Genomic DNA, 56,226 nt, shown 5'->3' with positions numbered 1-56,226 from the left:
GGCGCTCGCCGTCGAACAGCGCATGGGCCGCGATGATCAGCGCCAGCGCTGCAACAGCCAGGCAGGCCGCGATGATCGCGATCCTGCGGCGCCAGGTGCGCGCGGTGGAGCGGGGCAGGGCATGCGCACTCATGCGCCGACGATCCAGCCTTCGAGCGCATCGAAAGGCGGCAGGCCGTAGCCGGCGTCGCGCCGCTGCCAGGCCCAGGCGGCAAGGATGGCGCACAGCGTGGCGTCGAGCAGATCGGCGCTGCCATCGGCGATCAGCGCATCGCGGTGACTGCCGGCCTCGAGCCGTATGCCCCAGCGATGCGCGCCGCGTTCGAGCGCCTCCACAATGATTTCGCGCACCGCTTGCCGCTCGGGCGTTTGCAGCGTGCGCTGATCGTTCTTGTACGACTTGCGGGTGATGTCGCGCGCCACCATGCCCGGATAGCCTTCGAAGGCGATGCGCTGCGCATCGCCGGGATGCAGCTGGTACAGGCTGACTCCCGCATCGAGCAATTGCGGCACACCTGCATGCAGCATGTAGGCCACTGGCGGATTGACCCATTTCATCGAGGGCGAGGAGCCGGCCGGATAGTCGGTTGCGCGGTGCGCGAACTTGTTGCCCGGCGGCCGGGCGTCGCAGAAAGCCTTGAAGGTTTCCCGCATCTCGGCACGGGAGAGGCCCGCGACATGACGCATCAGCGCCGCCCATTCGGTCGGCCAGCCCAGGGTTTCCACCAGTTCGCGCGGCAGCGAAAACGGGAAATCGAAGGCGCCCAGCCACGGGCCCGGGCGGCGCAGCCAGGCGGCGAAGGCGGCATTGTCGGGCAGGGTGTCCAGGGATTCGAGCAGGAAGCTGTCGCCACGCAAGTGGCCGGTCGCAACCGTAATGCCCTTGCGACGGCTCGGCGCGGAAGTGAAGTCGATGCCGTGCAGCTTCATCGTGCTGGCGCGCCGCTCGGCGCAGGATCGCTGGGGTGGGAACGCAGGGGCATGTCGGCACCGTGCTGAAGAGTTCGCCGGATTATGCACCTTTGACAACCCGGCCGCGGTACGTTGCCCCACATTGCTGAACCGCGGCGCATGCAGCGCCACCAAGCGCGCGGCCGCCGGCGGCGGCGGCATTCCTGGAAAAGGAGAACGGCATGGCAGTTGGAAAGGGAAGTGGCAGGGCGGGCGGCGCGGGTAAGACGCCAAGCATCGATGTCTCACGGGCGAAGCAGACCAGCAACGGCGAAGGACGGCAGGGCAGCGTGACCACGCCGGGCCGGCCAAGGGTGCGCGCGGCCGAAAAAGAGCGTCGCGATGCGTCCCCGAACGCGAGGAAAGAGAAAGTGACCGATACGCCGACGCGCCAACTGCGCCGGCAGGCCGCCGAAAGCGGCATGCTCTCGCTCGACAGCCCGGTGCGCCTGTCTCCGCGTACGGAATCGCCGCGTCCAGAGTCGCCTCGGGTCGAAGACTCTCGCAGGGGGAAGAAGCGCCGCGCCGGTGAAGGCGTGGATGAGGGTGAAGCAGCGCACGCGGGGCGTCAGCGCAAGCGGGCGCGCATCACGTCCGCCGCGCCGGAACCGGTCGATGCGGAGGCGAAGCCAGCGTCGGCACCCGTACCGACGCCGCAGAAGGGCAAGAGCTCGCGGAAGGAAACCAATATATTCCGCACGATGACCGGCTCCGGTCTGCGCGGCTTCCTGCAGAAGGACAAGAAAACGCCGTCGAGCGAAGAGCTGCGCCGCGACCCGGACGACGAAGGCGACGACGGGCGCGAATCCAGATTGCCCCAAGGCTTGTCCTTCATGTTCTCGCGCGGCGCCATCCCCACGACGGTGCTGGACTCGACCACGGAAGAAGCGCCGCCGCGCAGGCAGGATGCGCGTGCACCGGAAAGCGAAACGGAGACGGGCGAGGGATAGGGCGGAAGCAATGCGCTGCGGCGGCCGGGAAGGCCGCCGCAGCGGTGGCGCGGCCGGAATGGCCGGGAATGCCGCGAGGCGGAAGACTTACTTGACCGGCACGTCCGGCAGCACCACGTTCACATCCAGCACCTCCAGGTTGCCCTGGCGGTCCAGCTTGATCTTGATGTCGTCGGCATTGACCTTGGTGTACTTGGAGATGACGTCGATCAGCTCCTTGTGCAACGCTGGCAGAAAGTCCGGGCCGGCGGTGCCGTTGCGCTCGCGCGCAATGATGATCTGCAGCCGTTCCTTGGCCGCGGATGCCGATTTCGGCTTGTTGCTGAAAAGGAATGAGAGCAGTGCCATGTCACTTGCCCCGGAAGATGCGCTGGAACAGGCCCGGCTTCTCATAGGTGGTGTAGCGCATCGGCACGTCTTCGCCGAGGAAGCGCGACACCACGTCCTTGTAGGCCTGCGCCACATCGCTGCCTTCGATGTGGATCGCCGGATTACCCGAGTTCGACGCATGCAGCACCGACTCGGACTCGGGAATGATGCCCAGCAGCGGAATGCGCAGGATCTCCTGCACGTCGCCGAAGGACAGCATCTCGCCGGCGTCCACGCGCTTGGGCACATAGCGGGTGATCAGCAGGTGTTCCTTGACCGGCTCGCCGCCGTTCTGCGCGCGGCGCGACTTGGCCTGGATGATGCCGAGGATGCGGTCCGAATCGCGCACCGAGGAGACTTCCGGATTGGTGACGATGACGGCTTCGTCGGCGAAGGTCAGCGCCAGCACCGCGCCGCGCTCGATGCCGGCAGGCGAGTCGCAGACGATGTATTCGAAGTCCATCTTCGTCAGTTCGTTGAGCACGCGCTCCACGCCGTCTTCGGTCAGCGCATCCTTGTCGCGCGTCTGCGAAGCAGGCAGCACGAACAGGTTGTCGCAATGCTTGTCCTTGATCAGCGCCTGGTTCAGCGTGGCTTCCTTGTTGATCACATTGATCAGGTCATACACCACGCGGCGTTCGCAGCCCATGATCAGGTCGAGGTTGCGCAGGCCGACGTCGAAGTCGAGCACCGCGGTCTTGTGGCCGCGCATGGCCAGGCCGGAAGCGAAGCTGGCGCTGGTGGTGGTCTTGCCAACGCCGCCTTTGCCGGACGTTACCACGATGATTTTTGCCACAAACAAACTCCTTTATGAAAGAACGGATTGGACTTGGTTACTTGTGCAGGGCTGCGGTCATCGAGGTGATCTCGATCCGATCGCCCAGTAGACGCACCTGGCCCGGCGCCTGCGCCAGATCGCGCGGCAAGCCATCCTCGAAGGTACGGTAGTAGCCGGCAATGGAAACCAGTTCCGGTTCCATGCTCATGGCGAAGATGCGCGCTTCGTTGTTGCCGCTGGCCCCGGCCAGCGCCCGGCCGCGCAGCGGCGCATAGACATGGATGCTGCCGTCGGCAATGATCTCGGCGCCGTTGTTGACCGCCGCGGTGACGATGAGGTCGCAGCCATGCGCATACACGCGCTGGCCGGCGCGCACCGGCGTATCGATGATCATTGCGCCGACCTGAGCGGCCGGTGCTGGTGCTGGTGCTGGTGCGGGTGCCGGGGTTGGCGCTGGCGCGGGAGCAGGCGCCGCAGCCGGTTGTTCCGCCTCGTCGCGCGGCATGTTGCGCGGCTTGGCGACCACATCCAGCGACAGCCCGTGTGCCAGGATCTCCGCTTCCAGCGCCGCCGGCGCATTGCGCACGGCGACCGGGTTCAGCCGATGCGACTTGAACAGCGATACCAGCGCCGCCCAGTTGATCGCGCCATGGCTGGCGGGCAGGCCGCCGATGTCCAGGATCGCAAACTCGCCATCGAAATAATCGGACGCGCCACCCGTCATGTCGGCCATTGCCGCCTGCAGCACCGTCATGTCGGTGTCGTGCAGCAGCGCTGCGACGGCAACCACGGTGGAAATCTTGATTTCGATAGGCTTGCGCGCTTGATTGTTCGACATAAAAACCAGGGATAGATGCTTACGGGAATGCGGGCCAGGCGTATCAGCGAGGATGCGGCTTGCCGGCGAGGCAGCTCATGCGGCGGACAACGATGGAGGTCGATGAACGCAACGCGGCCGGGAATTCCGGCCGGCGGCCATTATAACGTCATCCGTTCGGCTTTCCCGTGCGGTAAAAGCAGAAATAACCGCGCTGCGGCACGGGCTACGCGGCAGGCGGAACTTTTGCCGGCGAACAAGCACCCAGCGTTCCCGCAAGACATGGAGCCGCCATGCAATCGTCCAGTTCCGCCAAGCCTGTAGTCAACGAGCCAAGAGTTGATGCATACGATGAAAGCACCGAATCCCTTAGCGAAGATTCCGGTCAGGACGCCGTGCCAGTACGGCCGATCGACACCTCGCAACTGCATCTGGCAGTGAGGTACTGGGATCCGGCGCTCGAAGCGTTCGGAGTTGCCGCCGGCAATGAAGCGAACGCGGGATGCTTTTCCCGTTTTCTGTGGCGGCTGGATGTGGCCATCGGCCTAAGGGGCAGGAAAGCCAGGCTCGGCGTCGCGCCCTGGCTGCGCACGCTGGCCAATGACGAAGGCCGGCGCCGCGCATGCTTTCGCGTCGCGGCCGAAGAGGAGGGCAACGCGCAGCGCAATATCGTGCAGATTTATGACGAGATGCGGGGCGTGCGCTAGAAGTTTGCAGTAACAGCTTGCGCAGACGGCAAGCCGCTTGATGGGCCGATGCGTCAACGACCGCATCGGCCCATTGGTTTTATCGCCGCATCAGGCCGCCATGCGCGCCGCGTAGTGCTCCAGGTGGCTGTCGGTGCTGCCGAATTGCAGCTCGATGGCCATCAGGCGCTTGAAGTAATGGCCGACGTCGAGTTCATCGGTCACGCCCATGCCGCCATGCAGCTGCACCGCCTGCTGCGACACGAAGCGGCAAGCCTGGCCGACGATGACCTTCGCCGCCGACAGCGTCTGCTCGCGCGTTGCCGCATCCGCATCGCCGCAGCGCACCGATGCCAGATAGCTCATCGACCGCGCCTGCTCGATATGCAGCACCATGTCGGCCATGCGGTGCTGCAGCGCCTGGAACTTGCCGATCGGCACGCCGAACTGCTTGCGGGTGCGGGTGTATTCGACGGTTGCGGCCAGCAGCTTGTCCAGCGCGCCGACGGCTTCGGCGCAGATCGCGGCGATGCCCGCGTCCAGCACCTGCGCAATCGCTGCGCTGGCATCAAGGGCGCTTTCGCCTAGCAGGGCCTGCGCCGGCAGCCGCACGTCGTTGAAGCTGATTTCGCCGCCAGGCGCGCCATCGACCATCGTGAAGGAAGTGATCGTCACGCCCTCGGCCACGCGCGGCACCGCGAACACGGCCAGGCCGCCATCCTGGTGCGCTTCGCCGACGCGCGCGGTGACGAGCAGCACATCGGCCGTCGGCGCATACGCGATCATGCTTTTCGCGCCATTGAGCACATAGCCGGCTTCATCGATGCGGGCGCGGGTTGCCACGGCCATGCGGTCGAAGCGGGTGGCGCGTTCGTCATGCGCGAACACGGCGATCATCTCGCCCGCGGCCAGCGCAGGCAGCATCACCGCGCGCTGCGACTCGCTGCCGAGCAGGGTCAATGCCTGCGTCGACAGCACGGCGCTGGTCAGAAACGGCTCGTTGACCAGGCCTTCGCCCAGCGCCTGCATGACCAGCATGGTGTCGATTGCCGAGCCGCCCAGGCCGCCGTCGGCTTCAGGCACGTTCAGCGCGGTCAGTCCCAAATCGGCCAGGCCTTGCCAGACCTTGCGGTCGGCATTGCCGGCGGCTTGCGCGCGCAGGCGTTCGCGGCGGGTCTCGGGGCTGTATTCCCCGGCCACGAAGCGCCGGGTGGTGTCCTGCAGCATCTGCTGCTCTTCGGTGAAGGTGAAGTCCATGTCTTACAGTCCCAGGATCATTTGCGAAATGATGTTCTTCTGAATCTCGTTCGAGCCGCCGTAGATCGACAGCTTGCGCATGTTCAGGTAGCCGGCGGCCAGCGGCGTGGCGTATTCCGGGCCGATGAAATCGCCCTGGTAGCCAGCGGCCATCGCTTCGCGCCGCAGCTGCAGCGCATAAGGACCCACGGCCTGCACCAGCAGCTCGGTAATGGCCTGCTGGATCTCGGTGCCCTTGATCTTCAGGATCGACGCTTCCGGTCCCGGCGCGCGGCGCTCGGCTTCGGCCGACAGCACGCGCAGGTTGGTGATTTCCAGCGCGGTCAGATCGATCTCGACCTGGGCCACGCGCGCGCCGAACAGCGGATCCTGCAGCAGCGGCTTGCCGTTCTTGGTTTCCTCGCGGGCGATGCGCTTCAAGCGCGCCAGTTCGCGCTTGGCGATGCCGATGCCGGCGATGTTGGTGCGCTCATGGCCGAGCAGGAATTTGGCATAGGTCCAGCCGCGGTTTTCTTCGCCGATGCGGTTTTCCACCGGCACCCGCACATCCTCGAACCAGACTTCATTGACTTCATGCGCGCCATCCATCGTGATGATCGGGCGCACCGTGATGCCCGGCGTCTTCATGTCGATCAGCAGGAAGGAAATGCCCTGCTGCGGCTTGACTTCGCTGTCGGTGCGCACCAGGCAGAAGATCCAGTCGGCGTACTGACCGAGCGTGGTCCAGGTCTTCTGGCCGTTGACGACGTAATGGTCGCCTTCGCGCACCGCGCGGCATTTCAACGACGCCAGGTCGGAACCTGCGCCCGGTTCGGAATAGCCCTGGCACCACCATTCCTCAGCCGAGAGAATCTTCGGCAGGAAGCGCTGCTGCTGCGCCGGCGTGCCGAAGGCCATGATCACCGGCGCGACCATCTTCAGGCCGAAGGGGATCGCGCGCGGCGCGCCGGCCGCGGCCGACTCTTCCTCGAAGATGTATTGCTGCACCGGGTTCCAGCCCGGGCCGCCGAACTCGGACGGCCAGGCTGCCGCGCCCCAGCCCTGCTCATGCAGGATGCGCTGCCAGCGCAGGTAGTCGTCGCGCTCGACGATCATGCCGTTGTGCACCTTGCGCCGGATGTCCTCGGGCAGCTTTTCCTGCAGGAAGCTGCGCACCTCTTGCCGGAATGCGGTTTCTTCCGCGGTGAAATTCAGGTCCATCGTTGCGCCCTCAGAAAGCCGAAATGCCGGTCTGCTCGCGGCCCAGGATCAGCGCATGGATGTCATGCGTGCCTTCGTAGGTGTTGACCACTTCCAGGTTGACCATGTGGCGGATCACGCCGAATTCATCGGAGATGCCATTGCCGCCGAGCATGTCGCGCGCCACGCGGGCGATGTCCAGCGCCTTGCCGCAGGAATTGCGTTTCATGATCGAGGTCACCGACGGATGCGCGCTGCCTTCGTCCTTCATGCGGCCCAGGCGCAGGCAGCCCTGCAGCGCCATCGTGATCTCGGTCTGCATGTCGGCCAGCTTCTTCTGCACCAGCTGATTTGCCGCCAGTGGCTTGCCGAACTGTTTGCGGTCCAGCACATACTGGCGCGCGGCATGCCAGCAGAACTCGGCCGCGCCGAGCGCGCCCCAGGCGATACCGTAGCGGGCGGAGTTGAGGCAGGTGAACGGACCCTTCAGGCCGCGCACTTCGGGGAAGGCATTTTCTTCCGGGCAGAACACCCCATCCATGACGATCTCGCCGGTGATCGAGGCGCGCAGGCCGACCTTGCCGTGGATCGCCGGCGCGGACAAACCCTTCCAGCCTTTTTCCAGCACGAAGCCGCGGATCGCGCCTTCATCGTCCTTGGCCCAGACCAGGAACACGTCGGCGATCGGCGAATTCGAGATCCACATCTTGCTGCCGGTGAGTTCATAGCCGCCGTCGACCTTCTTGGCGCGGGTGACCATGGAGCCGGGGTCGGAGCCGTGGTTCGGCTCGGTCAGGCCGAAGCAGCCTATCCATTCGCCGCGCGCGAGCTTGGGCAGGTATTTCTCTTTCGTTGCCTCATTGCCGAATTCATAGATCGGCACCATCACCAGCGAGGACTGCACGCTCATCATCGAGCGATAGCCCGAGTCGACGCGCTCGACTTCGCGCGCGATCAGGCCGTAGCTGACATAGTTCAGGCCCGGGCCGCCGTACTGCTCGGGAATGGTCGGGCCCAACAGGCCCAGTTCGCCCATTTCGCGGAAGATCGATGCATCGGTCTTTTCCTGGCGGAAGGCTTCCAGCACGCGCGGCTGCAGCTTGTCCTGGCAATAGGCCTGCGCGGCGTCGCGCACCATGCGTTCTTCATCGGTGAGCTGCTCGTTCAGCAGCAGCGGATCGTCCCAGTGGAATTGTGCTTTCGCTTGCATGTCTTTCTCCAATTGTTCGTGTTGACTGCCCCGTACGGCGCAATGAAAAAGCGCTGGCCCGCGGGCCAGCGCATGGTCTCAGGGTTCGCGCTGCAGCAGCGACAGGCCGAGTTCGGCGCGGCGTCGCAGCCACTGGCTGGGGCGATAGCGCGGATCGCCGGTTTCCTGCTGCAGGTTGCCAAGGATATTGAGCACGGTTGCCGCGCCAAGTTCGTCGCCCCAGGCCAGCGGGCCGCGCGGATAACCGAGGCCGAGAGTCACTGCGCGGTCGATGTCGGCCGGCTCGGCAATGCCCTGCTGCGCGATCTCGGCGGCGATGTTGATGATGTGTGCCACCACCCGCTGCGACACCAGGCCGCTGCTGTCGCGCACCAGGCTGACCGCCGCGCCATCGGCCGCGAACAGGCCGCGCGCCATGTCGGCATAGCGGGCATCGGTGGCCGGATTGGTCATCACGACGCGGCGCCTGGTCAGATCAAACAGGGTTTCCACCGCGACGGTGCGGCGCGCATCCAGGCCTTCGACAACGCAGCAGCGGGTGGCGTCGTCGCCCAGCGGCGTGACCACGATCAGCGCATTCTCGCTCGGACGCTCGCCATCCTCGATGGCAACGCCGGCTGCCTTGAGAAAGGGCGCGATGCGCTCGGCCAGCTGCGGCCGCGCGCGCGACAGCCACACCGACGGTGGCAGCGCGGAGGAGGGCGCGGGTTCGGCTGGCGTCTGCTTCTTGCCTTCGGCGTCATAACGGTAGAAGCCGTGGCCGACCTTGCGGCCGACGGCGCCCGCGGCGAGCATCTGGCGCGTCAGGTTCTGCGGGCGGAAGCGCGGTTCTTCGTAATACTGGTGGTAGATCGATTCCATCACCGGGTGCGACACGTCCAGCCCGGTCAAATCCATCAGTTCGCAGGGCCCGAGCCTGAAGCCCGGACCGTCGCGCAGGATGCGGTCCAGCGTGGCGATGTCGGTGACGTCCTCGGCCAGGATGCGCAGGCCCTCGGTGCCGAAGCCGCGCCCGGCATGGTTGACGATGAAACCCGGCGTGTCCTTCGCGCGCACTGCAGTGTGGCCCCAGCGGCGGCCGAGCGCGAGCATGTAATCGACGATGGAGGGCTCAGTCAGCAGGCCGCCGATCGCCTCGACGATCTTCATCAGCGGCACCGGGTTGAAGAAGTGGAAGCCGACCACGCGTTCGGGATGCTTCAGTCCGGCCGCGATCGCGGTCACCGACAGCGAGGAGGTGTTGGTGGCCAGGATCGCGTCTTCGCCGAGGATGTTTTCCAGCGCGGCGAACAGCGATTGCTTGGCTTCCAGCTTTTCCACGATCGCCTCGACGACGACGTGGCAGCCGGCGAGGTCTTCCAGACTGGCGGCCGCATTGAGGCGCGCGCATGCCGCCTGCGCGGCTTCGGCGCTCATCTTGCCCTTGCCGGCGAGCATGTTGAAAGTGTCCGCAATGCCGGCTTTCGCGGCTTGCGCAGCATCGGCGCGGGTGTCATTGAGCCAGACGGTGGCGCCGGCCTGCGCGGCAATCTGCGCAATGCCGCGTCCCATCACGCCGCAACCGACGATGCCGATGACGACATCTCCGGATACGGGATCCGGGCGCTCTAGTGCTTGCATCGGAAGTCTCCTGTGGTGTCCGTTGATCGGTACAGTGTTGTTCCGAAATCGGAACTGAAATTCTGCACGGTGGAATCTTGTTTGAGTATGCGGAACTCTATGTGCGTTTGATGGCGCTGTCAAGAAACGGCGCTGCTTGATAAACCGCAATTCGAATAGGGATGCATACGCTTTTCAGCAGTGAGAGTAAGAATCAGGAGTTGCACTGCGTCGGTTCTGCTGTGCGAAATGAAATTCTGTTCCGCATTGATTTTTGCATTTCATTATGACAGTATCGACCGCAAACAAGAGGCATGCGCCCGGCATGCGAGGAGACGGAATGGCAATCGGAGTGGGCGCGCTTGCGCCGCGCCGTATCCACGAGGCGATGACGCCGTGGTCGGCAAGCCATCCACAGCAGATAGCGCTGTGCGATGAATTTCATCGAATTTCTTACGGCGATCTGCCGCAAGCAGTAGAAACGGTGGCCGAACGCATGGCAGCTTCGGGTGTGCGTGCCGGCGATCGGGTATTGCTGATCGCGGAAAACTGCGTGGCGCTGGCCTTGGCGATTCTTGCCGCGAGCCGGCTCGATGCCTGGTCAGCCACGGTCAATGCCCGGCTGTCGGCCCGGGAAATCGACAACTTTCTCGCGCATTCCGGCGCACGCCGGGCCATCTATTTCGGCGCTGCCTCGCCGGCGGCCGCCGCGCATGGGCAGGCGCGCGGCGCTATCCGTGAGGATTGGCCGGTCATTGGCGATGTGCTGCTTGGACCTTCCAACCCGGATGCCGTGCCCGAGCCGGTGTTCGATGGCGCCGCCGAACAGGTGGCGGTGCTGGTCTACACCTCCGGCACCACAGGCGCGCCGAAGGCAGTGATGCTGACCCATGCAAACCTGCTCTTCATCGCCAACAACAACCGCAATCTGCGCCGCCTTGCTCCCGGCGACACGGTGTACGGCGTGTTGCCGCTGTCCCATGTGTATGGCCTGTCGGCCTTGCTGGCGGCGAGCCTGATCAGCGGCGCGGCGCTGCGCCTGGTGCCGCGTTTTTCCGAAAGCGCGCTGGCGCAGGCGCTGGCGTCGGGTGAGGTCAGCGTGATGCATGGCGCGCCGGCGATGTACGCCAAGCTGCTGGCCTATTGCGAAGCGAATGGCATCGAGCCAAGTGCGCCACGGCTGCGCGTGGCGCAGAGTGGCGGGGCGCCGTTGACGGCGGCATTGAAGGCTGATTTCGAAGCGGCCTTCGGCACCCCGTTGCACAACGGCTATGGCATGACCGAGGCGTCGCCGTCGATTTGCCAGACCCGGATGGAAGCCCCGCGCGCCGATTGCTCGGTGGGCACGCCGATACCGGGCATTGAAGTGCGGCTGCACGGCGCCGAAGGCAGCGCGGAGGGTGTTGGCGAGATCCGGGTGCGCGGACCGAATGTGATGAAGGGGTATTACCGCGCCGCTGATGCCAGCGCCGAAGCGGTAACCGCCGACGGCTGGCTCTGCACCGGCGACCTGGCCCGCATCGACGCCGACGGCGCCTTCCACGTGGTCGGCCGCAGCAAGGAGCTGATCATCCGCTCCGGCTTCAACGTCTATCCGGTCGAGGTCGAAGGCGTGCTGAATGCGCATCCGGGCATCGTGCAATCCGCGGTGGTCGGCCGCACGGTCGAAGGCAACGAGGAAGTGGTGGCGTTCATCGAAGTCGCGCGCGATGCGCCGCCCGCCGAAGCCGAACTGCGCGCCTACCTGCGCGAGCATCTCTCGCCGTACAAGCTGCCTTCGGAAATCGTGGTGCTGGAGCAGTTGCCGGCGGCCGCGACCGGAAAGATTCTGAAAAAGGAATTGCAGCGCATGGCGGCGCGCGGCGACTAAATCGGCTCCCTACTTTTTTCCAAACATCATGAACAAGCCCATCCCCAGCACCATGAAGGTCGACCTGCCGAATCCGCGGGTGAAGGAAGACCGCCATTTCGTCACTGCGTTGGCGCGCGGCCTGGACCTGCTGGCGTGCTTTCGCTCCGGCGACAAGCTGCTCGGCAACCAGGAACTGGCCGAGCGCAGCAGGCTGCCGAAGTCGACGGTCTCGCGGCTGACCTATACGCTCACCAAGCTCGGCTATCTGCAATATGACGAAGCGCTAGGCAAATACCGACTCGGTTCCGCGACGCTGGCGCTAGGCAGCGCGATGCTGTCGCGCCTGGACATCCGTCAACTGGCCCGGCCGCTGATGCAGGAGCTTGCGGATTTCTCGCAGACCATGGTGTCGCTAGGCATGCGCGACCGGCTCAGCATGATCTACGTGGAAAACTGCCGCAGCCAGGCCGCGCTGACCCTGCGCCTGGATGTCGGCGCGCGCATTCCGATCGCCAGCACCGCGATGGGCCGCGCTTACCTGGCCGAAGTGTCGAGCGCCGAGCGCAACGACATCCTGGAGCGGGTGCGCGATCTCGATGAACTGGCCTGGCCGACGCTGCGCGACCGCATGGCGCGCGCGGTGGAGGAATACCAGACGCTGGGCTGCTGTACTTCCTTCGGCGACTGGCAGCCGGATGTGAATGCGATCGCGGTGGCTTTCCGCCCGGCCGACAACGCGCCGCCAATGTCGATCAACTGCGGCGGACCGGCTTTCAATCTGAAGCAGGAATTCCTGCTCGAAGAAGTGCGGCCGCGCCTGATTGCCATGGTCAACACGCTGCGCCGGCCGTCGCAGGGCGGGCGGGATTAGGGGGGATGCATCGATTTTGCAGGGTCGGCGCAGCCCACGCGCTTGTTCGATCGATGCTTGGGCAAAGCAGGTAATACAAGATAGGCGAATGCCCGAATGTGGCGCCTGCCGTGCCTGACACAGCGCGGCATATCAACCTCCATTCCCCATCATTCCACCCATCTCGGGAAACATGCCGCGCAGCGTCTCTGCCAAGGGCTCCAGGCGCAGCGGCTTGATCAGGTAAGCCGCCGCGCCGCGCTGCAGCGCTTTGGCTTTGTATGCTGCATCGTCATGACTGCTCAGCATCACGCAGCGCAGCTTGACGTCGAGAGAACGCATTGCGACCAGCAGCGTCAAGCCATCGGTTCCGGGCAAGGAGATGTCGCAAAGCGCAAGCGCATAGCGTCGGCCTGCCACCATCGCGAGCGCGGCCTGCGCATCGGACGCGGTCTGCGCATGGAATCCGAGCTTTTGCAGCATCGCGGCGGCAAGCAGCCGTTCGACGCCGCTGTCATCGATGACGATCGCGCTCGGACACGAGCCGCTCGCATCCGAGGCTGCGCAGGTGTCGCCGCTGCGTTCTGCGGTCATGTCGTCGTGCGTCGCGGCTCAGCGCGCCAGCGCCGATGTCGGCCGGGTTGCACCTTGCGCTGCAATCATCTGCGCGAGGCAATGCGATTGCCTGCGGTATTCAGCCTCGATGTCATCCATCAGTTGCGGCAGCCGGCCTTCGATCCCGGCCAGGCATTGCAGTTCCAGCGCGCGGCACAGTCCCGCCATGCGCCATGCGCCTATCGATGCGCTACTGCCGCCTAGCGCATGCGCCGTGCCGGCAAGATCTTCTGCATTACCGTCGCGCAAACCGGAACGCAATGCATCGAGGCGCGCTGCGCTCTCGCGACAAAACGTCTGGGCGACGGTGCTGAAACCGGCGCCGAGCAAGTCCGCTACCGAACGCATTCCGGCGCCGCCACTGTCGCAAGACGCTTCGTCTTCCTTGAGCGGCAGCCACAGATGCAGCAGGCGGCTCAACTGCGTTCGGACCAGCGGTGGCGCGCAGACATCGTCGATGTCGGCGCGCAGCAACGCGTTGCGTCCAGCTTCGTCCATGCCTGCGGCGCAGGCGATGAGAGGAATGCGCCGTGTGCCAAGCGCGCGCAAGTGACGTATCGCAGCGTAGGCATGCTGGCGAGCCAGCGCCGCGTCGATCAGGATCAGCTCGCAGTGGCGTTCGGTCTGTAGCAACAGCGCCTCTTCAACCGTGTCGGCAACCGCGATTTCCATGCCCAGCGCCTCGAGCGCCGCGCATGCCTCATCCAGCAAGGCTCCATCGTGCAGCGCAAGCAGGATGCGCCGCGGCTCTTCCTGCCCGACTGGCCGCGTGCTTCCGCGGGTGTTGCCACAAGCCGACTGCGCCCGGTTTGCGATGCCGGTCATGCGCTCATTAATTGATCCCAGGTGGCCGGCTCGGCGCCCGCTTCGATAACGTCTTCCGCCGCCGGCCGAGCCTTGCGGCTGGTCTGGCGGCCGCGGGTGGTCGAAGGCGGCAGCCGGCGCAGCGTGCGCAGCGCTTCTACATCGCGTATGCCTATCGATTTCTGATCCACGGTGATGTAGCCGATCTCGTTGAAGGCGGACAAGGTGCGGCTGACTGTCTCCAGCGTCAGGCCGAGATAGCTGCCGATTTCATGCCGCGTCATCCTCAGATTGAACAGGCGGCTGGAATAGCCCATCTCGGCAAAACGCTCGGACAGCGACACCAGGAAGCGGGCCACGCGCGCCTCGGCGCTGAGCGCACCGAGCATGCTGACCATCGATTGCTCGCGCACGAGCTCGCGGCTCATGACGCTGTACATCGCCTGCTCGAGCTCGATATGGGTGCGTCCCAGCGCAATGAATTTCTTGAAGGGCAGAAGGATCAGGTCGCAGTTGGACAGCGCCACCGCTTCGGAGGCATAACGGCGCGTATGTATGCCGTCGACACCGAACAGATCTCCCTTCATCGGGAAGCTCAGCACCTGCTCATTGCCATACTCATCGATGAGCACAGTCTTCAGAAAACCGGAGTGCACGATGTAAAGCGTGTCGAACGGCTGGCCTATGGTGTGGATGCGCTGGCCGGTCTTGAACTGGACATGCTGAAACAGCAGGTCTTCATCCGCCATGCCCGAGACGGCGGGAATGCGCAGCAGTGCGCACAATTCTTTCAGGTTGGACCAGAGCTTGCCCTGACGCTGCCAGCCTGCTTCCAGGTTGGTTGCGCGCAGCGGCAGGGCGGGTTCGGTGCGGTTCTCAAACGCTTGCATGGACGCCATGACAATCTCCCAGTTCATTAAAGCGGTGTCATGCCAGCGCTTAAGGCTTTTGGCCGGGACGCAGGCATTGTTTTTCGTGTCAGCGCCTGGTAGGGCACCACTTGGAAACCGAAAGACCGAAGCAGAAAAACCGCGTGCGTGTGGGGTTTTTTGTTACGGCTTAAAGTCCATGCAAGACACGTGTGGCTAGTATCGCAACAGCATCGGTGGGTGACTATCGGGATGCGCTGAATGAGACTGTAGGGATATTCCTACACTTGTTCGCCGGGCTTCCTACAGAGCATGCAGGAAAGGCGGCTGTTTCAGAGGCGCATCGGCATCAGCAGGCGATGCGCGACGGCGTATTGCACGAGCTCGGCCAGCGAGGGCATGCCCATCTTGTGCAGGATGCGGGTCTTGTGGGTGCTGACCGTCTTGACCGACAGATGCAGCAGGTCGGCGATTTCGGTGATCGACTTGCCGACAACGAGGAGACTGAAAACTTCGAATTCGCGATCGGAAAGATGCTTGTGTGGCAGGTCTTCCACGGTCGGCATCACGTCCATGGCCAGTTGTTCGGCGACTTCGATGCTGATGTAAGGACGGCCGGAGGCGACCTTGCGGATGGCGGAAACCAGCTGCGTGCCGGCGCTTTCCTTGGTCAGATAGCCGCGCGCGCCGGCGCGGATTGCCCGCACCGCATATTGCTCTTCCTCATGCATCGTGAGAATCAGGATCGGCAGCTTCGGCACTTCGTCCTTGATCTGGCGAATCAGTTCAACGCCGCTGCGTCCGGGCATCGACAGATCGAGCATCAGCAGATCGAATCCGCCCTTGCGTACCTGGGCCAGCACTTCGAAGCCATCCACCGCTTCGCCAACCACCTCGATATCGTCGGCCCCGTCGAGGATGCGCTTGAGGCCTTCCCGCATGATGGTGTGGTCGTCGGCAATGACAACACGAATCATGATGTCCTGAATAGTCGCTGCGATGCGCTTTATATCGGGATGGAAACGTGGATCACGCTGCCATGGCCTCTGCGGGAATGCATGTCAAAAGTGCCACCGAGAGTATAGATGCGTTCCTGCATCGCGGCCAGTCCGAAGCAGTCGACCTTGTGCTCCGCATCCTGCGGCATGCCGACGCCGTTGTCCTGCACGGAGACGGTGATGCGGTCGTGCGCACGGCGGATTGCGATCTGGACATGGCTGGCCTGCGCATGCCGCTGCACATTGCGCAGGGCTTCCTGAACAGTCCGGTAGATGGCCGTATCGGCGGCATCGTTTCCGTGAAAGTCTTGCGGGCTGTGATGCACTTCGACGCGCACTCCGGTCTGCCGTTCAAACGATTGCGCAAGCCATCTCACTGCAGCGAGCAGGCCGAGATCGTCGAGCAGCGGCGGACGCAGGCCCGAAGCGATTGCCTTGGTGCGGATGATCACGCTGTCAAGAAGCGCCTGCATCTGCGCGATGCGCGCCGGGCGCTGATGCGCATCGGTTGGCGACGCGCGTTGCAGCCAGTCGAGATCGAGCTTCAGCACGGACAGGCGCTGCCCGAGGTCGTCATACAGTTCGCGCGAGACGCGGCGCTTTTCCATTTCGAAAGCCTGCTGGAAGGATTCGGCGCGCCGCCGCAGGCTGGGCGTGTGCAGTACGGGTTCGCGCATGACCAGCAACTGCCATCCTGTAATGCGATCGCCCAGTTTGGCGACCCTGGCTTCGCAACGGAAAGGCGCCTGGTTTGCGCGACATCCCTGCAGTTGCAGCTGCTCGCCCGGTCCCGTTTCAGCCAGCCGCTGTGCCGTGCCGGATTGCGGCCAGAAGAGCAGGTCAACCGACTTGCCCAGCATTTGCTCGGCAGGACGGGCGAACAGGGTTTCGGCAGCCGGGTTGCATAGCGCAATGTGTTCGCTATGGTCGAGGACAACGACGGCATCCATCGACGCCGCCACTACTGCATGCAGCCACGGCGGAGGGTTGTCCGCGGAAGGTCCACGGCATCCGAGGCTCAATGGCGTTACGTCAGCTTTCGCGTCTTGCGACTCCAGGTCGGTGGCAGCCATCACGCGTCTCCTTGGCGGACTTGCAATACGTAATGATATGTTTTTCCAATTTCATATCATCTACATTGCATCGATCAGAACGCAGCCGCACTTTTTCACGCATTCAATTGATATGAATCACAATTGAATTGAGCACAGCCTGTGAAGAGAGGAATGATTGCCAGAAGGGTATTTCGAACGCGCAATTGATGGGGGGTTGGCAAGTTGTTGCCGCACTATCATTCCGTTGCAGGGCATTGGGACACGGTAAATTTGAAAGCTGTTACTTTTTTGCTTCGTGAACGGATGAGTCGAATTAGGGCGATTTTCCGAAATTCAAATGAAGTCTTTTCGGTAATTTGCGGGCTCTTTCGGCGGCTCATACCCTTGCCATCGTGCGTGCATTTTTAATAAGCGCGCATGGTAGGGCGTAGCGCTGCGCTCCATTGCGGGAGTGCAGCGTGGAATCAACAAGGTGAAATGATTCGCCAAAAGGAATTACTTGGCGTCGGGTTTTACCTTCATCATGCGCGCCACGGCGACGATGACAATAATGCCAACGAGATCGGCCATTGCGCTTTGCGCATTGACGGTAAAACCGGCAAGGCCTTTCAGGCCCTGTACGATCAGCCAGGCGCTCAGCGCGGAAAGAGCGACATGGGTGAGCGGGCCGGAATAGTTGTTGGAGAGGGCGTTAAGGAAGCGAGCTTTTTTGGATTTGGACGGCTTGTTCATGAAAAACCTTGGTTAGCGGGAAAATCTGCGATAACGAATGGAAATTATCGCGCGAAAAAGGAATTTCCCCAAGCAAATTGATTGGTAGAAAAAATGAATGCCGGAATGCCAATGGAATGCGGAGGATGATGCTCGCCTTTGATTCCCTGCAAATAATAATGAATTATTTGCCAACGGCGGCCGATTTCCGGAACTCGGATCATATATCAGCTTTCGGCATTTACGCAGCAACTAAATTTTTTCATGCGATTTTGTAATGATTTTTTCCGGAAACTTTTGCCTGCGCGACACCATTTTCTGCCAATTCCATTAATTGCGTGTCATTCAGCAATTCCGTCGGCTGGAATGCCACGCCAAGGCTGCAGCTCAATTGTGTTTCCATTCCGCTTTCATTGAAAACACTCGCCATCGTGCGCAGCAGTTTTCCAGCCACGATTTCTGCGTTTTCCTGGGTATTGACGTCGATGAGAAGAATGCCGAAGCGGTCGCCTTCCAGGCGGGCGACCACGTCGCATTCCCTGACCACGCGCGAGAGCTTGCGTGCCGTTTCCCTGAACAGCGCCTCGACGCCTTCTGCACCCTGACGTTCGGCGAGAGCGCCAAGGCCGGCAAGCTCGAGCAGAAACAGGGCGGCGCCGTTGTAGCCGCTGCGGCTGCCGCGCTGCACTTGGTGCCGCAGCAGAGCGCGGAAAAGTACTGCGTTCGGTAAGCCTGTCAGGCCATCCTGCTGGGCTTGCGCCTGTTCCTCTTCTCGCGCCGACACGCTGTCGGCGCCGATGTAGCGCATCACCAGGCTGCCGTCGGGAAGATGCCGGCCTTCGACAGTGGTCGGTTTGCCGGCACGGGACGGCTGCTCCAGCCGGAAATTCCTGCCGTTGCCGAGCCGGCGCAGGCGGCGATCGACTTCATCGGCATCGGCGTTGCGGCCGTAATCGCCGCGTTGCAAGTTGAAGCGAAGCATGTCGCGCAGCGGGGTTCCCGCCACGCCAAACCCGGCCGGGTAATCGAAATGGGCCAGAAAGCCGGCATTGCACAACTTCAGCCGCAAGTCGCTGCCAAAAATCGCCAGGCCGTGGCCGCAGCTTTCCGCTGCAAGCTCGGCAAGCGACTGCGATTCGGCAAGCCGGACCTGCCACTGCGCCTCTCGCGCAGATTGCTCACCGGCGCCGAGCCATTTTTCCACCAGCATCGGCAGCAGCTGCAGAAAGGCGCCGGACTCGTCCCGCGTCAGCCATTCCCAGCCTTCGTCACGCAGACTGGCGACCGCATTGCGCAGTTCGCCGGGATCCAGCATCAGCGCACCGACCAGCTGCGCCTGCTCACGGCGCGCAATGCGCAGCAGCTCCAGGCCATTGCCTTCGGGTAGGGAATGGCTGGTGAGCAGCAGATCAACGGGTTGCCGCGCCAGCGCCGTCACCGCGGCCATGTAGCCGGACGCGAAGATCACATCCACATTGCCTGGAGGAAGCCAGCGCTGGAGCTCGCGTGCGCGTTCGGGATTCGGATCGACATACAGCAGCGTGCGATGCGCTGGCGGGGAAGAGGGCGATGTCATGATTGATCAGGCGCCGCATCGCGGCACTGTCGTCCTTTGTCTCTAGTTAAGGAATTTTCCATCCCGGGTAATGATGGTCATATCGACAAAGCGTGAACCCCTGTGATCCCTGGCCGAAAACTCCACGGGGAAACCAATGTCGTAATTGCGCAGATTGATGCTTTCCAGCGCGGTGATGAGCTTGTCGCGCGTTAAGTCCGGGCCGGCGCGGCGCAGGCCTTCAACAAAGATTTTTGCGGCAACAAAGCCTTCGAGACTGGAAAAATTCGGTTCTCCGGCGTTCGCCCGCTTCAGTTCCTTCACATATTCGGTGACCGTGGGATTGGCGGTCTTCCAGGGAAAGGGCATCACCTCGGACACCCCGACGCCCGGACCGTCTTCGCCCAGCGCACGCGCCAGCGGTTGCGCGCCGACGAAGGACACATTGTGGAATTGGCCGGTGTAGCCGGCGCTACGCATGGTCTTGATCAATGCGGCCGAGGTGGCGTAGGTGCTGATCTGGATGATCGCATCCGGACGCTTGGCCAGAAGCCGTTGCGCCGCCACCGATACGTTCGCGCTGTTGCGTTCCACGGTGGCATCTTCCACGAGCGCGATGCCGCGTTTCTTCAACGCCTGCTGCACACCGAGAAGGCCATCCTGGCCATAGGCGTCATTCTGGTGAAACACCGCGATATTGCGGATGCCGACCTGCACCAGGCGGTCGACCAGGTGCTCGGTTTCTTCCGCATAGCTGGCGCGGATATGAAAAATTTCGCGACGGAAGGGCTGGCGCAGCGATTGTGCACCGGAAAAAGGTGCGAAGAACGGTACATGCGCCGCGGTAACCACCGGCAGTGCGGCATTGCTGGTCGGGGTGCCGACATAACCGAACAGTGCGAACACGCCTTCATCCTGGATCAGCCGGCGGGTGTTCTGCGCGGCGAGTTCCGGCTCGTACTTGTCGTCGGCGGTGATGATCTCAATCTTGCGACCGTGGATGCCGCCCTGCTGGTTGACGCTGTCGAAATACAGCTTGGCGCCAGCGTGTAAATCGATGCCGAGTTGCGCTGCCGGCCCGCTGAACGCGGCCGATTCACCGAGCAGAATGCGATGCGCGGTAACGCCGGTTTCGGCATGGGAAGGAAAGGCGAGCGCCGCCGACAGGAGCAGGCTGGCCGTGGGCAAGACTGAGGAAAAACGGTGGAGCATGACAGAAGCAGAGACAGTTTCAGCGCCCCAAATGTAGCAGAAGTTGGATGCTCTAAGGAAATATTTTCTTTGGGTAAATGACGGAACTTTATTTTCTTTTATCGCGCAAATTGCCTGATGAGACTGCTTTTTCCTCTTCTCCACGGTTTCTCATGCGGGAGCACGCGGCGCTTCCATGCACGAATGGCAAGCCTCTGTATGCGATTTGAAACGTCCGGCCGAAAAGACCCATTTACCGGCTCGGATACTCGCAAACCCTTACGGGCCTTCGGTTATAGTTACGCAGTTTCAAGACTTCCCGTTCGCATTGCACATCCGGCAGAGATTCTTCCACAGCGCCCGGTCTGCACCTGGGCCATCCTCCATCCGACCATGCGCAGGCTGACTTCCTTTCTCTTCATACGAGCACTCTTCATGTTTCATCGTTTTTGCCTGGGAACCCTATTCGCTCTCGGCCTGCTAGCCGCTATGCCTGCCCGCGCCGATGTGGTGGTCGTGCTGAATTCGCGCGATGCCACGGTGAGCCTGCTGGATCAGGACACGTACCGTGAGATCGGCAATTTCTCCACCGGCAAGGAGCCGCATCACCTGATGGCCACGCCGGACAACAAGTCGCTGATCGTCGCCACCGCTGTCGGCAATGAATTGATTTTCCTCGATCCGCGCAGCGGCGAGATCCAGCGCCGCGTGCCGGACATCATGGATCCGTACCAGATCGGTTTTTCGCCGGATAACCGCTGGTTCGTCGCCAATGCGCTGCGCCTCGACCGTGTCGACATCTATTCCTACGATGGCACCAACCTGAAGCTGGCCAAGCGCGTGCCGCTGGCCAAAATGCCGAGTCACATGGCTTTCAGCCCGGACAACAAAACCGTTTTCATCACACAGCAGGGCAGCGACGAAATCAGCGCCATCGATCTGACGACGCAGACCGTGAAGTGGACCATGGAAGTCGGCAAGCTGCCGGCCGGCATCACGATGACGCCGGATGGCAAGTATCTGCTGGTAGGCATCATGGGTCGCGACTTCGTGCAGGTCATCGACTGGCGCACGCAGAAGGTCGTCAAGGAAATCAAGACCGGTGCCGGCGCGCACAATTTCCGCTCGGCCGGCGACGGCCGCCATGTGTTCGTCTCCAACCGCATTTCCGACACCATCGACATCATCGACCAGCAGACGCTGGAAAAGGTCGGCACGATCCCGGTGCCCGGCGGCCCGGACTGCATGGAGCTGACCCCGGACGGCAAGACGCTGTGGACGACGCTACGCTGGGTGAAGAAAGTTGCGGTGATCGATGTGCCGAGCCGCAAAGTGATCAAAGTGATACCAGTGGGACGTTCGCCGCACGGTGTCTATTTCATCAATCACGCCCCCTATCAATGAGCGCATTGAAACGCTGCATCGGCACGCTAGCGTTATTGCCTGTGGCGCTGATGTCGCTGGCGTCGCCGGCACTGGCCGAAAGCGTTTGCCGCGGCACGATCTATTTGACGTTTGATACCGGCAGCCAGTCGCAGGCCGAACTGGTGGAGCAGACGCTGCGCCGCCATCATGCGCACGCCACTTTCTTCCTTGCGAATGAAAAGACGGTGAAGGGCGATTACACCCTGGATCCTTCCTGGGCGCCATTCTGGAAAGCGCTGCGCGCGGATGGCAACGCCTTCGGCAGCCATACCTTCGATCATGTGTATGCGCTGCGCGATCTGCCCGACGGTCGCATCGAGGTGAGACCGCAGTTCGGCCCGGAAGCTGGTAGAAAACAGGCCTGGACGCCGCAGCAGTATTGCGAGGAATTGCGGCGCGTCGATGCGCGCTTCCAGGAATTGACCGGTGCACCTCTCGATCCGCTGTGGCGCGCGCCGGGCGGCAAGCTGACGCCGGGCGTGCAGGCCGCGGCCAAGGCGTGCGGCTATGCGCACGTGGCCTGGGCGCCTGCCGGTTTTTCCGGCGACGAACTGCCCAGTGAAAAGGTATCCAATGCCGCCTTGCTCAAGCGTGCGTTGAACGGCTTGAAGGATGGCGATATCTTCATGGCGCATCTCGGAATCTGGTCGCGCAAGGATCCGTGGGCGCCCGCGGTGCTGGATCCCTTGCTCACAGGCCTGGAACAGAAGGGGTTTTGCTTTGCCACCTTGCGCGAGCATCCGGCGTATCGTGAGCAATTCATGCGGCATGCGCCGTCGCCCGAGCGAGGAAAGTCATGATCGATCTGCTGCATCCCTTCACCGATGCTTTCGCCACGGTGCAGGGCTGGGTATTTGAATCGATCGTGCAGCCGGCGATGTTCCATCTCGGCTTGGGCGAATACATCGAAGATGCCTTCGGCGGCACCGAATGGTTTCTCGTCGGCGTCTGCGAGCTGGCGCTGTTGTGGCTGGTGTTGCGGCCACTGGAAGCACTGCTGCCGGTACACGAAATTCGCGACCGCCGCGCGCGCTGGAACGACTTCGTCTATACGGTAGTGCATCGGCTCGGCGTTTTTGCCGTCGTCATGTTTTTCTTCCTCGATCCGTTGATCGACAGCTTCAACGGTTTCCTGCATCTGCATGGCATGCATCCGTTCGCGCTCGAGCGGCTGTGGCCGGCGCTGTCGACGATGCCGCTGCTGCTGTTTCTCGGCTACCTGGTCATCCTCGACTTTTTCGAGTACTGGTATCACCGCGGTCAGCACAATATCGGCTGGTGGTGGGGACTGCACAGCCTGCATCACAGCCAGCAGAACATGAATCTGTGGAGCGATGATCGCAATCATTTGCTCGACGACTTGCTGCATGACATCTTTCTGGCGCTGATCGCAGTGGTTATCGGCGTGCCGCCGGGCCAGTACATCCTGCTGGTCGCGGTGTCACGCATTTTGCAAAGCCTGCAGCATGCGAACGTGCGACTGCACTTCGGCAGCATCGGCGAGCGTCTGCTGGTGTCGCCGCGCTTTCATCGGCTGCATCATGCGATCGGCCTCGGGCATGAGAGCCGGGGTAGAAATAGCCTGGGCGGGCACAATTTCGCGGTGCTGTTTCCGGTGTGGGACATCGTGTTCGGCACGGCGCGTTTCGGCGGCGGTTATGCGCATACCGGTGTGCGCGATCAGCTGCCGGCGCCGGAAGGCCGGGGCAGGGATTACGGCTCGGGGTTCTGGAGCCAGCAATGGCTGGGCTTGAAGCGGATGGTGGAGTTCGCGCGCCGGAGAAGGCCGGCGGGGAAGGGAACGCAGGGAGAGGTAAGACTGCGTTGAAGGGTCGGGTGGGTGAAACCCACGCATGTGGTCGATCGGAAGATAGACCGCGTGGGCTTTGCCCACCCTACGATGTGGCAATCACGCGCGGCGTGCGATGCGTCGATCGCGAGCGTTGCCCCAGATGGTGTCGGTGCATTCGCTCACATGCCGCGCAGTGCCGTCGCGGCTGATGCCGTAATCCTTGAACACGATCATGTCTTCGATCTCGACATCGTGCGCGATGCGGGTGTATTCGAAAATCATGCTGCGCACGATCTCCGCGCCGCCGACGATGTGGCTGCCATGGCCGATCCAGGTCGGGCCGACGATGTGGCAACCCGCCTCGACATGCGCGCCCGAGCCGATGTACACCGGCCCCTCAATGGTCGTGCCTTCCCAGTCGATGCGCGCATTCAAACCCACCCACAGGCCATCGCGGATCTGCTTGCCCGGCGGCGTCAGGCCTTTTACCTGGCCCTGCATCACGTCCTGCAGCACGGTCCAGAAGTCGGTGATGCTGCCGATATCAATCCATTCGAACGGACGCGTCTGCGCATAGAAGGGCAGGCCTTTCTCCGCCAGCAGTGGGAACAGATCCGAGCCGATGTCGAACTCGGTGCCCGGCGGAATCATGTCAATGACCTGCGGCTCGAAGATGTAGATGCCGGTGCTGGCAAAATTCGATAGCGCTTCTTCCTGCGACGGCTTTTCCTGGAAGCGCTCGATGCGCCCGTCCTCACCGGTCACCACCACGCCATAGCTGGATACCTTGTCCCACGGCACTTCCTTGGTAATCACGGTGGCTAACGCACCCTTGCGCTTGTGCTCTTCAACCGCTGCTTCGATATCGAGGTCGATCAGCGCGTCGCCGCAGAGCACGATCGTGGTCTGGTCGAAAAAGCCGCCGAATTCCTGGATTTTCTTCATGCCGCCGGCCGAACCGATAGGCACCGGAACGACTTCGCCCTTGTCATCCGTATAACCTTCGAACGAATAGCCGATGCGCACGCCAAAGCGCTGGCCTTCGCCGAAGTATTCTTCGATCTTTTCATGGAGATGACTGACGTTCACCATGATTTCTCGTACGCCACATTTGGCCAGGTGTTCGACCAGGTAAGCCATTACCGGTTTGCCGAGTACCGGGATCATGGGCTTGGGAAGGTCGTAGGTAAGCGGACGCACTCGCGTTCCCTTGCCGGCGGCCAGAATCATAGCTTTCATAGGATTCACTCTTTTGTGATTGATGATGTGGCGAATACCGCACAGTGGCGGGCCCTATTTTGCCGCCGCCTGCGCAACGACGCCGAATCTACAGAAGGGCTGAAGCAGCCTTCCACAGATCCGGCGATCGTGACTTGATCAAAAGCACGGGCATGCATTGCCGTGCTTTTCGTGATGCAACCTGCGCGGTTCAGACTACGGCCATCTGCTCGCGCATGGTGGCGGACGGTTGCTGTTGCGACGGCACGTAATTAGCAGCAGCGGCAGCAGCTTTCTTTTCTGCCTGTTCGATGCGCGCACGAGACGGCGGCAGACGACGCAGGGTTTTCAGTGCGTTGAGGTCATGGATGTAGATAGAGCGCTGATCGACCGAGATCAGACCGAGTTCATTGAACGCGGAGAGAGTACGGCTCGCGGTTTCCAGGGTCACGCCCAGGTAATTGCCGATTTCGCGGCGGGTCATCGGCAGATTGAATGCCTTGCCGGAGTAGCCGATTGCCGAAAAACGCTCGGACAGCGAGACCAGGAAGCGGGCGACGCGTGCCTCGACAGTCAGCGAACCCAGCATGGTGATCATGCCTTGCTCGCGAATCAGTTCGCGGCTCATCAGGCCATACAGCGCGGTTTCGAGGATCGGATTGGTACGGCCGATCGCAGCAAATTTCGAGAACGGGATCAGGATGATGTCGCAGCTCGACAGTGCAACCGCCTCGGAAGTGTATTTCTTGGTGTGGATGCCATCGATGCCGAACAGATCGCCCTTCATCGGGAAGCTCAGAATCTGCTCATTGCCGAACTCATCGATCATGACCGACTTCAGAAAGCCGCAGTTGACTACATAGAGCATGTCAAAGGCCTGGCCCGCGGTATGGATGCGTTGACCGGCTTTAAATTGCACATGCTGGAAGTGATGGTCGTCATCGCCGATGAAAGTACCCGACGGAATGCGGAGAAGATTGCAAACATCATGCATGTTCGACCAGATTTTATGGGTACGGCTTCCGGACGCAGCAGCCCTGGACGGCGCGGCAGTAACGGTAGTGGTGCTTTCCAAAGTGTTCGCAACCGACATGGTGATCTCCTGTAATGGTTGGTGAGCCGATTAGCGCCGCTGTTTTGTTGCAATTTCTTTATGTGCAGCAGTCTCAGGAACGGAGTATGTCGAAATGCAAACCCTGTCGGTATAGGACACTCACTTGTTGCGTTGTAGGAAAACATGAAGTCCCGTGTCCGGTGAACGCGCCGGGCAGGTCAGGGGGGAAGCGGGTTTTCGCAAGGAATAACCAGCCATTCCGCGTGAAAGCGGAGGATATGTCAGATTTCTTGGTGGAATATGCGAGAAACGAGCATTTCCTTCAAACAGCCTGTTTTGCGCTCATCTGTAGGCGTCTTACCTCAAGTTTTGTTGGCGTGTAGGTCAGGCCGCATTCTTTGTGAAATGTTCGCGAAAAAAATCTTAATGTTCGTTACGCGCAAACTTTGGCGAGGCAACAATCGCTGAGCTGCTCATCAGCAGATGTCTTTTGTATAACAACAGTCGCGACGCATCGCCAAAAAGACGAATCGTGATTCTAGGGAAAACCTTCTGTAGACATGGTCCGCGCAGGCCATGTGCCCCGGTTCGCGCAAGCCCGATGCTGGAAGGTGCCGGATTCGATCCATAGACCGACGTGTGAACTGTATTTCCATCCAGTACAATCTGGCCCTTGTCGCAGTGTTGAGCCGGTTGCGCCGGCAGGGACGGAATGAAAAAGCTGTTGGTGCCAGTGTTGCTTGCTATTGCCTACTTTGCGGTCAATGCCGGAAATGACGATACGCTGGGACGTTTCGTCGTCGCGGCGCTGACGCGCGCTACGGCGTATGCGAAGCGCGTGCCGGTAGCCGATGCCGGCTTCGGAGCCCAGGCGCCGCAAGCGCAGGTCGTGGAGGCGGGTTTTGCGCCGGAAGCGAGCGGCGAGGCCCTGACGCTCAAGGTCATCCACGCCGCCCGTGAGCGCATTGACATCGCGGCAGCCGGACTTGCTTCGCCCGCTCTGGCGAAAGCGCTGCTCGAAGCGAAAAAGCGCGGTATCGAAGTGCGTGTTGTGCTCCAGGAAAGGGGAAGTCGGTCGAAATCCGCCTTGATGGCGCTGAACCAGCTGGCCAGTGCCGGCATGGCGATGCGTACGGTAACCCGTGATGGAGCGCGGCAAGACAGTTATCTCATCGTCGATCGGCGCACGGTGCAGACCGGCTCTCTCGACTACGCTGTCGCGCCAGGGCGTAGCGACAGCGAGAATGTCATTGTGATCTGGAACAATCCGGACTTGGCCGCCGCGTATTCGCGGCATTGGCAGAAGAATTTTGAAGAGGGTAAGCCTTATCGGGCCATGTAGCCTGCCATGTACAACCGGGCATCAACGCCGGTAATTATTACTCAGCGCCAGTTCCGCAGCCCGGAAATCCGCCTCGATGGACTGCACCGACTCGGCTTGCGCCACGCGCACCAATTCATTGAGCACACGTCGCAGCACTGTCTTGTCATGTTCGCTGGTGTCATCGCGTACCGAGGAAACCAGCATGTCTATCATTTCTTCGGACCGTTTTCTCATCAGACCTCTCCTTGCTCGAACCTTTGCAAATTGTTAAGCGTTTTGACGCTTCGGATTATGCAAGGCACATGCCAGTCGAGTTTTGATTGGAACGGCAGCGGGGTGGGTGGTTTGGAAAGAAGCTTGCGCAAAACGAAAAGGGCTGATCTTGCGATCAGCCCTTCGTATTTGGCTCCCCGACCTGGGCTCGAACCAGGGACCTGCGGATTAACAGTCCGTCGCTCTACCGACTGAGCTATCGGGGAAAGGAGCCAGCATTATAGGGAAGGCAGGCAGATTTACCAAGAGGAACGGGGAAAAATTTTTCGCCGGTGGTCGCACTGGAAAGGATGGCTGTTCACATTTGATCGCCTGCGGGGCAGGCCGGCAAACATCCATTTGTAGGGCACCGGAAAAACGAAAAGGGCTGATCTTGCGATCAGCCCTTCGTATTTGGCTCCCCGACCTGGGCTCGAACCAGGGACCTGCGGATTAACAGTCCGTCGCTCTACCGACTGAGCTATCAGGGAAAGGAGGCCGAATTATAGTGGCCGAGTTGTTGCTTGTAAAGCGCGCCGGCAAGAACTTTCATCCTTGCCGGCGCAGCTCGTATTACAGGACCTGCGCGATCGCGTCCGCAACGCGCTCGATGTTCTTCGAGTTCAGTGCGGCGACGCAGATGCGGCCGGTGTCGACGGCGTAGATCGAGAATTCATTGCGCAGACGGTCCACCTGGGCCTTGGTCAGGCCGGAGTAGGAAAACATGCCGCGTTGCTGAATGACGAATTCGAAGTCCTGGCCCGGCGCTTTCTGCTTCAGCAGATCGACCAGCTTGCGGCGCATTTCGCGGATGCGGTCGCGCATGCCAGCCAGTTCGTTTTCCCAGGTCTGGCGCAGTTCCGGGGTCGACAGCACAGTGGCGACGACCTGGCCGCCATGGATCGGCGGATTGGAATAGTTGGTGCGGATGACGCGCTTCAATTGCGACAGCACGCGCGCGGCTTCGTCGGCGCTCACCGCAACGATGCTCAGCGCACCGACGCGCTCGCCATACAGCGAGAACGACTTCGAGAACGAGTTCGACACGAACATCGCGCCGCCGGTGGCTGCAAAGCGATGCACCACGCCGCCATCCTGCTCGATGCCATCGCCAAAGCCCTGGTAGGCCATGTCGAGGAAGGGCACCAGGCCGCGCTCGCCCACCACGCGGATCACCTCGTCCCACTGCGCGTCGGACAGGTCGGCGCCGGTCGGGTTATGGCAGCAGGCATGCAGCACGACGACCGAGCCGGCCGGCATGGTCTTGAGCGCATTCAGCATGCCGTCGAAGTTCACGCCGCGGGTGGCGGGATCGTAGTACGGATAGTTGTTGACCTGGAAACCGGCGGCTTCGAACAGCGCGCGGTGGTTTTCCCAGCTCGGATCGCTGATCCAGACCTGCGCATTCGGCGTAACGCGCTTGATGAAATCGGCGCCCAGTTTCAGGCCGCCGGTGCCGCCCAAAGCTTGAACGGTAATCGCACGTTTTTCTTGAATTACCGGGCTGTTAGCCCCAAATACAAGTTCCTGCACCGCTTTGTCGTAAGCTGCCAGGCCGTCGATGGGCAGGTAGCTGCGCGGCGCCAATTTTTCCATCAGCTGGGCTTCGGCCTTGCGCACGCATTCCAACAGGGGCACCTTGCCGTTGTCGTCGTAGTAGACGCCGACGCCGAGATTGATCTTGTCGGGATTCTTGTCGGCCACGAAGGCTTCGGTGATGCCAAGAATCGGGTCGCGGGGCGCCATCTCAACGGCGGCAAAGAGGGATGCGGGAAGAGGTGCGTTCATCGTAGTAGCATGAGAAGTTGACCGCAAAAACATTGCAGTCGGGTTGATCACTGCGCGGGAGAGTGGTTTCGTCTTGCGTTGATGCAGCCGGGCATTCTACCAAAGGTCCGTTTATCCATGGCTGAATTATCCGAAGTTACCAGCACTATCGACGAGTCGAAGTTCGTCACTTTTCCCAATTCCTCCTTCAAGCTGTACCAGCCGTTTCCGCCGGCGGGCGACCAGCCGGTCGCGATCGACAAGCTGGTCGAGGGCGTCGAGGACGGTCTGTATTACCAGACCCTGCTCGGCGTGACCGGTTCCGGCAAGACCTACACGATGGCCAACACGATCGCCCGCCTGGGCCGTCCGGCGATCGTGTTCGCGCCCAACAAGACATTGGCGGCGCAGCTGTACAGCGAGTTCCGCGAATTCTTCCCGCACAATGCGGTGGAGTACTTCGTCAGCTACTACGACTACTATCAGCCCGAAGCCTATGTGCCGCAGCGCGATCTCTTCATCGAGAAGGATTCCTCGGTCAACGAGCACATCGAGCAGATGCGCCTGTCGGCGACCAAGTCGCTGATGGAGCGGCGCGACGTGGTGATCGTGGCGACGGTGTCGGCGATCTACGGTATCGGTAATCCGAACGAATACCACCAGATGATCCTGACGCTGCGCGCCAAGGACAAGGTCAGCCAGCGCGACCTGATCGCGCGCCTGATCCAGATGCAGTACACCCGCAATGAAATGGACTTCGCCCGCGGCACCTTCCGCGTGCGCGGCGATACCGTCGACATCTTCCCGGCGGAACACGCGGAGTTGGCGATCCGCGTCGAGACCTTCGACGACGAGATCGAAAGCCTGCAGTTGTTCGACCCGCTGACTGGCCGCGTGCGGCAGAAGATACCGCGCTTCACCGTGTATCCGGGCTCGCATTACGTGACGCCGCGCGCTACCGTGCTGCGCGCGATCGAAAGCATCAAGGAAGAGCTGCGCGACCGGCTGGAATTCTTCCGCAAGGAAAACAAGCTGATCGAAGAGCAGCGGCTGGAGCAGCGCACCCGCTTCGACCTGGAAATGATGCAGGAAATCGGCTTCACCAAGGGCATCGAAAACTATTCCCGCCATCTGTCCGGCGCCAAGCCGGGCGAACCGCCGCCGACGCTGGTCGACTATCTGCCGCAGGATGCGCTGATGTTCCTCGATGAATCGCATGTGCTGATCGGCCAGTTCTCCGGCATGTACAACGGCGACCGCGCGCGCAAGACGAACCTCGTCGATTACGGCTTCCGCCTGCCGTCGGCGCTGGACAACCGGCCGCTGCGCTTCGACGAATTCGAAGGAAAGATGCGCCAGACCGTGTTCGTGTCGGCAACCCCTTCGGATTACGAAAACCAGCATGCCGATCAGGTGGTGGAGCAGGTGGTGCGCCCGACCGGCCTGGTCGACCCGACCATCAGCGTGCGTCCGGCCAGCACCCAGGTCGACGACCTGATGTCGGAGATCACCGAGCGGGTCAAAAAGAACGAGCGGGTGCTGGTGACCACGCTGACCAAGCGCATGGCCGAGCAGCTGACCGAGTTCCTTGGCGACAACGGCATCAAGGTGCGCTATCTGCATAGCGATATCGACACTGTCGAGCGCGTGGAGATCATCCGCGATTTGCGCATCGGCACCTTCGACGTGCTGATCGGCATTAACCTGCTGCGCGAAGGCCTCGATATCCCGGAAGTGTCACTGGTGGCGATCCTGGATGCGGACAAGGAAGGCTTCCTGCGTTCCGAGCGCAGCCTGATCCAGACCATAGGCCGCGCAGCGCGCAACCTGAACGGCATGGCGATCCTGTACGGCGACGTCGTGACCGACTCGATGCGCCGCGCCATCGGCGAGACCGAGCGCCGCCGCGCCAAGCAGATCGCGTTCAACGAGGCCAACGGCATCACGCCGATGGGCATCAAGAAGGAGATCCGCGAACTGATCGACGGCGTCTACAACCCGCACGAGGCGCGCCTGGAAGTGCAGGTGGCCGAAGAGCAGGCCAAGTATGTCGACATGAGCGAGAAGCAGATCAGCAAGGAGATCAAGCGGCTGGAAAAACTGATGCTCGACCATGCGAAGAACCTGGATTTCGAGAAGGCAGCCAAGGTGCGCGATCAGCTGCATACGCTGAAGGAACAGGCTTTCGGCGCGCCGGGCGCAGACAACATCACGTCGATACTCGGGAAGTAAGGCTTTTCCACGGCCCGTTGCCGTGGTTTCGCAAGAAGGCTCCGCTTCGTCCGGAGCCTCTTTTTTGTGCGCGGCCGCGCCTGGCGCAGGCATCGTGTCGGCGTCGGCGAGAAATTCGTGAAACACGTACAATCCCAGCCTTTCATTGCCAAACTCGCCATGTCCGCCAACATCCCGGCTTCCATCCTCGATCAGCTCGCGCTCGCCGACGCCTCCTGGCAGCCGGTATTGCGCGCCGGCCTGGAAGCAGTGGCGGCAGCCAATTCCTCCTATTTGCCTGAGCTTGCCTCAGACGACTACCTGCCCAAGCGCGGCCGCATGTTCGCAGCCTTCAGCCAGCCGCTCGATCGAGTGCGTTATGTGCTGGTCGGCGAAGGGCCTTATCCGCGCGAGGCGAGTGCAACCGGCTATTGCTTCATGGATGGCGCGGTCGATGCACTGTGGTCGGAAAAGGGCTTGTCGAAAGCGGTCAACCGCGCGACTTCACTGCGCAACTTCATGAAGATGCTGCTGGTGGCGGACGGCCGTTTGAAGAAGGGCCATACCAGCGGCGATGCGCTGCAGCACATCGCGGCCGAAGCGCAGGCGCCGGCGTCAGATCTCATCGGCACGCGTGAGGAATTGCAGGACAACCTGCTGCGGCATGGCTTTCTGCTGCTGAACGCCACGCTGGTGTTTCGTTCGCATGTGCCGCCGCTGAAGGAAGCGCGCGCTTGGCAACCCTTGCTACAGGCAGTGCTCGATGCGCTGGCCTCGCATGCGGCGTCAAAAAATGCAAAGCTGGCAACGCTGGTGTTATGGGGCAAGGCCGCCGAGTTGCTGAACGGCGTGCCGGCCAACGGTTTGTTTCCGAAGGCGATTTCCGAGCACCCTTACAACCTTTCCTTCATCGACAACCCGGGCATGCAGGCGGTGTTCGGGCCGATGCACTTGCTGCAACGCTCACAGGGTGGGCAAGCCGCCGCGAAGTAACTTGTCGCTGGTCAATTTCGCAGATTAAAGATGCGGTGACCGAACTAATACCTGACAAATTTAGTCGGAATTTGATATACTTGACCAAATTCTTCGGGATTGTTTTTTTCTGCTGTCCTGCAACTGGAGTGTATGAATGCGTCTGACCACCAAGGGCCGTTTTGCCGTGACCGCGATGATTGACCTCGCGCTGCGCCAGGACAAGGGGCCGGTGACTCTGGCCGGCATCAGCCAGCGCCAGGAGATTTCGCTGTCTTACCTGGAACAACTGTTTGGCAAGCTGCGTCGCCACGAGATCGTCGAATCGGTGCGCGGACCCGGCGGCGGCTACCACCTGGCGCGCCGTCCGGAAGAAGTGACCGTGGCCGACATCATCATCGCCGTCGACGAGCCGCTGGATGCGACGCAGTGCGGCGGCAAGGAAAACTGCCATGGCCAGACCCACGAGACCGGCGCGCGCTGCATGACGCACGATTTGTGGGCCACGCTGAACGCCAAGATGGTCGATTACCTGGACTCGGTCACCTTGAAGGACCTGGTCGACCAGCAGCGTCAGCGCATGAATGAACAGAATGTCGTCGTCGTGCACCGCCACGCTGCCGCCTGAAACTATGGAGTGAAATTGAGATGAATGCCCCTCTGACCAAAAGCCTGATCGACACCCTGAAAGCGCCGCACTTTCCGATCTACATGGACTATTCGGCGACCACGCCGATCGATCCGCGCGTAGCCGACAAGATGATTCCCTACCTGCGCGAGCAGTTCGGCAACCCGGCATCGCGCAGCCACATGTACGGCTGGAGCGCCGAGCAGGCGGTCGAGCAGGCGCGCGAGCAGGTGGCAGCGCTGGTCAATGCCGATCCGCGCGAAATCATCTGGACCTCGGGCGCGACCGAGGGCAACAACCTGGCGCTGAAGGGCGCCGCGCATTTCTACAAGACCAAGGGCAAGCACATCATCACCGTGAAGACCGAGCACAAGGCAGTGCTGGACACGGTGCGCGAACTCGAGCGCCAGGGCTTCGAAGCCACCTACCTGCAGCCGCAGGACAATGGCCTGATCACCATCGAGCAGCTCGAGGAAGCGATCCGCCCGGACACGATTCTGGTGTCGGTCATGCTGGTCAACAACGAGATCGGCGTGATCCAGCCCATCGATGAAATCGGCGAGCTGTGCCGCAAGAAGGGCATCATTTTCCACTCCGACGCCGCGCAGGCCACCGGCAAGGTGCACATCGACCTGGCCAAGACCAAGGTCGACCTGATGACCTTCACCGCGCACAAGACCTATGGCCCGAAAGGCATAGGCGCGCTGTACGTGCGTCGCAAGCCGCGCGTGCGCATCGAAGCGCAGATGCATGGCGGCGGACACGAGCGCGGCCTGCGTTCCGGCACGCTGCCGGTGCACCAGATCGTCGGCATGGGCGAAGCCTTCCGCATCGCCAGGGAAGAGATGGACAGCGAGCTCGGGCGCATCAAGGCGCTGCGTGACCGCCTGGCCAAGGGCCTGACCGAGATCGAGGAAGTCTATGTGAACGGCGACATGGAGCATCGCGTGCCGCACAACCTGAACGTGAGCTTCAACTATGTCGAGGGCGAGTCGCTGATCATGGCGATCAAGGACATCGCGGTGTCGTCCGGCTCGGCTTGTACTTCGGCCAGCCTGGAACCATCTTATGTGCTGCGGGCGCTGGGTCGCAGCGATGAACTGGCGCACAGCTCAATCCGTTTCACCTTCGGCCGCTTCACCACCGAGGAAGACGTGGACTTCACCATCCAGCTCATCAAGGACAAGGTGGCCAAGCTGCGCGAACTGTCGCCGCTGTGGGACATGTACAAGGAAGGGATCGACATCAATTCGATCCAATGGGCTGCACACTGATTACGCAATACCGCATACAAGGAGCATAGACATGGCTTATTCGGACAAGGTACTGGACCACTACGAGAACCCGCGCAACGTCGGCGCCTTCGAGAAGGGCGACGAAACGGTAGGCACCGGCATGGTCGGCGCGCCGGCCTGCGGCGACGTGATGAAACTGCAGATCAAGGTCGGCGAGAACGGCGTGATCGAAGACGCGAAATTCAAGACCTACGGTTGCGGCTCGGCGATTGCGTCGTCATCGCTGGTGACCGAGTGGGTCAAGGGCAAGACGCTGGACGAAGCGATGGCGATCAAGAACACCCAGATCGCCGAAGAGCTGGCGCTGCCCCCGGTCAAGATCCACTGCTCGATCCTGGCCGAGGATGCGATCAAGGCTGCCGTGCAGGACTACAAGGCCAAGCACAGCGCGTAAGACAGGCACAGGCGCGGACGATCCCGCGCAGCAAGACGAAAGAGGTGCAAGGACATGGCAATCACATTGACGGAAAAGGCGGCGCGGCATGTGTCGCGCTACATCACCCGGCGCGGCAAGGGCGTCGGCCTGCGCTTCGGCGTGCGCACCACCGGCTGCTCGGGCCTGGCCTATAAGCTCGAGTATGTGGATGAGCCGGGCGCCGAAGACCAGGTGTTCGAGTCGCATGGCGTGAAGGTGTTCGTCGATCCGAAGAGCCTGCCGTACATCGATGGCACCGAGCTCGACTTTGCGCGCGAAGGCCTGAACGAAGGCTTCAAGTTCTACAACCCGAACGTCAAGGATGAGTGCGGCTGCGGCGAAAGCTTCCGCATCTGAATCGATGACGATACGGCGGGCCCATGCGGCCCGCCACGTATTCCCGCAGGCCTGTTGAAGTATGGACAGGCCTTTGCTTTAGGCGATCATGCAAAACCACTTCGAGCTGTTCCACCTGCCCGAGCGCTTCGACGTTGACCTCAAGGCGCTGGACGAGGCGTATCGCGAAGTGCAGAACCAGGTGCACCCGGACCGTTTCGCCGCTGCCTCCGATGCCGAAAAGCGCGTCGCCATGCAATGGGCCACGCGCGCCAACGAGGCCTACCGCACGCTGAAGAACCCATTGAAGCGCGCGATCTATCTGTGCGAGCTGCATGGCGTGGACCTCGGCATCGAGTCCAACACCGCGATGCCGCCGGCTTTCCTGATGCAGCAGATGGAGTGGCGCGAAGCCCTGGAAGAGGCGCTGGACGAGAAGGACATGAGCGCGCTTGAGAGGCTCGAGGATGAACTCGACGCCGGCCGCCGCGAACAGATTGAGCAAATCCGCTCGCTGCTCGACGCTGGCAACTTTGAAGCGGCCGGGCAGGGCGTGCGCCGGCTGATGTTCCTGGAAAAATTCGGCGATGAAGTTGGCGCCGCATTCGAACGCCTGACCGATTGAAAGACTCGAAAGAATCATCATGGCATTGCTCCAAATTGCAGAACCCGGCATGTCGACCGCGCCGCACCAGCATCGGCTGGCGGTGGGCATCGACCTCGGCACCACCAACTCGCTGGTCGCGACCGTGCGCAACAGCATTCCCGAAGTGCTGGACGACGAGGAAGGCCGGCCGCTATTGCCATCCATCGTGCGTTACCTGCCGAATGGCTACGCGCATATCGGTTACAAGGCGCGCGCCGAACAGACCACCGATCCGAAGAACACCATTGTGTCGGTCAAGCGCTTCATGGGCCGCGGGCTGAAGGACATCGCCTATGTCGAGAACCTGCCCTATGACTTCGTCGATGCGCCCGGCATGGTGCAACTGAAAACCGTCGCCGGCGTGAAGTCGCCGGTGGAGGTGTCGGCCGAGATTCTGGCCACGCTGCGCCAGCGCGCCGAGGATGTGCTTGGCGATGATCTGGTCGGCGCAGTAATCACGGTGCCGGCCTATTTCGACGATGCGCAGCGCCAGGCAACCAAGGATGCGGCCAAGCTTGCCGGCCTGAATGTGCTGCGCCTCTTGAACGAGCCGACCGCGGCAGCCATCGCCTATGGCCTGGACCATGGCTCGGAAGGCATCTACGCGGTCTTCGATCTCGGCGGCGGCACCTTCGACATCTCTGTCCTGAAGCTGACCCGCGGCGTGTTCGAAGTGCTGGCCACCGGCGGCGATTCCGCGCTCGGCGGCGACGACTTCGACCACCGCGTGTTCTGCTGGATCATCGAGCAGTCGCGGCTGTCGCCGCTGTCGGACTCGGATACCCGTGTCCTGATGGTCAAGGCGCGCGAAGCAAAGGAACTGCTGTCGACCAATTCGGAAACCCATATCGACGCGGTGCTCGGCTCGGGCGAGGAAGTGCATCTCACGCTCTCCGCAGCGACCTTCTCGCAGATTACCCAAAACCTGGTAGCCAAGACGATCACCCCGTGCCGCAAGGCCTTGCGCGACGCCGGTCTCGCGCCCGAGGATGTCGATGGCGTGGTACTGGTCGGCGGCGCGACGCGCATGCCGCATGTGAGAAAGGCGGTCGGCGAATTCTTCAAGACCATGCCGCTGGCCAATATCGATCCGGACAAGGTGGTGGCGCTGGGCGCGGCGATCCAGGCCAATCTGCTCGCGGGCAATCGTGCGCCGGGCGACGACTGGCTGCTGCTGGACGTGATCCCGCTGTCACTGGGCATCGAGACCATGGGCGGCCTGGCTGAAAAGGTCATTCCGCGCAACTCGACGATTCCCTGCGCGCGCGCGCAGGAATTCACCACCTTCAAGGATGGCCAGACCGCGATGGCGGTCCACGTAGTGCAGGGCGAACGCGAGCTGGTATCGGATTGCCGCTCGCTGGCGCGCTTCGAGCTGCGCGGCATTCCGCCGATGGCCGCCGGCGCGGCGCGCATCCGCGTGACTTATCAGGTCGATGCCGATGGCCTCCTGTCGGTGTCGGCGCGCGAGCTGACCTCGGGTGTGGAATCCTCGATCACGGTCAAGCCTTCGTATGGCCTGGGCGACGACGACATCGCGCGCATGCTGCAGGATTCCTTCAGCGCGGCCGATGAGGACATGAAGCAGCGCGCGCTGCGCGAAGAGCAGGTCGAAGCCGAGCGCATCCTGCTGGCGACGCAATCGGCGCTGGATGCCGATGCGCAGCTGTTGTCAGATGCCGAGCGCGCCGAGGTCGATGCGCTGATGAACGCCTTGCGCCAGGTCGCGCAAGGGCAGGATCACCAGGCCATCAAGGAAGCGATCGATGCGCTCGCGCACGGCACCGAGGAATTCGCCGCGCGCCGCATGGACCGCAGCGTGCGCGCCGCGCTGGCCGGCAAGAAGCTGGACGAAATCGCGTAAGCCTCGCAAGAACGGATACAAGGAAAGGAACCGCCGTGCCCCAAATCGTCGTATTACCCCATCCCACGCTGTGCCCCGAAGGCGTCGTGATCGAAGCGCCGGCCGGTAAATCGGTCTGCGATGCGCTGCTCGAGAACGATATCGAGATCGAGCATGCCTGCGAAAAATCCTGCGCCTGCACCACCTGCCACGTGATCGTGCGCGAAGGCTACGACTCGCTACCCGAGCCGGAAGAGAAGGAAGAAGATTTGCTCGACATGGCATGGGGCCTGGAAGCGACTTCGCGCCTGTCCTGCCAGGCCATCGTCAGCGACGAAGACCTGGTGGTCGAAATACCGAAATACACCATCAACCATGCCCGCGAAAACCACTGACTGAGAGCGTGATCATGAAATGGACCGATACCCTGCGCATTGCCGAGGAGCTGTATGAAAAGCATCCGGATGTCGACCCGATGACGGTGCGCTTCACCGATCTGCATCGCTGGGTGTGCGAGCTGGAAGACTTTGACGACGATCCAAACCGCTCGGGCGAGCGCATCCTCGAAGCGATACAGATGGCGTGGATCGACGAGGCGCGATGAGCTTTAAATGAACTGATATTCCGTTTATCGCACAAATCCCCCTAGTGAACTCTAGGGGGATTTTTGTTTTTCAGTCCCTGAGAGAACGTGCTGAGCATGCTGAGCGCTCTCGAGTCAATCACCGAAGGGGACCAATGATGAATGGAATACCAGCAAGCCCGAGGCAGGTGCATGCTTATGGCACGCTGCCAACCGACTCCAACAGGGATGAAACTCCCGCGACCGATTTGGCACTGCAAGCAGCGCAGCTTGCGCAAATGCAGGAAGCTGCACGATCCAGCCTGCCTCCGGAAATCCCGCTGCAGCCGATGCAGCAGCCGCAGCCCGCGCCGACTTCCGCGACGGTTCCCGCTTCCATGGCCATGCAGGCTTCGGCAATTCCGGTGCATACGGAAACCGTCGAATTGGAAAACCATGTCTCGATGCAAATTTTCAGTTCTCCGATGACGCAGAACAGCAATAAGGTGGTGATGTTTCTGCATGGAGGACCAGGCCTTGCCTATGACCAGGGCTTCCAGCCGGTCACTGACTGGTTCGTCGGACATGGCTGCACGCTGGTGGCGCCGGAGATTGCCGGCAGCGGCAAGCCTGGACTGAGCGAGACGTCCAACAGTCATACGCAGAATTACGTGAGGGATCTCAAGGCGATTGTCCGTTGCCTGCGGGAACGTCCCGACATGCAGGGCAAGGACGTCTGTGTTGTCGCGCATAGCTGGGGAGGATTTCAGCTCGCCAGCTTCCTGACGGATGAAAGCTTGAGCGAAGAGGAGCGCCAATTCTTCAAACAGGCGGTTTTCATCGCCGCAAATCTGGATTCCGCGCAGACACGCCTGTTTGCAGACGCCAGTCACTTCAATGATCAGTCGGCGACATCATTGCTCGGTTTCGAGCAGAAACTCGTTACCGAATTCGAAAGGCGGCATGCGGGCTTCAAGGACGAGGTGGCTGAAGCTGATCGGATGACGGTGACGAACAATCCCCTGATCGATCAATCCTTGAATGAGCGTTTTTCCCCGTTCTATCGGCTCGACAAGCTGCCGCGCGAGATGTCCTGCCTGTTCATTCACGCCACCGATGACAAGCAGGTCCCGGTAAGCCAAAGCGTAGAGGCCTTTGCGAAGATCAACGATGCGGGCGGCGATGCCCGGATCATCATTCCGCAACAGGGCGGTCACGGGTTCTTCAAGGCAGGCGACGGGCACCGCGCCGACACCATGCGGAATTGCTTCGGCGCGATCGATGCCTTCATCCAGCGCCCTGACACGGTAAAAGGGGCTATCGTTGGCGACGTCGGTGTTCCGGAAGCGAAGGTGTCGAACATCGAGAAAAAAATACGCGATTCGGAAAAGACATACAGGAATACCAGCAAGCTGCTGGATGACTTCCATCGTGGCGTTGACTTTCCTGCGCCGGAAGACGGACAGCGGATTCCGAACAAGAAAACCTTGTTGAAGAAGTTTGCGGAGGCCCACGAGGTGATGGTGACGAAGTACGCGGGCAACAATGCCGCACCAGCGGTAAAGACCCGTAAGCTCAACGAAGACGCCCTGGACTTGATCAACAAGGCTCTCGGAGCACACTGAGGCGCTCAACGCTCCGCTTACGGGCATGGAGCCGATTGCAGCAATGTCCGCGCTTTCCCGATCGGCGTCGATATGCCGGCCGAAATGAAAATGCCTTCTTCACATGACATGAAGAAGGCATTTTCAGGACTGCCTGGAACTTACTCCTCGCGCCGCAGATGCGGAAACAGGATCACGTCGCGTATGTTCGGCGAGTCGGTGATCAGCATCATCAGGCGATCGATGCCGATGCCGCAGCCGCCGGCCGGGGGCATGCCGTATTCAAGCGCGCGGATGTAGTCGGCGTCGAAGTACATGGCTTCTTCGTCGCCGGCATCCTTGGCTGCCACCTGCGCCTGGAAGCGCGCGGCCTGGTCTTCCGGATCATTCAGCTCGGAGAAGCCGTTGGCGATCTCGCGGCCGGTGATGAACAGCTCAAAACGCTCGGTGATGCCAGACACCGTATCGGAGGCGCGCGCCAGCGGCGAGACCTCGACCGGGTAATCGATGATGTAGGTCGGCTCCCACAATTGCGATTCGGCGGTTTCCTCGAACAGCGCCAGTTGCAGCGCGCCCAGGCCAGAGATCACGTGCGGTTTCACGCCGAACTTGCCCTGCAGCTCGGCCTTCAGGAACGCGGCGTCGTTCAGTTGCGCCTCGGTGTAGTGCGGCGCGTACTTGTTGATCGCCTGCACGATGGTCATGCGGTGGAAGGGTTTGGACAGGTCCAGCTCGCGACCCTGGTAACTCAGCTGCGCGGTGCCGTGCGCATCGACCGCCGCCTGGCGGATCACTGCTTCGGTGAAGTCCATTAGCCACTTGTAATCGACGTAGGCGGCGTAGAACTCCATCATCGTGAACTCGGGATTGTGCCGCGGCGACACGCCTTCGTTGCGGAAGTTGCGGTTCACCTCGAACACCCGGTCGAAGCCGCCGACCAGGAGGCGCTTCAGATACAGCTCGGGCGCGATGCGCAGGAACATTTCCATGTCCAGCGCATTGTGATGCGTAATGAAAGGCTTGGCCGCCGCGCCGCCGGGAATCGGATGCAGCATTGGCGTCTCGACTTCCATGAAGCCGCTGTCGGCCATGAAGCGGCGGATCGAGTTCATCGCCGCGGTGCGGGCACGGAAGGTGCGGCGGGTTTCCTCGCTGGTGATCAGGTCGACGTAGCGCTGGCGGTACTTGGTTTCCTGGTCCGACAGGCCATGGAATTTGTCCGGCAACGGCCGCAGCGACTTGGTGATGAGTCGCAGCGTCGTCACCTTGACCGACAGTTCGCCGGTCTTGGTCTTGAACAGCGTGCCCTCGGCGCCGAGGATGTCGCCCATGTCGTAATGCTTGAAGGCTTCATGCGCGGCTTCGCCGGTAAGCTCATTGCTGATGTAGAGCTGGATGCGGCCGTCGGCGCGCGGGCCGGAAGCGTCCTGGATGGTGGCAAACGAGGCCTTGCCCATCACGCGCTTCAACATCATGCGGCCGGCGACGCAAACCTGCACCGCTTGCGCTTCCAGCGCTTCGCGCTCGGTGTCGCCGTATTCGGCCTGCAGCGCCGCGGCCTGGTGGCGCGGACGGAAATCGTTGGGGAAGGCCACACCCTGTTCGCGCAAGGCGGCCAGCTTGGCGCGACGCTCGGCGATGATGGAGTTCTCGTCTTTTTCTTCGGTCAGCGCGGAATAGTTGTCGGTCATCATGCGGATTCGTTGTTACACGCCTTGTTTCAGGGAGGCGGCGATGAAGGCGTCGAGGTCGCCGTCGAGCACTGCCTTGGTGTTGCCGGTCTCGTGGTTGGTGCGCAAGTCCTTGATGCGCGACTGGTCCAGCACGTACGAGCGGATCTGGTGGCCCCAGCCGACATCGGTCTTCGAGTCTTCCAGCTTCTGCTGCTCGGCCATGCGCTTCCTCAGTTCGAGCTCGTACAGGCGCGACTTCAGCATTTCCCAGGCTTCGGCGCGGTTGCGATGCTGACTGCGGTCGTTCTGGCACTGCACCACGATGCCCGAAGGCGCATGGGTCAGGCGCACCGCGGAATCGGTCTTGTTGATGTGCTGGCCACCGGCGCCGGAAGCGCGGTAGGTATCGACGCGCACATCGGCCGGATTGACTTCGATGTCGATCGATTCATCGACCTCGGGATAGACGAACACGCTGGCGAACGAGGTATGGCGGCCGCCGGCCGAGTCGAACGGCGACTTGCGCACCAGGCGGTGCACGCCGGTCTCGGTGCGCAGGAAGCCGTAGGCATATTCGCCCTCGACCTTCAGCGTCGCGGTCTTGATGCCGGCGACTTCACCTTCGGACTCTTCCATCACCTCGACCTTGAAGCCCTTGCGCTCGCAATAGCGCAGGTACTGGCGCAGCAGCATCGATGCCCAGTCCTGCGCCTCGGTGCCGCCAGCGCCGGCCTGAATATCGATGAAGCAGTTGTTGGGGTCCATCGGGTTGGAGAACATGCGCCGGAATTCCAGCGCTTCGACTTTCTCATGCAGCGCCGCGGCATCGGTCTCGATGGCCTGCAGCGTGTCGTCGTCGTTTTCCTCGCGCGCCATGTCGAACAGATCGCGCGCGTCGCGCAGTCCGGCATCGATTTCAGTGAGGGAGTGGACCACGCCTTCGAGCGCCTTCTTTTCCTGGCCCAGTGCCAGCGCGCGCTTCTGGTCGTTCCAGACGGTGGGGTCTTCGAGTTCCTGGTTGACCTGCTCGAGTTTCTCGGACTTCAGATCGAAGTCAAAGATACCTCCGAAGTTCAGCTTCCCGGGTGGTGAGGTCGGCCAGCAAGGCCGACAGAGAGTTCAGGCGTTCTGCTTCCATGGTTCGAATCTCGTGCGGTAAAAACGGGGGATTATAACCGAGGGGGAGGAGGGCATTTCCTTGCCCTTGGGCACGGGAAGGGGAATTGCCGGTCTTTTTTGATCAGGCGACTTGTTGGCCGCGCTACGCACCTTCCGCATGCTCGACGATCATCTGCACCCGCGTCACGCCGTTGTACTCATTTGCATCGAGGCGGTAAGCCACGTTGACCCGATCCGGCAAGCCAGCGGCGTGATTGAACCAGATCGCGTCGTAGCGGCTGCCGTTCTTTTCCAGCAGCAGCTTCAGGTGCCTGTCCTTCAGCACACGCTGGCTGATGACGCGGAACTCATCAAGGAACAATGGCGGCGCAAAGCCTTGGCCCCAGACCTGGCTGTCGAGCATGTCGATGAACCGCGTCGAGAAGTAGGCATCCTCGAGCGGACCATCGGTTTCCACCACGCGCTCGAGCTGGCTGTCGGTGAGCCAGCTGCGGCCAACTTCCTCGAAGGCGCGCGCGAAGCCTTCCATGCGTTCGGCTTCGATGGTCAGGCCTGCCGCCATTGCATGGCCGCCGAATTTCTGGATCAGCGTCGGCGCGCCCTTGGACACCAGGTCCAGCGCATCGCGCAGATGAAAGCCCTCGATCGATCGTCCCGAGCCCTTGATCAAACCATCGCCGGCCGGCGCGAAGGTGATGGTCGGCCGGTAGAACTTTTCCTTCAGCTTCGAGGCAACGATGCCGATCACGCCCTGGTGCCAGGTTTCATCGTAGATGCTGATCGTGGCCTTGCCGCTCGGGTCGAATGCATCGAGCGCGGCCAGCGCTGCGTCCTGCATGCCGGACTCGATGGTCCTGCGCTCGCGGTTGATCGCGTCCAGCTCCTGCGCGATGGCCCAGGCGCGACCGGGATCGTCGGTGACCAGGCACTCGATACCAAGCGACATGTCGGCCAGCCGGCCCGCAGCGTTCAGGCGCGGCCCGAGCGCGAAGCCGAGATCGAAGGGACTGGCGCGCCGCGCTTCGCGCCCGGCTACGCGGAACAGCGCCGCGATGCCGGGCTGCATGCGACCGGCGCGCATGCGCTTGATGCCTTGCGCCACCAGCACGCGGTTGTTCGCATCCAGCCGAACCACATCGGCCACGGTGCCCAGCGCGACCAGGTCGAGCAGCGCATCCAGCCGCGGCTGGTTCTCGGCAGTGAACACGCCGCGCCGGCGCAGCTCTGCGCGCAGGGCCAGCAGGACGTAGAACATCACGCCCACGCCCGCCAGGTTCTTGCTCGGGAAGCCGCAGGCAGGCTGGTTCGGATTGACGATCACACGCGCATCGGGCAGGCGCTCGCCGGGCAGGTGATGGTCGGTGACGAGCACTTCGATGCCGCGCCGGTTTGCTTCGGCTACGCCATCGATGCTGGCGATGCCGTTGTCTACGGTGATGATGATGTCCGGCGATTGTTCTCGTACCGTCAGCTCGACGATCTCGGGCGTGAGGCCATAGCCGTATTCAAAGCGGTTCGGCACGATGTAATGGATGCTCGCGCCCATCGCGCGCAGGCCGCGCAGTGCCACGGCGCAGGCCGTGGCGCCGTCGCAATCGTAATCGGCGACGATGGAAAAGCGCTTGCCGGCGGCGATCGCGTCGGCGAGAAAGCTCGCGGCGGCATCGACATGCTTCAGGCCCGAGGGCGGCACCAGCGCCGCGAATTCCGAAGACAGCTCGGATACGTCGGTCAAGCCGCGCGCGGCGAACAGGCGCGCCAGCACCGGATGCACGCCATGCTGACGCAGCATCTCGGCATGACGGAAGGAATAGGGGCGGACAGCGATGCGGGTCATGATGCGGAGGGAACGGGTGCGAGTGCGGCGAGCGAGGGACGGATCCAGAACTTGCGCAGCGAGGCGCGGCTGGCGGCGATGTCAAGCAGGCGCTCGCCATCGGCGAGCAGGAGGTTGATGCCATCGAAGCGGCCTTCGCGCAGCGCGGCCACCAGCGGCGCGAGCAGGGTGCTTTCGATGTCGCGCCAGGCTGCCAGCCATGCGGACCAGTCGCCAGCCAGCGCCGGCGCGGACAAGGCATCGATGATGACAAGGCCGTATTGCGGCGCATCGGCGATGACGTGTTCCGCGTTGACCGGCTGCGCGCTCGCATCGAGATACGCGGTCCAGCCCGAAGCGCCATACGTCGCGGAGTAGGGCGAGACCGGCAAATCCTCGCCGCACAGTCCGCCGCCCCACAGCCATACCGTATTGATCGGCTGCCCACCGCGCGCCTCGTTCACGGCATGCATGTGCCATTCCATCTGTATCTCGTTCTGCAGCTTGCGCCAGGCGCGTTCGCCCGTGCCTTTCGGCATCCAGATATCGATGTTGTGGCCGCAGGCGGCATCCATGGTCGAGGTCTTCAGTCCGGTCCAGTCGTCGGCGCGCAGGAACCAGGTGCGCTCGTCGCCATAGCGCAGCGCATGGCCCTGCGCCGCGCAGGCCGCTTCGGCAGCGGCGAACAGCGCCTGCGACTCGGCGCCATCGATGCGCAGATTGCGCCAGTCGGTCAGCACCAGGTGGTCGCGCGCCACGTGCAAATGCGCTGGCTGCAGCAGGAACCACCGTCCCGGATCGGCCAGGCCCAGCGCCGCCATCGCTGCCGGCGCGGCTGGCGGGCTGCCGCCGGCGTCGAGTCCGCGCGCGAGACCGAAACGCTGCGCCAGCCAGGCTTCATGCGGCAAGGCGCGGGCAAAGGCATCGCGCGGCGAGCTCGACTGCACGCGGCCGCGCGCAGCCAGCAGCGCAACCGAAGGCAGATCGAGCGCGCGCATCAGGTCGGCGGCATGGTCGGGGGAGGGCAGGCTGAAGGGAAGCAGGATGTCGAGTCGTGGCATGCCGGGATTGTAGGGGAAAGCCGGGTGCTCCGGGCCGGCGACACGGAAGTGTTGACGCCCGGCTTGCGCGATTTCCTGACATTGTTTTGCCGCTATGGCAAACTTCGGGACTTGTCGCGATCCGTATTCCGGGATTGCGAACGTGTCCCCCGGCAAGCCCGCCGCCGCATTCACCCCAGGAGCCTTGTTTGAGTTTCATCCGCAACTTGCCATTTGAATGGCTGGTCGGCCTGCGCTATACCCGCGCCGGCAAGCGCAGCGCCCGCAACAGTTTCATTTCCTTCATCTCGCTGATCTCGATGGCCGGCATCGCCCTTGGCGTGGCCGCGCTGATCGTGGTGCTGTCGGTGATGAACGGCTTCCAGAAGGAAGTGCGCGACCGCATGCTGTCAGTGCTGTCGCATATCGAGATCTATGACGCGACCGGCGCGATGCCCGACTGGGAACGCACCGCGCGCGAAGCCTTCACGAACCCCGAGGTGCGCGGCGCGGCGCCCTATGTCGCCGGCCAGGGCATGCTCACGCGCGGCGACACCGTGCGCGGCGTGGTGATCCGCGGCGTGCTGCCGCAGCAGGAACCGAAGGTGTCGGACGTGGCGTCGCAGGTCGTGCGCGGCAGCTTCGATTCCTTGAAAAGCGGCGAGTTCAACGTCGTGCTCGGCACCGAACTGGCGCGCGCGCTCGGCGTGGATGTCGGCGACAAGGTCACGCTGATCGTGCCGCAGGGACAGGTAACGCCGGCCGGCGTGATCCCGCGCCTGAAGCAGTTCACCGTTGGCGGCATCTTCTCGGCCGGCCATTATGAATTCGATTCCACGCTGGCCTTCATGCACATGGAGGATGCCGAGCGCATGTTTCGCATCGACGCGCCTTCCGGCCTGCGCCTGCGCATCGCCGACATGGAGCGCGCGCCGGAGGTGGCCGAGCAGTTGTCGCAGCAGTTGAGCGGCAATCTGATCATCAGCGACTGGTCCAAGCAGAACCGCAACTGGTTCGCCGCGGTGAAGACCGAGAAACGCATGATGTTCATCATCCTGACGCTGATCATCGCGGTGGCGGCCTTCAACCTGGTGTCGACGCTGGTGATGACGGTGACCGACAAGCAGGCCGACATCGCCATCCTGCGCACGCTCGGTTCCTCGCCCGGCTCGATCATGAAGATCTTCATGATCCAGGGCGCGCTGGTGGGCCTGTTCGGCACCGCGATCGGCGTCGGCCTGGGCGTGCTGGTCGCGCTGAACATCGATGTGATCGTGCCCTTCATCGAGCACCTGCTGCATGTGCAATTCCTGCCGCGCGACATCTACCTGATCTCGGCATTGCCATCCGATCTGCGCTGGCATGACGTGACCACCATCGGCAGCGTCGCGGTGGTGCTGGCTTTCCTGGCGACGATCTACCCGAGCTGGCGCGCCGCGCGCGTGAAGCCGGCCGAAGCGCTGCGGTATGAATGAGGCGGCGCAATCATGAATGCAACGATGAACAGTGAAACCGTGCTCTCCTGCCGCGGTCTCGGCAAGACCTATACCCAGGGCAAGTATGCGGTGACGGTGCTGTCCGGCATCGATTTCGATGCCTACAAGGGCGAGCGGGTGGCCATCGTCGGCGCCTCGGGCTCGGGCAAGTCGACCCTGCTGCATTTGCTCGGCGGACTCGATACGCCGAGCGAAGGGCATGTCAGCCTGCTCGGCCGTGACTTCGACAGCCTGAACGAGCGCGCCCGTGGCGAACTGCGTAACCACTCGCTCGGCTTCGTCTACCAGTTCCACCATCTGCTGCCTGAATTTTCGGCGCTGGACAATGTGGCGATGCCGCTGCTGATCCGGCGCGTGCCGCGCAGCCAGGCGCAGGAAGCGGCGCGCGCGATCCTGGAACGGGTCGGGCTGGGCAAGCGGGTATCGCATGTGCCGGGCGAGCTGTCCGGCGGCGAACGGCAGCGGGTGGCGCTGGCGCGGGCGCTGGTGACGCAGCCGGCTTGCGTGCTGGCCGACGAGCCCACTGGCAACCTGGACCGCCATACCGCGCAGCTGACTTTTGACTTGATGCTCGAGCTGTCGCACACGCTTGGCACTGCGTTCGTCATCGTCACGCACGACATCGAACTCGCGCGCCATTGCGACCGCGTGCTGCGCCTGTCCGACGAGGGATTGCAACCCTATGTGGATTGACACCCACTGCCATCTCGATGCCAGCGAATTCGGCGACGCCGCCGACGCGATCGCCGATAGCGCGGCGCGGGAAGGCGTGGAAGGCATTGTGATCCCGGCAGTGGCGCCGTTCAATTTCGGCGCCGTGAGCGACATGGCGCGGCGCAAGGCGAATTGCCGTTATGCGCTCGGCATCCATCCGATCTTCGTGCCGCAGTCGAATGAAGAAGACCTGCTTGCCTTGCGCCGTGCGGTCGAAGCGGCGATGGCCGATCCGAACTTCATCGCGATCGGTGAGATCGGCCTGGACTTCTTCATCCCGCTCTTGCGCGAGCCGGCGATGCGCGACAAGCAGGAGCATTTCTATGTCGAGCAGTTGAAACTCGCGCGCGACTTCGATCTGCCGGTGCTGCTGCATGTGCGGCGCTCACAGGACATCATCCTGAAATACCTGCGCCGCATCAGCGTGCCCGGCGGCATCGCGCATGCGTTCAACGGCAGCTTCCAGCAGGCCGAAACCTTCATCGGCATGGGCTTTCGCCTGGGCTTCGGCGGCGCGATGACCTTTCCGCGCGCCCTGCAGATACGCCGGCTGGCAAGCACGGTGCCCAATGATGCGCTGGTGCTGGAAACCGATGCGCCGGACATCTCGCCGGTGTGGCTGCATCCACAACGCAATACTCCTGAAGCATTGCCGCGCATCGGCGCGGCGCTGGCCGAGCTGCGAGGCATGCCGGTCGATGAGATTGCCCGGATCACGACCGCGAATGCGCAGGCCGCATTGCCGCGGCTGCGCATGCCTGCCTGATCCCGCGCCGTGCGCGCGCTCGTGCTTGGCTTCGCCGCTGGCGTGGGCTGGCTGCAGACGCGCGCGGAACTGCCTGGCGCCTTGCTGCTTCTGGGCCTGTGCCTGATTGGTGTAGTGCTTTGCGGGTTTGGGCTGCGCTTGGCTGCTTTGCGCATCGTGTTGGCTCGGTTCTCACATGAAGATTCACGCACTCCGTTCGCCCTGAGCAGGCCGCACAGCGGCCGTATCGAAGCGCATCCCGATGCGAGCTGGCTCTTCGATACGTCTGCTGCGCAGGCTACTTACGGCGAACGGGCAGATGCAGCGGCGGAGGGGACAGGCTTCGACATGGCAAACGCCTGCCGCCTTGTGTTGCGCGCGCTTTGCGGCGCCATCCTCGGCTTCGCCTGGGCTGCACTGTTCGCGCATCATCATCTTGCTGTGTCGCTGCCTGCCGATCTCGAAGGCCGGGACCTCGTCGTTACCGGCGTCATCGACAACCTGCCATCTCGCTTCGATGGTGGGCAGCGCTTCAACTTCACGGTCGAAGCGGCACGCGATGCCGGCGGCGCGCCTGTAAGCTTGCCGCCCCGGCTGGCACTGGGCTGGTACGACCCGCGCGATGCTGCAGCCGGGCAGGGCGCGCCGAAGCTCGAGCCCGGCGAGCGCTGGCAATTCACGCTGCGCCTGCGTCGTCCGCATGGCAATGCCAATCCCGAAGGCTTCGACTATGAAGTCTGGCTGCTGCAGCAAAACCTGCGCGCCACCGGCACGGTGCGCGATGGCGACGGCAACCGGCGCCTCGCCGCATTCGTTCCAGGATTTGGAACCGTCGTCGAGCGCTGTCGCGGCTGGCTGCGCGAGCGCATCGAAGCGGCATTGCGCGACAAGCCCTATGCCGGCGTAATCGTGGCGCTGGTCATCGGCGACCAGCGCGACATCGCGCAATCGGACTGGAAGGTATTCAACCGCACCGGCATCGGCCATCTGGTATCGATCTCGGGCCTGCATATCACGATGGTGGCCGGCATGGTCGCGGCACTGATCAATGCCTTGTGGCGATGTTCTTTCTTCACCGCTGCGCAATTGCCGCTGCTGCTGCCGGCCCAGAAAGCGGCAGCAGCAGCCGGCGCGCTCACGGCGTTCGTCTACGTGCTGTTGGCCGGCTTCGGCGTGCCGGCGCAGCGCACGCTGTACATGATCTCCACGGTTGCCATGGCGCTGTGGTCCGGGCGCATGCTCGGCGTGTTGCAACTGCTGTGCGCGGCGCTGTTCGTGGTGCTGCTGCTCGACCCCTGGGCAGTGCTGTGGCCGGGCTTCTGGTTGTCCTTCGGTGCGGTGGCAATGCTGCTGTATGCCGGCACGGGCAGGGGCAGGCCGACACCTGCCGACACGCGCATCGGCAGGTGGAAACGGGCCATGCATGGCGCCTGCCGCACCCAGTACGCGGTGACGGTCGGGCTGGTACCGCTGACGCTGCTGCTGTTCGGCCAGGTGTCGCTGGTGAGTCCGCTGGCCAATGCGGTGGCGATTCCGCTGGTGAGCTTTATCGTCACGCCGCTGTCCTTGGCCGGCAGCGTCCTGCCGGCGCCGTTGTCGCAATGGACGTTGCTTGCCGCCCACTGGCTGGTCGAGTGCCTTGCGCGCGCGCTTGCTTGGCTGTCCGCGCTGCCGCCGGCGGTATGGTCTACGCCCTTGCCGACCGCCTGGATGTTCCTGCTGGCGCTGTTGGGCACGATCTGGCTGCTCGCGCCGCGTGGCTGGCCGGCGCGCTGGCTGGGCATCGCGACCTGGATGCCGCTGCTGCTCAATCACCCAAGTGCGCCGCGTCAGGGTTTCGATGCGATCGCCTTCGACGTCGGTCAGGGCAATGCGGTGCTGATCGAGACCCGGCATCATCGATTGCTGTACGACACCGGGCCGGTGTATTCACCGGAATCGGATGCCGGAGGGCGGGTGATCCTGCCGTATCTGCGCGCGCGCGGCATCGCGGCCCTTGACGCGATAGTGGTGTCGCATAGCGACGCCGATCATTCCGGCGGCGCGCTATCGGTGCTGGAGGAAATGAAGGTAGGTTGGGTGGCAACCTCGCTGGAGCCCGGCCATGCCATCGTGCGCGCGTCGCCGCAGCATCGTCGCTGCCTGGCCGGGCAAGTCTGGGAATGGGATGGCGTGCGCTTCGAGATGCTGCATCCTCCCGCCGGGCTGTATGCCGACGGCATCTGGAAAACGAATGCGCACAGTTGCACGCTGAAGGTCAGCTATGGCGCACAGTCCCTGCTGCTGCCGGGCGACATCGAAGCGCCGCAGGAGGCGCTGCTGCTGGTGACGATGCCGGAGAAGCTGAAGGCTACGGTGCTGCTGGCGCCGCATCATGGCAGCGGCACGTCATCCACAAAGGCATTCCTGGATGCGGTGGCGCCGGAAGTGGCGATATTCCAGGTCGGGTACAGGAATCGTTATCGGCATCCGAAGCCGGAAGTGTTCGAGCGTTATGCGGAGCAGGGGATACGGAGGATGCGCTCGGATTCGGATGGTGCGGTGCTGATGCGCTTTGATGGTAAGTTGAAGGCGGAAGCCTGGCGAATGCTGCGGAAAAGATACTGGCAGGAATGAAGCCGACCGGAGAAGTGCCTGCCGGTCTCACTTGGTTGGCGGCAATCAAAGGACTCTCCCGAAGCGCCAGACCGCCAAACCGATTGCGCTATAATTCGCATTTCCCGCAAGTGCCGTCCGGCACACTTTCCGTAATGACCAAATTCGTATTCGTCACTGGCGGCGTCGTATCTTCCCTGGGCAAGGGAATCGCCGCTGCATCCCTGGCTGCGATCCTCGAATCCCGCGGCCTCAAAGTCACCCTGCTCAAGCTCGATCCCTACATCAACGTCGATCCCGGCACGATGAGCCCGTTCCAGCACGGCGAAGTGTTCGTCACCGATGACGGCGCCGAAACCGACCTCGACCTCGGGCACTACGAGCGCTTCATCTCCGCGAAGATGAAGAAGGTGAACAACTTCACCACCGGCCAGATCTATGAATCCGTGATCCGCAAGGAGCGCCGCGGCGAATATCTGGGCAAGACGGTGCAGGTGATTCCGCACATCACCAATGAAATCCAGGAATACATACAGCGCGGCGCGGACGGCTATGAAGTGGCGATCGTCGAGATCGGCGGCACCGTCGGCGACATCGAATCGCTGCCCTTCCTCGAAGCGGCGCGGCAACTGGCGCTGCGCGTGGGCCGCAATTCCTCGGCTTTCGTGCACCTGACGCTGGTGCCTTTCCTCGCCTCCGCTGGCGAGCTGAAGACCAAGCCGACGCAGCACAGCGTGCAAAAGCTGCGCGAGATCGGCATTTTCCCGGACGCTCTCCTGTGCCGCGCCGACCGCCAGATTCCCGACGACGAGCGCGCGAAGATCTCGCTGTTCTCGAACGTGCAGGAAGACGCGGTGATCTCGGTATGGGACGCCGACACCATCTACAAGATTCCGCAGATGCTGCACGACCAGGGGCTGGACGCGATCGTCTGCGAGCGCCTCGGCCTGTCGCCGAAGCCGGCTGACCTGTCGATGTGGACGCGTCTGGTGCATGCGCTGGAAAACCCGAAGCAGCAGGTGACGATCGGCATGGTGGGCAAGTATGTCGATCTGACCGAGTCCTACAAGTCGCTGACCGAGGCGCTGCGCCATGCCGGCATCCATACCGAGAGCCGGGTCAACATCGAATACGTCGACTCCGAGGAAATCGAGGCGCGCGGCACCGACATGCTGAAGAAGTACGACGCGATCCTGGTGCCGGGCGGCTTCGGCAAGCGCGGCGTGGAAGGCAAGATCGCCGCCGCGCGTTATGCGCGCGAGAGCGGGGTGCCTTACCTCGGCATCTGCCTGGGCATGCAGGTCGCGCTGATCGAGTACGCGCGCAACAAGGCCGGCCTGAAGCAGGCCAATTCGACCGAGTTCGATCCCGAGACCGAGAACCCGGTGGTGGCCCTGATCACCGAGTGGCAGAACCACGACGGCAAGGTCGAGAAGCGCGATGCCAATTCCGACCTCGGCGGCACGATGCGCCTGGGCGCGCAGACCTGCGAAGTCAAGCCGGGCACGCTGGCCTCCGAAATCTATGGCGCGGTGGTCACCGAGCGTCATCGCCATCGCTATGAAGCGAACAACCATTATCTGCACCGCGTCGAGGAAGCCGGCCTGATCGTCGCCGCGCGCACCCCGAACGAGCACCTGTGCGAGATCATGGAATTGCCGCGCAACGGCGAGAATGCGCATCCGTGGTACATGGGCGTGCAATATCACCCCGAGTTCAAGTCCACGCCGCGCGACGGCCATCCGCTGTTCATTTCCTTCATCCGCGCCGCGCTGGCGCATCATCAGCAAGTCTCCGAGAGGAAGGCGGCATGAAACTCTGCGGTTTCGACGTCGGGCTGGATCAGCCCTTTTTCCTGATCGCCGGCCCGTGCGTGATCGAGTCGCGCCAGATGGCGCTCGACACCGCCGGCGAACTGAAGGAAATCACCGCCGCGCTCGGCATTCCGTTCATCTACAAGTCGTCCTTCGACAAGGCGAACCGCTCGTCCGGCACGTCCTTCCGCGGGCTGGGCATGGAAACCGGCCTGGATATCCTGGCCGAGGTGAAGCGGACCATCGCCGTGCCGGTGCTGACCGATATCCATGAAGTCGATGAGATCGCGCCGGTGGCATCCGTTGTCGACGTGCTGCAGACGCCGGCCTTCCTGTGCCGGCAGACCGATTTCATCGCCGCCTGCGGCCGTTCGGGCAAGCCGGTGAACATCAAGAAGGGCCAGTTCCTTGCGCCGCACGACATGAAGAACGTGATCGACAAGGCGCGCGCCGCAGCCCGCGAGGCCGGCCTGCCGGAAGACAATTTCATGGCCTGCGAGCGCGGCGTTTCCTTCGGCTACAACAACCTGGTGTCCGACATGCGCTCGCTGGCGATCATGCGCGAGACCGGTTGCCCGGTGGTGTTCGACGCCACCCACTCGGTGCAATTGCCGGGCGGGCAGGGCAGCAGCTCGGGTGGCCAGCGCGAATTCGTGCCGGTGCTGGCGCGCGCCGCGGTCGCGGTCGGCATCGCCGGACTGTTCATGGAAACCCATCCGAATCCCGCCGAAGCCAAGTCCGACGGCCCCAACGCCGTGCCGCTGGGCCGCATGAAGGAATTGCTGGCCACGTTGAAAGACCTCGATGCCGTGGTCAAGCGCGCCGGCTTCCTCGAAAACGGCTTCGCATAACAGTAAGCAGGGCGGGCCTGCCGTGGTCCGCCGCCACCATTTTTGATCTGTCTGGAGAGAGTTGAATGAGTGCAATCGTAGATATCATCGGCCGCGAAGTGATCGATTCCCGTGGCAACCCGACCGTGGAATGCGACGTGCTGCTGGAATCCGGCGTGATGGGCCGCGCCGCGGTGCCGTCGGGCGCCTCCACCGGTTCGCGTGAGGCGATCGAGCTGCGCGACGGCGACAAGAGCCGCTACTTCGGCAAGGGCGTGCTCAAGGCCTGCGAGAACATCAATACCGAAATCTCCGAAGCAATCATGGGCCTGGATGCGAATGAGCAGGCCTTCCTGGACCGCACCCTGATCGACCTCGACGGCACCGACAACAAGGCCCGTCTCGGTGCCAACGCGACGCTGGCGGTGTCGATGGCGGTGGCCAAGGCCGCTGCCGAGGAAGCCGGCCTGCCGCTGTACCGCTACTTCGGCGGTTCCGGCGCGATGCAGATGCCGGTGCCGATGATGAACGTCATCAACGGCGGCGCGCATGCCGACAACAACCTCGACCTGCAGGAATTCATGATCATCCCGGTCGGCGCGCCCAGCTTCCGCGAAGCGATCCGCTACGGCGCCGAGGTGTTCCACACGCTGAAGAAGATCCTGCATGACAACCGCCTGACCACCGCGGTTGGCGACGAAGGCGGTTTCGCGCCGTCCGTGGCCAATCATGAAGCCGCGATCAAGCTGATCCTGCAGGCGATCGAGCAGGCCGGCTACGAGCCGGGCACCCAGATCGCGCTGGGCCTGGACTGCGCCGCGTCCGAGTTCTACAAGGATGGCAAGTATCGCCTCGATGGCGAAGGCCTGACGCTGTCTTCGTCCGACTTCACCAACCTGCTGGCGACCTGGTGCGACAAGTATCCGATCATCTCGATCGAGGACGGCATGGCCGAGAACGACTGGGACGGCTGGGCCACGCTGACCAAGACCCTGGGCGGCAAGATCCAGCTGGTGGGCGACGACCTGTTCGTCACCAACACCAAGATCCTGAAGGAAGGCATCCAGAAGAACATCGCCAATTCCATCCTGATCAAGATCAACCAGATCGGCACCCTGACCGAGACCTTTGCTGCCATCGAAATGGCCAAGCGCGCCGGCTACACCGCGGTGATCTCGCACCGTTCCGGCGAGACCGAGGACAGCACGATTGCCGACATCGCGGTGGGCACCAATGCGCTGCAGATCAAGACCGGCTCGATGTCGCGCTCGGATCGGATGGCGAAATACAACCAGTTGCTGCGTATCGAGGAAGATTTGGGCGATATCGCCAGCTATCCGGGTCGCGAAGCGTTCTATAATCTGCGCTAATTTCGTTTCCTGCTGGTAATGCCATGCGCCTCATCCTTCTTTGTCTCACAGCGCTGCTGGTGCTGGTTCAGTTTCCGCTGTGGCTGGGCAAGGGAGGCTGGTTGCATGTCTGGGACCTGGACCAGCAGGTCTTCGCCGCGCAACGCCATAACGACGACCTCAGAAAGCGCAACGAGAAGCTGGCTTCGGAAATCAGCGATCTGAAGGAAGGCAAGGGCGCAATCGAAGAGCGCGCCCGCTATGAGCTGGGCATGATCAAGGATGACGAGATCTATGTGCAGCTCGTGGATGCAAACTCCGCCAATCCGCTGCAGGAAGTGGCGGCGCCGGTGAAAGGCAAACCCAAGAAGTGATGTCGTAGGGTGGGCGCAGCCCACGCGGTCCATCGGTAACCGAACAGATGCGTGGGCTGCGCCCACCCTACGGTTGTTTTACCGCTAACTCAATGCCGACTCGGCCCGGCTTCCTGCATCGCATCCACACTCGTGTCCGCCGCAAACAGTTGCGCGCAGTCCACGCGGTCGAAGTCGTAGTGCTGACCGCAGAAATCGCAGTCGATGGACAGGCTGCCCAACTCCTCCAGCGCCGATTCCACCTCATCCTGACCCAGCATGCGCAGCATGTTGCCCACGCGTTCCCGGTTGCAGCTGCAATGAAACTGCGGATGCACCGGGTCGAATACGCGGATGGTCTCTTCCCAGTACAGCCGGCGCATCAGCGTGGCGATATCGGTGCTGAGCATTTCATCGGTGCGCAGCGTCGAGGCCAGCATCACCGCGCGCTCCCAGGTTTCCGCGGCGGTTTCGCCGGAGACGCCTGATCCGCCCGTCAGCGGCAGTTTCTGCAGCAGCAGGCCGCGCGAGACGCTATCGTCCGAGGCCAGCCATAGCCGGGTGTCGAGCTGTTCCGAACGCAACATGTAGTTCTCGATCACCACCGCCACCGATTCGCCATCCAGCGGCACGATGCCCTGGTAAGGCTGCTGGCCCGGCAGCTTTTCCTTCGGATCCAGCGTGATGGCGAAGCGGCCGTTGCCGCCGGCGTTGACCAGCTGCGACAGCGATGCATTGTCCGGCACCACGGCGTCGGCGGCGATCTTCGCGGTGGCGCGCATCTGCAGCTCGGCATCGCACTCGACCACGAGCAGCCGCACCGGGCCATCGCCATGAATCTGCATCACGATTGCGCCATTGAATTTCAGGTTGGCCGACAGCAACGCTGCTGCCGCCATCATTTCGCCGAGCAGCGTGCGCACCGCGCGCGGATATTCGCGCCGCTGGAGCACCTGGCGCCAGGTGTCGGAAAGCTCGACGAGCTCGCCGCGCACCGCGGTATTTTCAAAAAGGAATTTCTGCAGGGTATCCGTCATTGATC

Annotated in this window: 55 protein-coding genes and 2 tRNA genes (2 of these 57 cut by a window edge); 28 read left to right on the top strand and 29 right to left on the bottom strand. The window is 62.5% G+C overall.

All coding sequences use genetic code 11. The features are described from left to right. A protein-coding gene (locus JJB74_RS00575) for an AsmA family protein (RefSeq protein WP_200589594.1) crosses the window boundary here: on the bottom strand, window positions 1-133 show its beginning. Its footprint begins 1,832 nt before the window's first position; the window shows 133 of its 1,965 coding nt (coding positions 1-133); it begins with the start codon at window positions 131-133; its stop codon lies off the left edge, out of view. Then, on the bottom strand, window positions 130-930 hold the full coding sequence (locus tag JJB74_RS00570; RefSeq protein WP_200589592.1) for a DUF429 domain-containing protein: 801 nt from the start codon (window positions 928-930) through the stop codon (window positions 130-132). The genes JJB74_RS00575 and JJB74_RS00570 overlap by 4 nt, the downstream gene beginning before the upstream one ends. A gap of 203 nt (window positions 931-1,133) precedes the next feature. Here JJB74_RS00570 and JJB74_RS00565 point away from each other — a divergent pair, with 203 nt between their 5' ends. After that, a complete protein-coding gene (locus JJB74_RS00565; RefSeq protein WP_200589591.1) occupies window positions 1,134-1,901 on the top strand; it encodes a hypothetical protein in 768 nt (255 codons plus the stop codon). A gap of 87 nt (window positions 1,902-1,988) precedes the next feature. Here JJB74_RS00565 and minE read toward each other — a convergent pair whose 3' ends face one another. From minE to minC, 3 genes are read right to left on the bottom strand one after another with little or no spacing between them, the layout of a single operon-like run. After that, window positions 1,989-2,249 (bottom strand): cell division topological specificity factor MinE, encoded by a 261-nt coding sequence (minE, locus tag JJB74_RS00560; protein WP_200589590.1) that lies wholly within the window; start codon window positions 2,247-2,249, stop codon window positions 1,989-1,991. 1 nt (window position 2,250) lies between these two features. After that, window positions 2,251-3,066 (bottom strand): septum site-determining protein MinD, encoded by an 816-nt coding sequence (minD, locus tag JJB74_RS00555; protein ID WP_200589588.1) that lies wholly within the window; start codon window positions 3,064-3,066, stop codon window positions 2,251-2,253. A gap of 37 nt (window positions 3,067-3,103) precedes the next feature. Next, window positions 3,104-3,886 (bottom strand): septum site-determining protein MinC, encoded by a 783-nt coding sequence (gene minC, locus JJB74_RS00550; RefSeq protein ID WP_200589586.1) that lies wholly within the window; start codon window positions 3,884-3,886, stop codon window positions 3,104-3,106. A 272-nt stretch (window positions 3,887-4,158) separates the two neighbouring features. On the opposite strand from minC, the gene JJB74_RS00545 reads away from it, so the two are divergent. Then, the gene (locus JJB74_RS00545) at window positions 4,159-4,572 is read left to right on the top strand and encodes a hypothetical protein (RefSeq protein WP_200589584.1); all 414 of its coding nucleotides are present in this window, start codon (window positions 4,159-4,161) and stop codon (window positions 4,570-4,572) included. A 90-nt stretch (window positions 4,573-4,662) separates the two neighbouring features. Here the strand turns inward: JJB74_RS00545 and JJB74_RS00540 are convergent, their stop codons facing one another. From JJB74_RS00540 to JJB74_RS00525, 4 genes are all read right to left on the bottom strand, one after another. Then, window positions 4,663-5,808, bottom strand: coding sequence for an acyl-CoA dehydrogenase family protein (locus JJB74_RS00540; protein ID WP_200589582.1), 1,146 nt, complete (start codon window positions 5,806-5,808; stop codon window positions 4,663-4,665). Window positions 5,809-5,811: 3 nt separating this feature from the next. Continuing rightward, window positions 5,812-7,008 (bottom strand): acyl-CoA dehydrogenase family protein, encoded by a 1,197-nt coding sequence (locus tag JJB74_RS00535; RefSeq protein ID WP_200589580.1) that lies wholly within the window; start codon window positions 7,006-7,008, stop codon window positions 5,812-5,814. 10 nt (window positions 7,009-7,018) lie between these two features. After that, window positions 7,019-8,197, bottom strand: coding sequence for an acyl-CoA dehydrogenase (locus tag JJB74_RS00530; RefSeq protein WP_200589578.1), 1,179 nt, complete (start codon window positions 8,195-8,197; stop codon window positions 7,019-7,021). A 78-nt stretch (window positions 8,198-8,275) separates the two neighbouring features. Beyond that, entirely contained in the window at window positions 8,276-9,817 is a 1,542-nt protein-coding gene (locus tag JJB74_RS00525; protein ID WP_200589576.1) for a 3-hydroxyacyl-CoA dehydrogenase, read from the bottom strand. A gap of 319 nt (window positions 9,818-10,136) precedes the next feature. On the opposite strand from JJB74_RS00525, the gene JJB74_RS00520 reads away from it, so the two are divergent. Both JJB74_RS00520 and JJB74_RS00515 read left to right on the top strand, forming a co-directional pair. Continuing rightward, the gene (locus JJB74_RS00520; protein ID WP_200589574.1) at window positions 10,137-11,666 is read left to right on the top strand and encodes a class I adenylate-forming enzyme family protein; all 1,530 of its coding nucleotides are present in this window, start codon (window positions 10,137-10,139) and stop codon (window positions 11,664-11,666) included. 28 nt (window positions 11,667-11,694) lie between these two features. Continuing rightward, window positions 11,695-12,519, top strand: a complete 825-nt coding sequence (locus JJB74_RS00515) for an IclR family transcriptional regulator (protein ID WP_234483429.1) — start codon at window positions 11,695-11,697, stop codon at window positions 12,517-12,519. Between the two features lie 132 nt (window positions 12,520-12,651). On the opposite strand, the gene JJB74_RS00510 is transcribed toward JJB74_RS00515, so the two are convergent. The 8 genes from JJB74_RS00510 to JJB74_RS00475 form a co-directional block, all read right to left on the bottom strand. Then, window positions 12,652-13,092 carry a response regulator gene (locus tag JJB74_RS00510; RefSeq protein WP_200589572.1) on the bottom strand — a complete coding sequence of 147 codons (441 nt, stop codon included), beginning with the start codon at window positions 13,090-13,092 and terminating at the stop codon, window positions 12,652-12,654. 18 nt (window positions 13,093-13,110) lie between these two features. Next, complete coding sequence (locus tag JJB74_RS00505; RefSeq protein WP_200589570.1) at window positions 13,111-13,938, bottom strand: Hpt domain-containing response regulator; 828 nt, start codon at window positions 13,936-13,938, stop codon at window positions 13,111-13,113. Beyond that, the gene (locus JJB74_RS00500) at window positions 13,935-14,807 is read right to left on the bottom strand and encodes a Crp/Fnr family transcriptional regulator (protein ID WP_200590701.1); all 873 of its coding nucleotides are present in this window, start codon (window positions 14,805-14,807) and stop codon (window positions 13,935-13,937) included. The genes JJB74_RS00505 and JJB74_RS00500 overlap by 4 nt, the downstream gene beginning before the upstream one ends. A 311-nt stretch (window positions 14,808-15,118) precedes the next feature. Then, entirely contained in the window at window positions 15,119-15,763 is a 645-nt protein-coding gene (locus tag JJB74_RS00495) for a response regulator (RefSeq protein ID WP_200589568.1), read from the bottom strand. A gap of 29 nt (window positions 15,764-15,792) precedes the next feature. Next, window positions 15,793-16,857 carry a sensor histidine kinase gene (locus JJB74_RS00490; protein WP_200589566.1) on the bottom strand — a complete coding sequence of 355 codons (1,065 nt, stop codon included), beginning with the start codon at window positions 16,855-16,857 and terminating at the stop codon, window positions 15,793-15,795. A gap of 477 nt (window positions 16,858-17,334) precedes the next feature. Then, complete coding sequence (locus JJB74_RS00485; RefSeq protein WP_200589564.1) at window positions 17,335-17,571, bottom strand: hypothetical protein; 237 nt, start codon at window positions 17,569-17,571, stop codon at window positions 17,335-17,337. A gap of 241 nt (window positions 17,572-17,812) precedes the next feature. Further along, window positions 17,813-19,126, bottom strand: coding sequence for a diguanylate cyclase domain-containing protein (locus JJB74_RS00480; RefSeq protein WP_200589562.1), 1,314 nt, complete (start codon window positions 19,124-19,126; stop codon window positions 17,813-17,815). Between the two features lie 42 nt (window positions 19,127-19,168). Further along, window positions 19,169-20,317, bottom strand: coding sequence for an ABC transporter substrate-binding protein (locus JJB74_RS00475; RefSeq protein ID WP_200589548.1), 1,149 nt, complete (start codon window positions 20,315-20,317; stop codon window positions 19,169-19,171). Between the two features lie 414 nt (window positions 20,318-20,731). Here JJB74_RS00475 and JJB74_RS00470 point away from each other — a divergent pair, with 414 nt between their 5' ends. The 3 genes from JJB74_RS00470 to JJB74_RS00460 are packed head-to-tail and all read left to right on the top strand — an operon-like array spanning window position 20,732 to window position 23,549. Further along, window positions 20,732-21,700 (top strand): YVTN family beta-propeller repeat protein, encoded by a 969-nt coding sequence (locus JJB74_RS00470; RefSeq protein WP_200589546.1) that lies wholly within the window; start codon window positions 20,732-20,734, stop codon window positions 21,698-21,700. A gap of 50 nt (window positions 21,701-21,750) precedes the next feature. Further along, window positions 21,751-22,521: a polysaccharide deacetylase family protein gene (locus tag JJB74_RS00465; RefSeq protein WP_200590700.1), complete on the top strand. Its 771-nt coding sequence runs from the start codon at window positions 21,751-21,753 to the stop codon at window positions 22,519-22,521. Continuing rightward, window positions 22,518-23,549, top strand: a complete 1,032-nt coding sequence (locus JJB74_RS00460; RefSeq protein ID WP_200589544.1) for a sterol desaturase family protein — start codon at window positions 22,518-22,520, stop codon at window positions 23,547-23,549. The genes JJB74_RS00465 and JJB74_RS00460 overlap by 4 nt, the downstream gene beginning before the upstream one ends. An 81-nt stretch (window positions 23,550-23,630) precedes the next feature. Here JJB74_RS00460 and JJB74_RS00455 read toward each other — a convergent pair whose 3' ends face one another. Together JJB74_RS00455 and JJB74_RS00450 are read right to left on the bottom strand one after the other, a co-directional pair. Continuing rightward, complete coding sequence (locus JJB74_RS00455) at window positions 23,631-24,752, bottom strand: sugar phosphate nucleotidyltransferase (RefSeq protein WP_200589542.1); 1,122 nt, start codon at window positions 24,750-24,752, stop codon at window positions 23,631-23,633. 190 nt (window positions 24,753-24,942) lie between these two features. Beyond that, entirely contained in the window at window positions 24,943-25,599 is a 657-nt protein-coding gene (locus tag JJB74_RS00450) for a helix-turn-helix domain-containing protein (RefSeq protein WP_407672243.1), read from the bottom strand. Between the two features lie 21 nt (window positions 25,600-25,620). Between JJB74_RS00450 and JJB74_RS33000 the strand changes: the two genes are divergently transcribed. Both JJB74_RS33000 and JJB74_RS00445 read left to right on the top strand, forming a co-directional pair. Continuing rightward, window positions 25,621-25,839 (top strand): hypothetical protein, encoded by a 219-nt coding sequence (locus JJB74_RS33000; protein WP_234483988.1) that lies wholly within the window; start codon window positions 25,621-25,623, stop codon window positions 25,837-25,839. Between the two features lie 658 nt (window positions 25,840-26,497). After that, window positions 26,498-27,127, top strand: a complete 630-nt coding sequence (locus JJB74_RS00445) for a phospholipase D-like domain-containing protein (RefSeq protein ID WP_200589539.1) — start codon at window positions 26,498-26,500, stop codon at window positions 27,125-27,127. Window positions 27,128-27,148: 21 nt separating this feature from the next. Here the strand turns inward: JJB74_RS00445 and JJB74_RS00440 are convergent, their stop codons facing one another. From JJB74_RS00440 to JJB74_RS00425, 4 genes are all read right to left on the bottom strand, one after another. Further along, a complete protein-coding gene (locus JJB74_RS00440) occupies window positions 27,149-27,343 on the bottom strand; it encodes a hypothetical protein (RefSeq protein ID WP_200589537.1) in 195 nt (64 codons plus the stop codon). A gap of 169 nt (window positions 27,344-27,512) precedes the next feature. Continuing rightward, window positions 27,513-27,588 (bottom strand) — tRNA-Asn (locus tag JJB74_RS00435). Window positions 27,589-27,776: 188 nt separating this feature from the next. Next, a tRNA-Asn gene (locus tag JJB74_RS00430) sits at window positions 27,777-27,852 on the bottom strand. 82 nt (window positions 27,853-27,934) lie between these two features. After that, window positions 27,935-29,149 carry an amino acid aminotransferase gene (locus JJB74_RS00425; RefSeq protein ID WP_200589535.1) on the bottom strand — a complete coding sequence of 405 codons (1,215 nt, stop codon included), beginning with the start codon at window positions 29,147-29,149 and terminating at the stop codon, window positions 27,935-27,937. Window positions 29,150-29,266: 117 nt separating this feature from the next. Between JJB74_RS00425 and uvrB the strand changes: the two genes are divergently transcribed. The 11 genes from uvrB (at window position 29,267) to JJB74_RS00370 (ending at window position 39,661) form a co-directional block, all read left to right on the top strand. After that, window positions 29,267-31,360 (top strand): excinuclease ABC subunit UvrB, encoded by a 2,094-nt coding sequence (gene uvrB / locus JJB74_RS00420; protein WP_200589533.1) that lies wholly within the window; start codon window positions 29,267-29,269, stop codon window positions 31,358-31,360. Between the two features lie 159 nt (window positions 31,361-31,519). Next, entirely contained in the window at window positions 31,520-32,332 is an 813-nt protein-coding gene (locus tag JJB74_RS00415) for a uracil-DNA glycosylase family protein (protein ID WP_200590699.1), read from the top strand. A 136-nt stretch (window positions 32,333-32,468) separates the two neighbouring features. Then, the gene (gene iscR, locus JJB74_RS00410) at window positions 32,469-32,939 is read left to right on the top strand and encodes a Fe-S cluster assembly transcriptional regulator IscR (RefSeq protein ID WP_200589531.1); all 471 of its coding nucleotides are present in this window, start codon (window positions 32,469-32,471) and stop codon (window positions 32,937-32,939) included. A gap of 20 nt (window positions 32,940-32,959) precedes the next feature. Next, the gene (locus tag JJB74_RS00405) at window positions 32,960-34,213 is read left to right on the top strand and encodes an IscS subfamily cysteine desulfurase (RefSeq protein WP_200589529.1); all 1,254 of its coding nucleotides are present in this window, start codon (window positions 32,960-32,962) and stop codon (window positions 34,211-34,213) included. A gap of 31 nt (window positions 34,214-34,244) precedes the next feature. Beyond that, the gene (iscU, locus tag JJB74_RS00400) at window positions 34,245-34,628 is read left to right on the top strand and encodes a Fe-S cluster assembly scaffold IscU (protein WP_200589528.1); all 384 of its coding nucleotides are present in this window, start codon (window positions 34,245-34,247) and stop codon (window positions 34,626-34,628) included. A 54-nt stretch (window positions 34,629-34,682) separates the two neighbouring features. Continuing rightward, window positions 34,683-35,006, top strand: a complete 324-nt coding sequence (gene iscA, locus JJB74_RS00395; RefSeq protein WP_200589527.1) for an iron-sulfur cluster assembly protein IscA — start codon at window positions 34,683-34,685, stop codon at window positions 35,004-35,006. 88 nt (window positions 35,007-35,094) lie between these two features. Further along, entirely contained in the window at window positions 35,095-35,610 is a 516-nt protein-coding gene (gene hscB, locus JJB74_RS00390) for a Fe-S protein assembly co-chaperone HscB (protein ID WP_200589526.1), read from the top strand. Window positions 35,611-35,629: 19 nt separating this feature from the next. Further along, complete coding sequence (hscA, locus tag JJB74_RS00385) at window positions 35,630-37,495, top strand: Fe-S protein assembly chaperone HscA (RefSeq protein WP_200589525.1); 1,866 nt, start codon at window positions 35,630-35,632, stop codon at window positions 37,493-37,495. Window positions 37,496-37,530: 35 nt separating this feature from the next. Then, on the top strand, window positions 37,531-37,869 hold the full coding sequence (gene fdx, locus JJB74_RS00380) for an ISC system 2Fe-2S type ferredoxin (protein WP_200589524.1): 339 nt from the start codon (window positions 37,531-37,533) through the stop codon (window positions 37,867-37,869). 14 nt (window positions 37,870-37,883) lie between these two features. After that, window positions 37,884-38,078, top strand: coding sequence for a Fe-S cluster assembly protein IscX (gene iscX / locus JJB74_RS00375; RefSeq protein ID WP_200589523.1), 195 nt, complete (start codon window positions 37,884-37,886; stop codon window positions 38,076-38,078). A gap of 134 nt (window positions 38,079-38,212) precedes the next feature. Further along, window positions 38,213-39,661, top strand: a complete 1,449-nt coding sequence (locus JJB74_RS00370) for an alpha/beta hydrolase family protein (RefSeq protein WP_200589522.1) — start codon at window positions 38,213-38,215, stop codon at window positions 39,659-39,661. 140 nt (window positions 39,662-39,801) lie between these two features. Here the strand turns inward: JJB74_RS00370 and lysS are convergent, their stop codons facing one another. From lysS to JJB74_RS00350, 4 genes are all read right to left on the bottom strand, one after another. Further along, window positions 39,802-41,334, bottom strand: a complete 1,533-nt coding sequence (lysS, locus tag JJB74_RS00365; protein WP_200589521.1) for a lysine--tRNA ligase — start codon at window positions 41,332-41,334, stop codon at window positions 39,802-39,804. 12 nt (window positions 41,335-41,346) lie between these two features. After that, a protein-coding gene (prfB, locus tag JJB74_RS00360) for a peptide chain release factor 2 (protein WP_200589519.1) occupies window positions 41,347-42,451 on the bottom strand; the annotation gives its coding sequence in 2 pieces (ribosomal slippage) (window positions 41,347-42,369 and window positions 42,371-42,451; 1,104 coding nt in all). 123 nt (window positions 42,452-42,574) lie between these two features. Beyond that, a complete protein-coding gene (gene recJ, locus JJB74_RS00355; RefSeq protein WP_200589517.1) occupies window positions 42,575-44,269 on the bottom strand; it encodes a single-stranded-DNA-specific exonuclease RecJ in 1,695 nt (564 codons plus the stop codon). Then, window positions 44,266-45,309: a hypothetical protein gene (locus tag JJB74_RS00350; protein ID WP_200589515.1), complete on the bottom strand. Its 1,044-nt coding sequence runs from the start codon at window positions 45,307-45,309 to the stop codon at window positions 44,266-44,268. The genes recJ and JJB74_RS00350 overlap by 4 nt, the downstream gene beginning before the upstream one ends. Before the next feature lie 188 nt (window positions 45,310-45,497). Here JJB74_RS00350 and JJB74_RS00345 point away from each other — a divergent pair, with 188 nt between their 5' ends. The 8 genes from JJB74_RS00345 to ftsB all read left to right on the top strand — a co-directional run bounded on the left by JJB74_RS00345 (window position 45,498) and on the right by ftsB (window position 55,205). Further along, the gene (locus JJB74_RS00345) at window positions 45,498-46,763 is read left to right on the top strand and encodes a lipoprotein-releasing ABC transporter permease subunit (protein WP_200589513.1); all 1,266 of its coding nucleotides are present in this window, start codon (window positions 45,498-45,500) and stop codon (window positions 46,761-46,763) included. Between the two features lie 12 nt (window positions 46,764-46,775). Beyond that, complete coding sequence (gene lolD, locus JJB74_RS00340) at window positions 46,776-47,477, top strand: lipoprotein-releasing ABC transporter ATP-binding protein LolD (protein WP_200589511.1); 702 nt, start codon at window positions 46,776-46,778, stop codon at window positions 47,475-47,477. Next, on the top strand, window positions 47,467-48,264 hold the full coding sequence (locus tag JJB74_RS00335; protein WP_200589509.1) for a TatD family hydrolase: 798 nt from the start codon (window positions 47,467-47,469) through the stop codon (window positions 48,262-48,264). The genes lolD and JJB74_RS00335 overlap by 11 nt, the downstream gene beginning before the upstream one ends. A gap of 9 nt (window positions 48,265-48,273) precedes the next feature. Next, window positions 48,274-50,859: a DNA internalization-related competence protein ComEC/Rec2 gene (locus tag JJB74_RS00330; RefSeq protein ID WP_325170064.1), complete on the top strand. Its 2,586-nt coding sequence runs from the start codon at window positions 48,274-48,276 to the stop codon at window positions 50,857-50,859. A gap of 134 nt (window positions 50,860-50,993) precedes the next feature. Then, on the top strand, window positions 50,994-52,652 hold the full coding sequence (locus tag JJB74_RS00325; protein WP_200589507.1) for a CTP synthase: 1,659 nt from the start codon (window positions 50,994-50,996) through the stop codon (window positions 52,650-52,652). Continuing rightward, the gene (gene kdsA / locus JJB74_RS00320; protein WP_200589505.1) at window positions 52,649-53,503 is read left to right on the top strand and encodes a 3-deoxy-8-phosphooctulonate synthase; all 855 of its coding nucleotides are present in this window, start codon (window positions 52,649-52,651) and stop codon (window positions 53,501-53,503) included. Before JJB74_RS00325 ends, kdsA begins: the two co-directional genes overlap by 4 nt. Window positions 53,504-53,568: 65 nt before the next feature. Then, window positions 53,569-54,852: a phosphopyruvate hydratase gene (gene eno, locus JJB74_RS00315; protein WP_200589503.1), complete on the top strand. Its 1,284-nt coding sequence runs from the start codon at window positions 53,569-53,571 to the stop codon at window positions 54,850-54,852. A gap of 23 nt (window positions 54,853-54,875) precedes the next feature. Further along, window positions 54,876-55,205 (top strand): cell division protein FtsB, encoded by a 330-nt coding sequence (ftsB, locus tag JJB74_RS00310; protein WP_200589501.1) that lies wholly within the window; start codon window positions 54,876-54,878, stop codon window positions 55,203-55,205. An 89-nt stretch (window positions 55,206-55,294) separates the two neighbouring features. Here the strand turns inward: ftsB and hslO are convergent, their stop codons facing one another. Together hslO and JJB74_RS00300 are read right to left on the bottom strand one after the other, a co-directional pair. Then, window positions 55,295-56,221, bottom strand: a complete 927-nt coding sequence (gene hslO / locus JJB74_RS00305; RefSeq protein WP_200589499.1) for an Hsp33 family molecular chaperone HslO — start codon at window positions 56,219-56,221, stop codon at window positions 55,295-55,297. Then, on the bottom strand, window positions 56,218-56,226 hold the 3' portion of the coding sequence (locus JJB74_RS00300; protein WP_200589496.1) for a gamma carbonic anhydrase family protein. 519 nt of this gene lie beyond the right edge of the window; only the last 9 of its 528 coding nucleotides appear in the window; the start codon falls outside the window, past its right edge — the gene reads right to left on this strand; the stop codon is at window positions 56,218-56,220. Before JJB74_RS00300 ends, hslO begins: the two co-directional genes overlap by 4 nt.

The organism is Noviherbaspirillum pedocola, assembly GCF_016632335.1.
Taxonomy (GTDB): Bacteria; Pseudomonadota; Gammaproteobacteria; order Burkholderiales; family Burkholderiaceae_D; genus Noviherbaspirillum_A; species Noviherbaspirillum_A pedocola.
The sequence above is the reverse complement of the archived record's forward strand: the minus strand, read 5'-3'. Positions and strand labels throughout refer to the sequence as shown.

Coding starts and splice junctions, on each gene's coding strand:
- JJB74_RS00525 (WP_200589576.1), bottom strand. CDS start 9,817: ATGCAAGCACTAGAGCGCCCGGATCCCGTATCCGGAGATGTCGTCATC.
- kdsA (WP_200589505.1), top strand. CDS start 52,649: ATGAAACTCTGCGGTTTCGACGTCGGGCTGGATCAGCCCTTTTTCCTG.
- JJB74_RS00490 (WP_200589566.1), bottom strand. CDS start 16,857: ATGGCTGCCACCGACCTGGAGTCGCAAGACGCGAAAGCTGACGTAACG.
- JJB74_RS00450 (WP_407672243.1), bottom strand. CDS start 25,599: ATGCTCTATGTAGTCAACTGCGGCTTTCTGAAGTCGGTCATGATCGAT.
- JJB74_RS00545 (WP_200589584.1), top strand. CDS start 4,159: ATGCAATCGTCCAGTTCCGCCAAGCCTGTAGTCAACGAGCCAAGAGTT.
- JJB74_RS00425 (WP_200589535.1), bottom strand. CDS start 29,149: ATGAACGCACCTCTTCCCGCATCCCTCTTTGCCGCCGTTGAGATGGCG.
- JJB74_RS33000 (WP_234483988.1), top strand. CDS start 25,621: ATGGATGCGTTGACCGGCTTTAAATTGCACATGCTGGAAGTGATGGTC.
- iscX (WP_200589523.1), top strand. CDS start 37,884: ATGAAATGGACCGATACCCTGCGCATTGCCGAGGAGCTGTATGAAAAG.
- JJB74_RS00335 (WP_200589509.1), top strand. CDS start 47,467: ATGTGGATTGACACCCACTGCCATCTCGATGCCAGCGAATTCGGCGAC.
- JJB74_RS00505 (WP_200589570.1), bottom strand. CDS start 13,938: ATGACCGGCATCGCAAACCGGGCGCAGTCGGCTTGTGGCAACACCCGC.
- JJB74_RS00460 (WP_200589544.1), top strand. CDS start 22,518: ATGATCGATCTGCTGCATCCCTTCACCGATGCTTTCGCCACGGTGCAG.
- hscB (WP_200589526.1), top strand. CDS start 35,095: ATGCAAAACCACTTCGAGCTGTTCCACCTGCCCGAGCGCTTCGACGTT.
- JJB74_RS00405 (WP_200589529.1), top strand. CDS start 32,960: ATGAATGCCCCTCTGACCAAAAGCCTGATCGACACCCTGAAAGCGCCG.
- JJB74_RS00370 (WP_200589522.1), top strand. CDS start 38,213: ATGATGAATGGAATACCAGCAAGCCCGAGGCAGGTGCATGCTTATGGC.
- iscR (WP_200589531.1), top strand. CDS start 32,469: ATGCGTCTGACCACCAAGGGCCGTTTTGCCGTGACCGCGATGATTGAC.
- JJB74_RS00510 (WP_200589572.1), bottom strand. CDS start 13,092: ATGACCGCAGAACGCAGCGGCGACACCTGCGCAGCCTCGGATGCGAGC.
- JJB74_RS00530 (WP_200589578.1), bottom strand. CDS start 8,197: ATGCAAGCGAAAGCACAATTCCACTGGGACGATCCGCTGCTGCTGAAC.
- lysS (WP_200589521.1), bottom strand. CDS start 41,334: ATGATGACCGACAACTATTCCGCGCTGACCGAAGAAAAAGACGAGAAC.
- JJB74_RS00515 (WP_234483429.1), top strand. CDS start 11,695: ATGAACAAGCCCATCCCCAGCACCATGAAGGTCGACCTGCCGAATCCG.
- JJB74_RS00325 (WP_200589507.1), top strand. CDS start 50,994: ATGACCAAATTCGTATTCGTCACTGGCGGCGTCGTATCTTCCCTGGGC.
- JJB74_RS00535 (WP_200589580.1), bottom strand. CDS start 7,008: ATGGACCTGAATTTCACCGCGGAAGAAACCGCATTCCGGCAAGAGGTG.
- eno (WP_200589503.1), top strand. CDS start 53,569: ATGAGTGCAATCGTAGATATCATCGGCCGCGAAGTGATCGATTCCCGT.
- JJB74_RS00500 (WP_200590701.1), bottom strand. CDS start 14,807: ATGCAAGCGTTTGAGAACCGCACCGAACCCGCCCTGCCGCTGCGCGCA.
- JJB74_RS00440 (WP_200589537.1), bottom strand. CDS start 27,343: ATGAGAAAACGGTCCGAAGAAATGATAGACATGCTGGTTTCCTCGGTA.
- JJB74_RS00480 (WP_200589562.1), bottom strand. CDS start 19,126: ATGACATCGCCCTCTTCCCCGCCAGCGCATCGCACGCTGCTGTATGTC.
- minC (WP_200589586.1), bottom strand. CDS start 3,886: ATGTCGAACAATCAAGCGCGCAAGCCTATCGAAATCAAGATTTCCACC.
- JJB74_RS00445 (WP_200589539.1), top strand. CDS start 26,498: ATGAAAAAGCTGTTGGTGCCAGTGTTGCTTGCTATTGCCTACTTTGCG.
- JJB74_RS00465 (WP_200590700.1), top strand. CDS start 21,751: ATGTCGCTGGCGTCGCCGGCACTGGCCGAAAGCGTTTGCCGCGGCACG.
- iscU (WP_200589528.1), top strand. CDS start 34,245: ATGGCTTATTCGGACAAGGTACTGGACCACTACGAGAACCCGCGCAAC.
- JJB74_RS00455 (WP_200589542.1), bottom strand. CDS start 24,752: ATGAAAGCTATGATTCTGGCCGCCGGCAAGGGAACGCGAGTGCGTCCG.
- JJB74_RS00485 (WP_200589564.1), bottom strand. CDS start 17,571: ATGAACAAGCCGTCCAAATCCAAAAAAGCTCGCTTCCTTAACGCCCTC.
- JJB74_RS00565 (WP_200589591.1), top strand. CDS start 1,134: ATGGCAGTTGGAAAGGGAAGTGGCAGGGCGGGCGGCGCGGGTAAGACG.
- iscA (WP_200589527.1), top strand. CDS start 34,683: ATGGCAATCACATTGACGGAAAAGGCGGCGCGGCATGTGTCGCGCTAC.
- JJB74_RS00570 (WP_200589592.1), bottom strand. CDS start 930: ATGAAGCTGCACGGCATCGACTTCACTTCCGCGCCGAGCCGTCGCAAG.
- uvrB (WP_200589533.1), top strand. CDS start 29,267: ATGGCTGAATTATCCGAAGTTACCAGCACTATCGACGAGTCGAAGTTC.
- ftsB (WP_200589501.1), top strand. CDS start 54,876: ATGCGCCTCATCCTTCTTTGTCTCACAGCGCTGCTGGTGCTGGTTCAG.
- recJ (WP_200589517.1), bottom strand. CDS start 44,269: ATGACCCGCATCGCTGTCCGCCCCTATTCCTTCCGTCATGCCGAGATG.
- hslO (WP_200589499.1), bottom strand. CDS start 56,221: ATGACGGATACCCTGCAGAAATTCCTTTTTGAAAATACCGCGGTGCGC.
- JJB74_RS00540 (WP_200589582.1), bottom strand. CDS start 5,808: ATGGACTTCACCTTCACCGAAGAGCAGCAGATGCTGCAGGACACCACC.
- JJB74_RS00520 (WP_200589574.1), top strand. CDS start 10,137: ATGGCAATCGGAGTGGGCGCGCTTGCGCCGCGCCGTATCCACGAGGCG.
- minE (WP_200589590.1), bottom strand. CDS start 2,249: ATGGCACTGCTCTCATTCCTTTTCAGCAACAAGCCGAAATCGGCATCC.
- JJB74_RS00415 (WP_200590699.1), top strand. CDS start 31,520: ATGTCCGCCAACATCCCGGCTTCCATCCTCGATCAGCTCGCGCTCGCC.
- lolD (WP_200589511.1), top strand. CDS start 46,776: ATGAATGCAACGATGAACAGTGAAACCGTGCTCTCCTGCCGCGGTCTC.
- hscA (WP_200589525.1), top strand. CDS start 35,630: ATGGCATTGCTCCAAATTGCAGAACCCGGCATGTCGACCGCGCCGCAC.
- JJB74_RS00470 (WP_200589546.1), top strand. CDS start 20,732: ATGTTTCATCGTTTTTGCCTGGGAACCCTATTCGCTCTCGGCCTGCTA.
- JJB74_RS00350 (WP_200589515.1), bottom strand. CDS start 45,309: ATGCCACGACTCGACATCCTGCTTCCCTTCAGCCTGCCCTCCCCCGAC.
- JJB74_RS00475 (WP_200589548.1), bottom strand. CDS start 20,317: ATGCTCCACCGTTTTTCCTCAGTCTTGCCCACGGCCAGCCTGCTCCTG.
- JJB74_RS00495 (WP_200589568.1), bottom strand. CDS start 15,763: ATGATTCGTGTTGTCATTGCCGACGACCACACCATCATGCGGGAAGGC.